This is a genomic window from Stenotrophomonas sp. YJH_SMC_32, from assembly GCF_059369975.1.
The window spans coordinates 1-57,671 of record NZ_JCAFTE010000014.1 but is presented as its reverse complement, the minus strand read 5'-3'; the positions used below and the strand labels follow the sequence as shown (position 1 = coordinate 57,671).

At 67.3% G+C, this 57,671-nt stretch carries 46 protein-coding genes, 1 pseudogene and 1 riboswitch (1 of these 48 running past the window's edge); of the genes and pseudogenes, 29 read left to right on the top strand and 18 right to left on the bottom strand.

Features of this window, described 5'->3' with window-relative positions; translation table 11 throughout:
• A protein-coding gene (tatC, locus tag AC5P7S_RS14745; RefSeq protein WP_005420449.1) for a twin-arginine translocase subunit TatC crosses the window boundary here: on the top strand, positions 1 to 569 show its 3' portion. The gene continues 181 nt to the left of window position 1, outside the view; the window shows 569 of its 750 coding nt (coding positions 182-750); its start codon lies beyond the left edge, outside the window; the stop codon is at positions 567 to 569.
• Between the two features lie 83 nt (positions 570 to 652).
• On the opposite strand, the gene AC5P7S_RS14740 is transcribed toward tatC, so the two are convergent.
• Genes AC5P7S_RS14740 through AC5P7S_RS14730 form a run of 3 tightly spaced genes read right to left on the bottom strand, consistent with a single transcriptional unit; the run spans position 653 to position 4,167 of the window.
• Positions 653 to 1,564 (bottom strand): BPSS1780 family membrane protein, encoded by a 912-nt coding sequence (locus tag AC5P7S_RS14740; RefSeq protein WP_005420447.1) that lies wholly within the window; start codon positions 1,562 to 1,564, stop codon positions 653 to 655.
• A gap of 49 nt (positions 1,565 to 1,613) precedes the next feature.
• On the bottom strand, positions 1,614 to 2,360 hold the full coding sequence (locus AC5P7S_RS14735) for a glutamine amidotransferase (RefSeq protein ID WP_005420445.1): 747 nt from the start codon (positions 2,358 to 2,360) through the stop codon (positions 1,614 to 1,616).
• A complete protein-coding gene (locus AC5P7S_RS14730; RefSeq protein ID WP_005420442.1) occupies positions 2,332 to 4,167 on the bottom strand; it encodes a GspE/PulE family protein in 1,836 nt (611 codons plus the stop codon). The genes AC5P7S_RS14735 and AC5P7S_RS14730 overlap by 29 nt, the downstream gene beginning before the upstream one ends.
• 83 nt (positions 4,168 to 4,250) lie before the next feature.
• Between AC5P7S_RS14730 and glyQ the strand changes: the two genes are divergently transcribed.
• The 4 genes from glyQ to AC5P7S_RS14710 all read left to right on the top strand — a co-directional run bounded on the left by glyQ (position 4,251) and on the right by AC5P7S_RS14710 (position 13,220).
• A complete protein-coding gene (gene glyQ, locus AC5P7S_RS14725; RefSeq protein WP_049412007.1) occupies positions 4,251 to 5,162 on the top strand; it encodes a glycine--tRNA ligase subunit alpha in 912 nt (303 codons plus the stop codon).
• 87 nt (positions 5,163 to 5,249) lie between these two features.
• The gene (gene glyS / locus AC5P7S_RS14720; protein ID WP_095378518.1) at positions 5,250 to 7,325 is read left to right on the top strand and encodes a glycine--tRNA ligase subunit beta; all 2,076 of its coding nucleotides are present in this window, start codon (positions 5,250 to 5,252) and stop codon (positions 7,323 to 7,325) included.
• Between the two features lie 244 nt (positions 7,326 to 7,569).
• Positions 7,570 to 9,366: an autotransporter assembly complex protein TamA gene (locus AC5P7S_RS14715; RefSeq protein WP_095378521.1), complete on the top strand. Its 1,797-nt coding sequence runs from the start codon at positions 7,570 to 7,572 to the stop codon at positions 9,364 to 9,366.
• A complete protein-coding gene (locus AC5P7S_RS14710) occupies positions 9,363 to 13,220 on the top strand; it encodes a translocation/assembly module TamB domain-containing protein (protein WP_095378523.1) in 3,858 nt (1,285 codons plus the stop codon). The genes AC5P7S_RS14715 and AC5P7S_RS14710 overlap by 4 nt, the downstream gene beginning before the upstream one ends.
• Positions 13,221 to 13,271: 51 nt before the next feature.
• Here the strand turns inward: AC5P7S_RS14710 and AC5P7S_RS14705 are convergent, their stop codons facing one another.
• Positions 13,272 to 14,372, bottom strand: a complete 1,101-nt coding sequence (locus AC5P7S_RS14705; RefSeq protein ID WP_065177807.1) for a hypothetical protein — start codon at positions 14,370 to 14,372, stop codon at positions 13,272 to 13,274.
• Positions 14,369 to 15,145: a hypothetical protein gene (locus tag AC5P7S_RS14700; protein WP_095378527.1), complete on the bottom strand. Its 777-nt coding sequence runs from the start codon at positions 15,143 to 15,145 to the stop codon at positions 14,369 to 14,371. The genes AC5P7S_RS14705 and AC5P7S_RS14700 overlap by 4 nt, the downstream gene beginning before the upstream one ends.
• A 122-nt stretch (positions 15,146 to 15,267) precedes the next feature.
• Here AC5P7S_RS14700 and AC5P7S_RS14695 point away from each other — a divergent pair, with 122 nt between their 5' ends.
• A complete protein-coding gene (locus tag AC5P7S_RS14695) occupies positions 15,268 to 17,415 on the top strand; it encodes a S46 family peptidase (RefSeq protein ID WP_095378529.1) in 2,148 nt (715 codons plus the stop codon).
• Positions 17,416 to 17,550: 135 nt separating this feature from the next.
• Positions 17,551 to 20,997: a hybrid sensor histidine kinase/response regulator gene (locus AC5P7S_RS14690; protein WP_095378532.1), complete on the top strand. Its 3,447-nt coding sequence runs from the start codon at positions 17,551 to 17,553 to the stop codon at positions 20,995 to 20,997.
• A gap of 79 nt (positions 20,998 to 21,076) precedes the next feature.
• On the opposite strand, the gene AC5P7S_RS14685 is transcribed toward AC5P7S_RS14690, so the two are convergent.
• The 4 genes from AC5P7S_RS14685 to acs form a co-directional block, all read right to left on the bottom strand.
• On the bottom strand, positions 21,077 to 21,652 hold the full coding sequence (locus tag AC5P7S_RS14685; protein ID WP_095378535.1) for a manganese efflux pump MntP: 576 nt from the start codon (positions 21,650 to 21,652) through the stop codon (positions 21,077 to 21,079).
• A gap of 88 nt (positions 21,653 to 21,740) precedes the next feature.
• Positions 21,741 to 21,830, bottom strand: a riboswitch (yybP-ykoY riboswitch).
• 148 nt (positions 21,831 to 21,978) lie between these two features.
• The gene (locus AC5P7S_RS14680) at positions 21,979 to 22,371 is read right to left on the bottom strand and encodes a hypothetical protein (RefSeq protein ID WP_141239386.1); all 393 of its coding nucleotides are present in this window, start codon (positions 22,369 to 22,371) and stop codon (positions 21,979 to 21,981) included.
• A gap of 259 nt (positions 22,372 to 22,630) precedes the next feature.
• Positions 22,631 to 23,296, bottom strand: a complete 666-nt coding sequence (locus tag AC5P7S_RS14675) for a response regulator transcription factor (protein WP_005420420.1) — start codon at positions 23,294 to 23,296, stop codon at positions 22,631 to 22,633.
• A gap of 80 nt (positions 23,297 to 23,376) precedes the next feature.
• Positions 23,377 to 25,320 (bottom strand): acetate--CoA ligase, encoded by a 1,944-nt coding sequence (acs, locus tag AC5P7S_RS14670; protein ID WP_065185927.1) that lies wholly within the window; start codon positions 25,318 to 25,320, stop codon positions 23,377 to 23,379.
• A 245-nt stretch (positions 25,321 to 25,565) separates the two neighbouring features.
• Between acs and AC5P7S_RS14665 the strand changes: the two genes are divergently transcribed.
• The 4 genes from AC5P7S_RS14665 (at position 25,566) to xth (ending at position 31,335) form a co-directional block, all read left to right on the top strand.
• Positions 25,566 to 26,993: a DcaP family trimeric outer membrane transporter gene (locus AC5P7S_RS14665; protein WP_053498792.1), complete on the top strand. Its 1,428-nt coding sequence runs from the start codon at positions 25,566 to 25,568 to the stop codon at positions 26,991 to 26,993.
• Positions 26,994 to 27,120: 127 nt separating this feature from the next.
• A complete protein-coding gene (locus AC5P7S_RS14660) occupies positions 27,121 to 28,782 on the top strand; it encodes an MFS transporter (protein WP_005420402.1) in 1,662 nt (553 codons plus the stop codon).
• A 213-nt stretch (positions 28,783 to 28,995) separates the two neighbouring features.
• The gene (locus tag AC5P7S_RS14655; protein WP_095378540.1) at positions 28,996 to 30,405 is read left to right on the top strand and encodes a coniferyl aldehyde dehydrogenase; all 1,410 of its coding nucleotides are present in this window, start codon (positions 28,996 to 28,998) and stop codon (positions 30,403 to 30,405) included.
• Between the two features lie 162 nt (positions 30,406 to 30,567).
• A complete protein-coding gene (gene xth / locus AC5P7S_RS14650; protein ID WP_005420392.1) occupies positions 30,568 to 31,335 on the top strand; it encodes an exodeoxyribonuclease III in 768 nt (255 codons plus the stop codon).
• A gap of 71 nt (positions 31,336 to 31,406) precedes the next feature.
• Here xth and AC5P7S_RS14645 read toward each other — a convergent pair whose 3' ends face one another.
• Positions 31,407 to 31,658 (bottom strand): GlsB/YeaQ/YmgE family stress response membrane protein, encoded by a 252-nt coding sequence (locus AC5P7S_RS14645; protein WP_005411656.1) that lies wholly within the window; start codon positions 31,656 to 31,658, stop codon positions 31,407 to 31,409.
• Positions 31,659 to 31,742: 84 nt separating this feature from the next.
• Here AC5P7S_RS14645 and AC5P7S_RS14640 point away from each other — a divergent pair, with 84 nt between their 5' ends.
• The 9 genes from AC5P7S_RS14640 (at position 31,743) to AC5P7S_RS14600 (ending at position 39,942) form a co-directional block, all read left to right on the top strand.
• Entirely contained in the window at positions 31,743 to 32,342 is a 600-nt protein-coding gene (locus tag AC5P7S_RS14640; RefSeq protein ID WP_005420390.1) for a 4'-phosphopantetheinyl transferase family protein, read from the top strand.
• Positions 32,343 to 32,381: 39 nt separating this feature from the next.
• Positions 32,382 to 33,020, top strand: a complete 639-nt coding sequence (gene rsmG / locus AC5P7S_RS14635; protein WP_005420388.1) for a 16S rRNA (guanine(527)-N(7))-methyltransferase RsmG — start codon at positions 32,382 to 32,384, stop codon at positions 33,018 to 33,020.
• A 112-nt stretch (positions 33,021 to 33,132) separates the two neighbouring features.
• Entirely contained in the window at positions 33,133 to 33,930 is a 798-nt protein-coding gene (locus AC5P7S_RS14630; protein WP_005420387.1) for a ParA family protein, read from the top strand.
• Positions 33,930 to 34,853, top strand: coding sequence for a ParB/RepB/Spo0J family partition protein (locus AC5P7S_RS14625; RefSeq protein ID WP_049415931.1), 924 nt, complete (start codon positions 33,930 to 33,932; stop codon positions 34,851 to 34,853). The genes AC5P7S_RS14630 and AC5P7S_RS14625 overlap by 1 nt, the downstream gene beginning before the upstream one ends.
• A 122-nt stretch (positions 34,854 to 34,975) precedes the next feature.
• Complete coding sequence (locus tag AC5P7S_RS14620; protein WP_005420384.1) at positions 34,976 to 35,710, top strand: suppressor of fused domain protein; 735 nt, start codon at positions 34,976 to 34,978, stop codon at positions 35,708 to 35,710.
• Positions 35,711 to 35,755: 45 nt separating this feature from the next.
• Positions 35,756 to 36,721, top strand: coding sequence for an NAD-dependent epimerase/dehydratase family protein (locus AC5P7S_RS14615; protein ID WP_005420382.1), 966 nt, complete (start codon positions 35,756 to 35,758; stop codon positions 36,719 to 36,721).
• Between the two features lie 90 nt (positions 36,722 to 36,811).
• On the top strand, positions 36,812 to 37,534 hold the full coding sequence (locus tag AC5P7S_RS14610) for a glycosyltransferase family 2 protein (protein ID WP_005420380.1): 723 nt from the start codon (positions 36,812 to 36,814) through the stop codon (positions 37,532 to 37,534).
• Positions 37,534 to 37,881 (top strand): lipid-A-disaccharide synthase N-terminal domain-containing protein, encoded by a 348-nt coding sequence (locus tag AC5P7S_RS14605; protein WP_005420378.1) that lies wholly within the window; start codon positions 37,534 to 37,536, stop codon positions 37,879 to 37,881. The genes AC5P7S_RS14610 and AC5P7S_RS14605 overlap by 1 nt, the downstream gene beginning before the upstream one ends.
• Before the next feature lie 282 nt (positions 37,882 to 38,163).
• The gene (locus AC5P7S_RS14600; RefSeq protein WP_095378563.1) at positions 38,164 to 39,942 is read left to right on the top strand and encodes a DUF885 domain-containing protein; all 1,779 of its coding nucleotides are present in this window, start codon (positions 38,164 to 38,166) and stop codon (positions 39,940 to 39,942) included.
• Between the two features lie 95 nt (positions 39,943 to 40,037).
• On the opposite strand, the gene AC5P7S_RS14595 is transcribed toward AC5P7S_RS14600, so the two are convergent.
• The 5 genes from AC5P7S_RS14595 to AC5P7S_RS14575 form a co-directional block, all read right to left on the bottom strand.
• Positions 40,038 to 43,247: an efflux RND transporter permease subunit gene (locus AC5P7S_RS14595; RefSeq protein WP_095378543.1), complete on the bottom strand. Its 3,210-nt coding sequence runs from the start codon at positions 43,245 to 43,247 to the stop codon at positions 40,038 to 40,040.
• A gap of 10 nt (positions 43,248 to 43,257) precedes the next feature.
• Entirely contained in the window at positions 43,258 to 44,463 is a 1,206-nt protein-coding gene (locus AC5P7S_RS14590) for an efflux RND transporter periplasmic adaptor subunit (protein WP_171954839.1), read from the bottom strand.
• Positions 44,460 to 45,713, bottom strand: a complete 1,254-nt coding sequence (locus tag AC5P7S_RS14585) for a TolC family protein (RefSeq protein ID WP_095378547.1) — start codon at positions 45,711 to 45,713, stop codon at positions 44,460 to 44,462. The genes AC5P7S_RS14590 and AC5P7S_RS14585 overlap by 4 nt, the downstream gene beginning before the upstream one ends.
• A 56-nt stretch (positions 45,714 to 45,769) precedes the next feature.
• Positions 45,770 to 46,108, bottom strand: a complete 339-nt coding sequence (locus AC5P7S_RS14580; protein WP_053498807.1) for a hypothetical protein — start codon at positions 46,106 to 46,108, stop codon at positions 45,770 to 45,772.
• A 167-nt stretch (positions 46,109 to 46,275) separates the two neighbouring features.
• On the bottom strand, positions 46,276 to 46,665 hold the full coding sequence (locus tag AC5P7S_RS14575; RefSeq protein ID WP_095378549.1) for a RidA family protein: 390 nt from the start codon (positions 46,663 to 46,665) through the stop codon (positions 46,276 to 46,278).
• 108 nt (positions 46,666 to 46,773) lie between these two features.
• Here AC5P7S_RS14575 and AC5P7S_RS14570 point away from each other — a divergent pair, with 108 nt between their 5' ends.
• Both AC5P7S_RS14570 and dnaQ read left to right on the top strand, forming a co-directional pair.
• Entirely contained in the window at positions 46,774 to 47,667 is an 894-nt protein-coding gene (locus AC5P7S_RS14570) for a LysR family transcriptional regulator (protein ID WP_095378552.1), read from the top strand.
• 165 nt (positions 47,668 to 47,832) lie between these two features.
• Complete coding sequence (gene dnaQ / locus AC5P7S_RS14565) at positions 47,833 to 48,342, top strand: DNA polymerase III subunit epsilon (RefSeq protein WP_005420353.1); 510 nt, start codon at positions 47,833 to 47,835, stop codon at positions 48,340 to 48,342.
• 13 nt (positions 48,343 to 48,355) lie between these two features.
• Here the strand turns inward: dnaQ and AC5P7S_RS14560 are convergent, their stop codons facing one another.
• Positions 48,356 to 49,570: a nucleotide disphospho-sugar-binding domain-containing protein gene (locus tag AC5P7S_RS14560; RefSeq protein WP_005420352.1), complete on the bottom strand. Its 1,215-nt coding sequence runs from the start codon at positions 49,568 to 49,570 to the stop codon at positions 48,356 to 48,358.
• 280 nt (positions 49,571 to 49,850) lie between these two features.
• On the opposite strand from AC5P7S_RS14560, the gene rpmB reads away from it, so the two are divergent.
• The 6 genes from rpmB (at position 49,851) to uvrD (ending at position 56,242) form a co-directional block, all read left to right on the top strand.
• The gene (rpmB, locus tag AC5P7S_RS14555) at positions 49,851 to 50,087 is read left to right on the top strand and encodes a 50S ribosomal protein L28 (protein WP_005411638.1); all 237 of its coding nucleotides are present in this window, start codon (positions 49,851 to 49,853) and stop codon (positions 50,085 to 50,087) included.
• 10 nt (positions 50,088 to 50,097) lie between these two features.
• Positions 50,098 to 50,265, top strand: coding sequence for a 50S ribosomal protein L33 (gene rpmG, locus AC5P7S_RS14550; RefSeq protein WP_169411268.1), 168 nt, complete (start codon positions 50,098 to 50,100; stop codon positions 50,263 to 50,265).
• A 515-nt stretch (positions 50,266 to 50,780) separates the two neighbouring features.
• Positions 50,781 to 51,029, top strand: coding sequence for a hypothetical protein (locus AC5P7S_RS14545; RefSeq protein ID WP_005420350.1), 249 nt, complete (start codon positions 50,781 to 50,783; stop codon positions 51,027 to 51,029).
• Positions 51,030 to 51,154: 125 nt separating this feature from the next.
• Positions 51,155 to 52,573 carry a cardiolipin synthase gene (gene cls, locus AC5P7S_RS14540; protein WP_095378554.1) on the top strand — a complete coding sequence of 473 codons (1,419 nt, stop codon included), beginning with the start codon at positions 51,155 to 51,157 and terminating at the stop codon, positions 52,571 to 52,573.
• Between the two features lie 45 nt (positions 52,574 to 52,618).
• Positions 52,619 to 54,040, top strand: coding sequence for an FAD/NAD(P)-binding protein (locus AC5P7S_RS14535; protein WP_095378557.1), 1,422 nt, complete (start codon positions 52,619 to 52,621; stop codon positions 54,038 to 54,040).
• Positions 54,041 to 54,049: 9 nt separating this feature from the next.
• Positions 54,050 to 56,242: a DNA helicase II gene (gene uvrD / locus AC5P7S_RS14530; RefSeq protein WP_005420345.1), complete on the top strand. Its 2,193-nt coding sequence runs from the start codon at positions 54,050 to 54,052 to the stop codon at positions 56,240 to 56,242.
• Positions 56,243 to 56,348: 106 nt separating this feature from the next.
• On the opposite strand, the gene AC5P7S_RS14525 is transcribed toward uvrD, so the two are convergent.
• Complete coding sequence (locus tag AC5P7S_RS14525; RefSeq protein ID WP_242441380.1) at positions 56,349 to 57,059, bottom strand: hypothetical protein; 711 nt, start codon at positions 57,057 to 57,059, stop codon at positions 56,349 to 56,351.
• Between the two features lie 138 nt (positions 57,060 to 57,197).
• On the opposite strand from AC5P7S_RS14525, the gene AC5P7S_RS14520 reads away from it, so the two are divergent.
• Positions 57,198 to 57,524, top strand: coding sequence for a low molecular weight protein tyrosine phosphatase family protein (locus AC5P7S_RS14520; RefSeq protein WP_005420343.1), 327 nt, complete (start codon positions 57,198 to 57,200; stop codon positions 57,522 to 57,524).
• 31 nt (positions 57,525 to 57,555) lie between these two features.
• Here the strand turns inward: AC5P7S_RS14520 and AC5P7S_RS14515 are convergent.
• Positions 57,556 to 57,671, bottom strand: a pseudogene (locus AC5P7S_RS14515) (IS110-like element ISStma4 family transposase); the annotation flags it as partial.

Sequence of the window (57,671 nt, the reverse complement as noted above, 5' to 3'; positions counted from 1 at the left end):
TGATCGCGACCAATCCGGCCGGTGCCTTCTTCGCGCCATTGAAGCTGACCTTCTTCGTGGCCCTGTTCGTGGCGGTGCCGTGGCTGCTGTACCAGCTGTGGGCCTTCGTCGCCCCGGGGCTTTACGCGCGTGAGAAGCGCCTGGCGGTGCCGCTGCTGGTGTCTTCGGTACTGCTGTTCTACACCGGCTGTGCCTTCGCCTACTTCCTGGTGCTGCCGGCGGTGTTCCATTTCCTGACCACCTTCAGCCCGGACGTGATCGCGATCACCCCGGATGCGAATGCCTACCTGGATTTCGTGCTGGCGATCTTCTTCGCCTTCGGTGGCAGTTTCGAACTGCCGGTGGCGATGGTGATCCTGGTCCTGCTGGGCTGGGTGACGCCGCAGCAGTTCAAGGAAGGACGTGGTTACGCGATCGTCGGCATCTTCGTGCTGGCGGCGGTGCTGACCCCGCCGGACGTGGTTTCGCAGCTGATGCTGGCGATCCCGATGTGCCTGCTCTACGAGCTGGGCATCCACGCCGCACGCTGGCTGGTGCCGTCGTCGGCCGTGAAGAAACCCGCCGCCTGAAAAAAACAAAAGGGGACGGAGGGGATTAAGTCGCTATCGGCACAGTGGCACAAACGACTTAATCCCCTCCGTCCCCTTTTTCGTCAGGCGTGGAAGATGTCGCTTGAGGTCGGGGTGGTCGGGACCGGCGGTGCGGCGCGACTGCCACGGTGCACGAACATCTGCTTCCACGCGGCATAGACCGCGCCGACATACAGCGGCATCAGCACCGTGGTCAGCACCAGCTGGGCGATGAAGGCGGCGGCCAGCGGGCCACCGATCAGCATCGCGATCTGGATCACGATCACGAACAGGATGTAGATGCAGAACGCGGCGATCAGGCCGAGCACGGCGAACACGATCATCGCGCCGATGTTCTCGATGCAGCCCTGCAGGCTCAGGCGCAGCGCGTGCATGCCGCTCTGCTTGTCGAACACCACCAGCGCCGGCTGGGTGAACATTGCCAGCGACAGTGCGACCGCGCTCAGGAACACCAGCAGCATCCACAGCGCGATGCGCTTGGCCGGCAGGTTGGCCACCAGCGCCGCGGCATCGTCCGGCTTGATCTGCTGACCACTGCGGCTGATCTCTTCCATCTTGGTCATGACCTCGCTGAAGGCGGTGAAGCCTTCGCGGCCGATCATCATGAACAGCAACGCGCCCAGCAGCAGCACCGCCAGTACCTGGATCGCCAGCGGCACCAGCAGGTGGCTGACGCGGTGGTCGCGGATCGGCTGCAGCAGGTGCGAGGACAGGCCCGGGCGGCCTTCGTCGATCTCGCCCACGGCGTAGAGCATGCCGCCGAACATGATCGGCGAGATGGCCAGGGTCATCAGCTGCACGGCCATGCCGGCGGCGCCGGGAATCAGCGTCGACAACAGGGTGACCACCCAGCTCACCAGCAGCCAGGCCAGGCCGATCCGGGCCAGCTGCAGCGGCGCACGCCGATACAGCGAGAACGTATCCAGCAACCACTGGGCGCCCGCCGAGGCCGGCAGCTTGCGAATCTCTTTCATGGACATCCGGGAAGGACAGGAGGGGACGGGCGGTTGCCCGTGCCGCTGATTATCGCTGTTTTGCCGCCGGCTGGGCTGAAGACAGCCGCGCCTGTCGGACGAAGCGGCGCAGCAGCTGGCGGGCCAGCGGTGCGGCGCTGACTGCGCGCTCGATGCTGCGCGCACAGCCGCCGTGGCGGCCGATGCAGTCGGCGCGGGCGCGCACGTAGCCGCGCATGTGGTGGGTGGCAAATTCGGGGTGGAACTGCACGCCCCAGGCCTGGCGCCCCCAGCGGAACGCGTGGCAGCCATCCAGCGGCGAGCGTGCCAGCACCTCGGCACCGTCGGGCGCGCGCAGCACGGTCTGCAGGTGGGTGGCGTGGGCGGCAAAGTGCTGCGGCAGGCCCTGGAACAGCGGATCCTGTGCCGCCTGTGGCTGCAGCTCCAGTTCGATCGTGCCGGACTCGCGCCCGGCCGGGTTGTAGGCCACCTCACCGCCCAGCGCATGCGCCAGCAGCTGGTGGCCGTAGCAGATGCCGAACACCGGCAGGTCAGCGTGGGCGGTCTGGCGCAGCCACGCCGCGCTGCGCTCGCTCCAGTCGGCGTGGTCAGTAACGAAGGCGGCCGAACCGGTCACCAGTACCCCGGCAAAACCGTGCGGATCGGGCAGGGCGCCACCGTGTTCGACATCGACCACCACCGTCTCATGTTCCTCCAGCCCGGCGGCGACGCGGATCCAGTGCGGAAAGCGCCCGTAGCGGCGCAGCGACGGTACCGGGCGGCCGGTTTCAAGGATCAGGAAGGGGGCTGGGTTCATCCGGGGGCGGCAGCACTGACAGGACTTCCTCGATTGTAGTCAGCCCCTGCGCCACCTTTTCAAGCCCGGCCTGGCGCAGGGTTCGCAGCCCTTCAGCGCGCGCGGCACGGGTGAAACCGGCCAGATCCATGTCGGCGCGGATCTGCCCGCGCAGCCGCGAGCCCAATGGCAGCAACTCATACAGGCCGATGCGGCCGAGGAATCCGGTGCGCCGGCACTCCAGGCAACCGACCGGACGACAGGGCGTGGCGGCATCTGGATATGCAGCCTGGCTATCAGCGAGCACCGCCCAGTCGGCAGCACCAAGGGTGTGCGGCTGCTTGCAGTGCGGGCACAGGGTACGCACCAGGCGCTGGGCGAGGATGCCGTTGAGGGTGCTGGCCAGCAGGTAGTGCGGCACGCCCAGGTCGAGCAGGCGGGTGACCGCCGACGGTGCATCGTTGGTGTGCAGGGTGGACAGCACCAGATGGCCGGTCAGCGAGGCCTGCACCGCCATCTGCGCGGTTTCCAGATCGCGGATCTCGCCGATCATGATGATGTCCGGATCCTGCCGCAGCAGGGTGCGCACGCCGCTGGCGAAGTCCAGGTCGATGTTGGCCTGCACCTGCATCTGGTTGAACTCGGGCGCAATCATCTCGATCGGGTCCTCCACCGTGCACACGTTCACGTCCGGCGTGGCCAGCCGCTTCAGCGTGGAATACAGGGTGGTGGTCTTGCCCGAGCCGGTCGGGCCGGTGACCAGCACGATGCCGTGCGGGCGCTCGACCAGTGCATTCCAGCCAGCGGCCTCCTGCGGGCTGAAGCCGAGCTGGTCGATGCTTTTGAAGGCGGCATCGGGGTCGAAGATGCGCATCACGCACTTCTCACCGAAGGCGGTGGGCATGGTAGACAGGCGCATCTCGACCTCGCGGCCACCCGGCGAGCGGGTCTTGATGCGGCCGTCCTGCGGGCGCCTGCGCTCGGCCAGGTCCATGCGGCCGAGTACCTTGATGCGGCTGACCACCGCGGTCATCACTGCCGGCGGCACCTCGAACACCTTGTGCAGCACACCATCGATGCGGAAGCGCATGCGTCCCATCTCGCGGCGCGGTTCCAGGTGGATGTCCGAGGCGCGCTGCTCATAGGCGTACTGCAGCAGCCAGTCGACGATGTGCACGATGTGCTGGTCGTCGGCATTGACGTCGCCGGTGCGGCCCAGCTCGACCAGCTGCTCGAAGCTGGGCAGGGTGGTGTTGGCCTCGCCGCGGACGTCGCCGCGCGCGCCACGCACCGAACGGGTCACCCCGTAGAACTCCATGGTGTAGCGGTGCAGGTCGAGCGGATTGACCACCGCCAGCTCGATGCGGCGGCGTGTCAGGTGCTGCAGGTCGCGGCGCCATTCCTGCACCAGCGGCTCGCTGGTGGCCACCAGCACCCGTTCGGCATCCACTGCCAGCGGCAGGAAGCGGTGGCGACGGGCATAGGCGTGGGAGACCAGCGCGGTGACCGCAGCGACGTCGACCCGGGTCGGATCGATGCGCAGGTAGCGGTTGCCGGTGCGTTGGGCCAGCCATTCGGTCAGGCGTTCCAGGGTCAGTTCGCCGCCGTCGCGGGTGGCCAGCTTGAGGTTGGACAGCAGCACCAGCGGGTGCACTTCACTGGCATTGCGCGCGCCCTGTGCGGAAAACCGCATGCGCTCGCCCTCGTGCTCGGCGACCAGGCCGTCGGCCAGCAGCGCCGCACCCACCTGCTCGAAATGCAGGCGGCCCCACGGCAGCGGGACGCCGCCTGGCTCGCCGGGCGTGCCCACCGGCAGCCGATGTTCCATCTGCCTGCTCCTCCCGGGTACGGAATGCCCCGCAGGTCGGCCGTTATACTAGCGCACCCTCTTGCCGGCCAAGACTCGTACGCATGTCCGCGACCCCGACCGTTCCGATCACCTTCCAGGGCCTGATCCAGACCCTGAACCAGTTCTGGGCCCAGCAGGGCTGCGTGCTCATCCAGCCGCTCGACCTGGAGGTGGGCGCCGGTACCTTCCACCCGGCCACCTTCCTGCGGGCGATCGGGCCGGAAAGCTGGAACGCGGCCTACGTGCAGCCGTCGCGCCGCCCGACCGACGGCCGCTACGGCGAGAACCCGAACCGCCTGCAGCGCTACTACCAGTACCAGGTGGCGATGAAGCCGGCGCCGGACAACATCCAGCAGCTGTACCTGGATTCGCTGAAGGCACTGGGCATCGATCCGCTGGTGCACGACCTGCGCTTCGTCGAGGACAACTGGGAATCGCCGACGCTGGGCGCGTGGGGCCTGGGCTGGGAAGTCTGGCTCAACGGCATGGAAGTGACCCAGTTCACCTACTTCCAGCAGGCCGGTGGCCTGGAGTGCCGCCCGGTGCTGGGCGAGATCACCTACGGTCTCGAGCGCCTGTGCATGTACCTGCAGAACTGCGACAACGTCTATGACCTGGTCTGGACCTACGGCCCGGACGGCCAGCCGGTGACCTACGGCGACGTCTACCACCAGAACGAGGTGGAGCAGAGTACCTACAACTTCGAATACGCCGACGTGGACGAAATGTTCCACCGCTTCGATGCCTGCGAGCGTGAAGCGCAGAAGCTGGTGGAAGTGGGCCTGCCGCTGCCGGCCTACGAGCAGGTGATGAAGGCCAGCCACACCTTCAACCTGCTCGATGCGCGCCGCGCGATCAGCGTGACCGAGCGCCAGCGCTACATCCTGCGCGTGCGCGCGCTGGCCCAGGCGGTGGCCAAGGCGTATTACGAGCAGCGCGAGAAGCTGGGCTTCCCGGGTGCGAAGAAGGCCTGACCGCCTTCCTGCACCGTCCCGCTTTTCATCAACTACCCGGGGCGCCGGACGCGTTGCGCGCTGCGCCCCCACCACAGGATCGAACCGATGAGCCAACTGTCCCCCCTGCTGATCGAACTGGGCACCGAGGAGCTGCCGGTCAAGGCGCTGCCGGGCCTGGCCCAGGCGTTCTTCGACGGTGTTGTCGAAGGCCTGCGCAAGCGTGGCGTCGCGCTGGAGCTGGGCGATGCCCGCCCGCTGTCGACCCCGCGCCGGCTGGCCGTGCTGCTGCCGGGCGTCGGCCTGGAACAGCCGGAACAGCACAGCGAAGTGCTGGGCCCGTATCTGAACATCGCGCTGGACGCCGAAGGCCAGCCGACCAAGGCCCTGCAGGGCTTCGCCGCCAAGGCCGGGATTGACTGGACCGCGCTGGAGAAGACCACCGACAACAAGGGCGAGCGCTTCGTGCACCGCGCGGTGACCCCGGGCGCGAGCACCGCCAGCCTGTTGCCGGAAATCCTGCGCGAGGCGATCGCGGCGATGCCGATTCCCAAGCCGATGCGCTGGGGCGATCACGCCTGGGGCTTCGCCCGCCCGGCGCACTGGCTGGTGCTGCTGCACGGCGCCAACGTGGTCGAGGCCGAACTGTTCGGCCTGCAGGCCGGCCGTGCCAGCCGTGGCCATCGCTTCCACCACGACCAGGCCGTGTCGCTGGCGCAGCCGCAGGACTACGTTGAAGCGCTGCGCGCCGCGTTCGTGCTGGTCGACCCGAGCGAGCGACGTGCGCGCATCGTCGCCGAGGTCGAGGCCGCTGCAGCCGGAGCCGGTGGCAGCGCCCGCATCACCGAAGACAACCTGGAGCAGGTGGTGAACCTGGTCGAATGGCCGTCGCCGGTGCTGTGCAGCTTCGAACGCGCCTTCCTGGCAGTGCCGCAGGAAGCACTGATCGAAACGATGGAGATCAACCAGAAGTTCTTCCCGGTGCTGGATGCCGCCGGCACGCTGACCGAGAAGTTCATCGGCATCGCCAACATCGAATCGAAGGACGTGGCCGAAGTGGCCAAGGGCTACGAGCGGGTGATCCGCCCGCGCTTTGCCGATGCCAAGTTCTTCTTCGACGAGGACCTGAAGCAGGGCCTGATGTCGATGGGCGACGGCCTGAAGACGGTGACCTACCAGGCCAAGCTGGGCAGCGTGGCCGACAAGGTGGCGCGCGTGGCCGCACTGGCCGAAGTGATCGCAGCCCAGGTCGGTGCCGATCCGGCGCAGGCCAAGCGGGCTGCCGAGCTGGCCAAGAACGACCTGCAGTCGCGCATGGTCAACGAATTCCCGGAACTGCAGGGCATCGCCGGCCGCCACTACGCCGTGGCCGGTGGTGAATCGGCCGACGTGGCGCTGGCCATCGACGAGGCCTACCAGCCACGCTTCGGTGGTGACGACATCGCGCTGTCGCCGCTGGGCAAGGTGCTGGCCATCGCCGAACGCGTGGATACGCTGGCCGGTGGTTTCGCTGCAGGCCTGAAGCCGACCGGCAACAAGGACCCGTTCGCGCTGCGCCGCAATGCGCTGGGCCTGGCCCGCACGATCATCGAAAGCGGCTTCGAACTGGACCTGCGCGCGCTGATGGCCAGCGCCAATGCCGGCCTGGCCGCGCGCAACGTGCAGGCCGATGTCGGCGAGCTGTACGACTTCATCCTCGACCGCCTGAAGGGCTACTACGCTGACAAGGGCGTGCCGGCCACGCACTTCAACGCCGTGGCCGAGTTGAAGCCGGCCTCGCTGTACGACTTCGATCGCCGCCTGGATGCGATCGGCACCTTCGCCGCGCTGCCGGAGGCAGAGGCGCTGGCCGCGGCCAACAAGCGCATCCGCAACATCCTGCGCAAGGCCGAGGGCGAGATTCCGGCGCAGATCGACGCGGCACTGCTGCAGGAAGATGCCGAGCGCGCGCTGGCCGAAGCGGTCACCGCCGCCATCGATGACACCGGCGCCAGCCTGCACCAGAAGGACTATGTGGCGGTGCTGGCACGCCTGGCGCGCCTGCGTCCGCAGGTCGACGCGTTCTTCGATGGCGTGATGGTCAACGCGGAAGATCCGTCACTGCGTGGCAACCGCCTGGCGCTGCTGACGATGCTGGGCGAGCGCCTGGGCAAGGTGGCGGCGATCGAGCATCTGTCGAGCTGACGCCCGTATCGGTAGTGCCGGCCGCTGGCCGGCATTGCCCCCGATCTGTGGGGTGCCGGCCAGCGCCCGGCACTACCGGAACATCGCCGGCGTTGTCTATCGGGGTCATTGCCGACATCGTGGACGATGCCGGCATCCTGATTGGTCGGTTGCGACAATCGACACTTTGCGGTGTATTTTGACCGCCACTTAACAACCGATCCGCAATGACGTGATGCATTTCGCATCGTCACCTCCGGTCGGTATGCTGTGCCGCATGCAGCCAAAGAAATACGCCCTGCCGCTGATGGTCCTGTCGCTGGCCGCCACTTCCGTGGTCCATGCGCGCGGCACCATCGACAAGGTGGACATCAAGGGATTGGACAAGGGCGACGACGCCGCAATCATCGAGAACATCCAGGAATCGCTGTCGCTGTACGACACGATCGGCAAGGAGCAGGGCGAATCGCGCCTGGAGTACCTGCTGTCGCAGGCCGAGCGGCAGACCCGCCAGGCGCTGGAGCCGTTCGGGTACTACAACCCGGTGATCAAGGTCGAGGCGCCGCGTGAGGACGAGCACGTGCGCGTGCTGATCCATGTCGACAAGGGCGCCCCGGTGACCGTGCGCCGCGAGCACATCGACATCACCGGCCCGGCGATGTACGACCAGTACCTGCAGGACGACCTGGCCGCCTTCAAGCCCCGCAAGGGCCAGCGCTTCGAGCACACCCAGTACGAAGCCAGCAAGATCACCATCACCCGGCGCCTGGCCGAGCGCGGCTACTTCGATGCCGACTACACCCAGCGCCAGGTGCAGATCACCCGCGCCGACAACGCCGCCGACATCGACCTGACCTGGGACAGCGGCCGCCGCTACAACATGGGCCCGGTGCGCTTCGAGCAGGATTACTTCGTCGACAAGCTGTTCGATCCACTGGTGTACTGGGACGAGGGCAGCTACTACCACGAGGGCAAGCTGGACCGGCTGCGCGAGTCGCTGACCAAGCTGGACTACTTCAGCGTGATCGACATCCAGCCGCGCCCGGACCAGGCCGACGAGAACGGCGAAGTGCCGGTGGACGTGAAGCTGACCCGGGCCAAGCGCACCATCTACACCGCAGGCCTGAGCTACGGCAGCGAGAGCGGCCCGGGTGTGCGCGGTGGCATCGAGCGGCGGTTCCTGAACAACCGCGGCCACAAGATAAACACGCAGCTGGACTATGCGCAGAAGCGCAAGAGCCTGGTTACCAGTTACCGCATTCCGGCCTTCAACTGGCTTGATGGCTGGTACACCTTCGCTGCCAGCGCGTATGACGAGCAGACCGACTACATCGACCTGCGCAACTTCAAGCTGATCGCCAGCCGCAGCGGCGAGATCAACGAACACTGGACCGCGATCGCCTCGATCAACGCGCTGCGCGAGCGCTGGCGCTATGCCTCCGGCACCGAATTCACCGACGCCGTCTACAACACCTCGACGCTGGTGTACCCGCAGATGGTTGCCGACTACGTCAACGTCGACGACGAGATGTTCCCGCGCAAGGGCATCAGCGGCGCTGCAACGGTGCGTGCCGGCGTGGAAGGCGCCGGCTCGGATACCAGCTTCGTGCAGGCCAACGCCGTGTTGCGCTGGTACATCCCGGTGGGTGAAAGCAATCGCCTGATCCTGCGCGGCGAGGGCGGCACCACCTGGACCAGCGATCTGGTGGCGATGCCGCCGAGCCTGCGCTACTTCGCCGGTGGTGACCGCAGCATCCGCGGCTACGCCTACCGTGAGGTCGGCCCGCGTACGCCGAAGCCGGACAAGTACGCGCTGGGTGCCAAGAACCTGGTGATCGGCTCGGCCGAGTACGAGCACTACTTCAACGGTGGCCCCTGGGGTGCGGCGGTGTTCGTCGATACCGGCAGTGCCTTCGACAACACCATCGACCTGCATACCGGCGTCGGCTTCGGCGTACGCTGGAAATCGCCGGTGGGCCCGGTGCGCATCGACGTGGCGCACGGCCTGAACAACCCGGATTCGCAGTTCCAGCTGTACCTGAACATCGGAGCGGACCTGTGAGCGCGTCCGCACCGACCCCGAACACCCCGCCGCCACGCGTGCGTTTCTATCGCCGTCGCCGCTTCTGGGCATGGTCCGGCGCCGGCGTGATCGGCCTGGTGCTGCTGGCCCTGCTGGCGGTGTACTGGCTGCTGCAGACCGTGGCCGGCCGTGACGTACTGCTGGCCCAGGTGGTGGCGCGGCTGCCAGTGGGTGCCAGCTTCACCTGGGACAAGGTGGACGGCCCGGTGGCCGGACCACTGACCCTGTACAACGTCGACTTCCGCTATGACGACATCCATTTCCACGCCGAGCGTGCGCACCTGGAGCCGGACCTGCGCCCGCTGCTGGGCCGCAAGCTGCTGCTGGACAAGCTGGAGCTGACCAACGCGACGTTGAACCTGGCCAAGAGCGATGAGCCGTTCAAGCTGCCGTCGTGGCCCGATTCGCTACCGCAGATCGAAATGCCGCTGGCGATCCAGGCCGATGCCATCGCCATCGATGGCTTCCGCATCAGCCAGGCCAACGAACCAGTGATCGACATCAGCCGCGTGCGCGGCGGCATCGAGATCGCCAACGGCGAGTTCCAGGCGCACAAGCTGGTGGTGGACAGTGACATGGGCAACTTCACTGCCCAGGGCCGTTACATCCCGGCAAAGGACTACGACACCGACGTGACGGTGACGGCGGTGTTGCCGGCACCGCGTGGGCGCACAGCCGCTACCGTCGGCCTGGTCGCCCGCGGTGACCTGTCGCACATGGAAGTGGCGGTGGCCGGGCGTGCACCGAAGCCGCTGCACGCGATGCTGGTGTTCGATGGCCGCGCCGACCCGACGTGGAACGCCAGCGTGCGCAGCGACGAGCTGGATCTGGCGTTGCTGTCGCCGGCCTTGGCGAGCTCGGCGATCACGCCGTTGTCGCTGGATTTCACCGCTGCTGGCAAGGGCGGCAATGCCAACCTGCGTGGCAGGGTGAAGCAGGGCGACCAGGAACTGGAACTTGCACCGTCCAAGGTGTCATTGCAGGACCAGGTACTGAAGGTCTCGCCGCTGCTGCTGAAGGGCCTCGGTGGCGAAGCCCGCCTGGAGGGCACCGCCGATTTCAGCCAGGAAAACCAGCAGAAGCTCAACTTCTCGGTGGTCGCGCGGGACCTGACCTATGTACCGGCGCCCGATCCGAACACCGCCGGCAGCGCACCGGTGCCGGTCACTCTGAAGGAAGCACGCTTCGGCCTGGCCGGTACCCTGAAGGCCTGGGCGGCGATCGGCCGCGCCGAGGTCGAACGCGAAAAGCAGAAGGCGCAGCTGCACTTCGATGTGCGTGGCAACGACCAGGCCGCGTCGATCCACCAGCTGCAGGCGCAGACGCCCGGTGGCCAGCTGCAGGTGGAAGGCCAGGTGGCGTGGGCGCCGCAGCTGGACTGGGACGCCAAGGCCACGCTGAAGGACTTCGACCCCGGCTATTTCGTGCCGGGCTGGAACGGCCGCCTGTCCGGCAACCTGGCCTCCAAGGGCCGCCAGCTGCCGCCGCCGGCCAATGCCGCACCGGGCACCGCCGGTACGCTGGAAGCCACGGTGGACCTGCCCTCGCTGAAGGGCATGCTGCGCCAGCGCAATCTCGACGCACAGGGCAAGTTCGCGCTGCAGGGCGCGCAGGGCCAAGGTGACCTGAAACTGGCGTTGGGCAGCAGCCGGGTGACCGCGTCGGGCAAGGTCGGCGACCGCCTCGACATCGAGGCGCGTTTCGAGCCATTGCAGTTGAGCGACCTGCTGCCGGCCGCCGACGGTGGCCTGCGTGGCCAGGTACAGGTGAAGGGCCCGCGCGATGCGCCGGACATCACCGCCGACCTGGTCGGCAACAACCTCAACTGGGACGGCTACGGCGCCGAGAGCGTGAGCATCAAGGGCCGCCTGCCGTGGCGCGGCGACAGCGGCACGCTGGCCGTGCAGGGCCAGCAAGTCAACGCGGGCATGCTGCTGGAGCGGCTGAACATCGACGCGCAGGGCAGTGTGTCCAACCTGCGCCTGGCTGCGCAGACCCGCAACGAGATGGGTGCGGTCGAGCTGCAGGGCAGCGTGCGCCAGCAGGGCACGCAGTGGCGTGGCGAGCTGGCGTCGCTGCGCATCGCACCGGTGAAGGGCGATGCCTGGGCGCTGCGTGCACCGGCGGCGTTCGCGATCAACGGCAGCACCTACACCCTGTCCGAAGCCTGCCTGGCCGCCGCGAGCAGCGGCGCGCTGTGCGCACAGGCCAACTGGCCGCGCGAAGGCCTGGTGGTGCGCAGCGACGCGCTGCCGCTGGCGCTGGTGCAGCCGTGGTTGCCGCCGCAGTCCGGGCGCCGCATCTACCTTCGCGGCGATGTCAGCCTGGACGCGCACATCCGCCCGCGCGGCAACGCCTGGGAAGGCCATGTGGAGGTGCGCTCGAAGGAAGGCGGCGTGCGCCTGGGCGAGAACCGCAACACCGTGGGCGATACCACCCGCGGCGAGCTGGTGCGCTATGACCAGTTCTCGCTGAAGCTCGACATGACCCCGGCCAGCATCAAGGGCTACCTGGGCATGGGCTTCCAGGGCAATGGCTTCGTCGACGCCAAGATGCAGACCGGCTGGGAAGCCAGTGCGCCGCTTAATGGTGAGCTCTACCTCAACATGTCGCGGCTGTACTGGCTGGAGCTGTTCTCGCCGGACATCGTGCGACCGACCGGCCTGATCGAAGGCCACGTCAGCCTGCGCGGGACGCGAGGCCAGCCGTCGCTGGGCGGTGACGCACAGCTGAGCAACTTCAAGGGCGAATTCCCCGCGCTGGGCCTGACCTTCGACCAGGGCAAGGGCAGCTTCGTGGCCCAGCCCGATGGTTCGGCCAAGATCACCGCGCAGGCCAACTCGGGCCAGGGCACGCTGTACGTGGACGGTGGCCTGTCGTGGTTCGGCGATGCGCAGCCGCTGCAGCTGAAGATCCATGGCGAGAACGTGCTGCTGTCCAACACCAGCGAACTGCGCATCGTCGCCAACCCCAACCTCGACTTCACCTTGGCCAAGGCGGCGATGGAGCTGCGCGGCACCGTGCACGTGCCCGAGGCCGACATCGATCTGGAACGCTTGGACCGCGGCACCTCGGTGTCCGAAGACGTGGTGGTGCTCGACCCGGCCGATCCGGAAGAGTCGCGCACCTCGCCGCTGGACATGGACCTGACGGTCAGCCTGGGCGACAAGGTGAAGATGACCGGGTTCGGCCTGAAGGGCGCGCTGACCGGCAAGATGCAGGTCTGGGCCAAGCCCGGCCGCGAAATGACCGCCAATGGCGGCCTGGAAGTGAGCGGCCGCTACAAGGCGTATGGGCAGGACCTGACCATCACCCGTGGCAACCTCAACTGGAACTACAACGCGGTGTCCGACCCGCGCATCAACATCCGCGCCGAGCGCCGCATCGGTGATGTCACCGCCGGCATCGACGTGACCGGGCGTGCCCAGCAACCGCGTGCCGACGTGTGGTCCGATCCGGCGATGTCGCAGTCCGAGGCACTGGCCTATCTGGTGCTGGGACGCAGCCTGACCGGCGCCAGCAGCGACCAGGCGCAGCAGGTCAACGCGGCCTCGGCGGCGCTCTCGGCTGGCAGTGGCCTGCTCGCCTCGCAGCTGGGTGCCAAGCTGGGCCTGGATGATGCAGGCGTGAGCCAGTCGCGCGCGCTGGGTGGTTCGGTGATCGGCGTCGGCAAGTACATCTCGCCCAAGCTTTACGTGGGTTACGGCGTGTCGCTGGTGGGCGCCGGTTCGGTGATCACGCTGAAGTACCTGCTGCGCCGCGGGTTTGATGTGGAAGTGGAATCGAGCACGGTGGAAAACCGTGGTTCGATCAACTGGCGGCGGGAGAAATGACCGGGTCGGGGGCGGCGCCCTTTCGTTGAAAGGGTCCGACCCCCGGCTTCTTCAGCTGCGGCGCAGCCGCTGGCGGTGCCCGGACAGGTCCATGCTCCACAGCAGCAGCGCACCCAGCAGCGCCGGCAGCACGCTGAGCACGGACAGCATCATCAGGAATGACACTGGCAATTCCATGCGGACGGGCTTGCCCCGGCGCAGCTGGTAGCGGATCCATGCCGTGGCCAGCACGGTCCAGGCCAGCAGCCAGCACAGCGGTGCCAACCACAGCGAAGGCGAGGGCACCCACAGGTAGACGGCGGTACCGACCACTGCGATGGCTGCGCAGGCGACCGGCAGGGCCAGCCAACGCAGCCGGGAAGGCGGCACGGACGGGTCTTCAGGGGCGCTCTGCCAGACGAACAGATGACGCAGGCCAATGGCCAGCAGCGTGCCGAGCAGTGGCGCCAGCGCTGCCGTGCCCAGCACGATCGCCCTGCGCTGCTCTTCCGACTGGTAGGGCAGCAGCGTGTTGGCGATCTGGGTGGTGGCCAACGCGATGAAGGCCATCAACGTCAGCGCCACGCTTGCCAGCAGTGCACGCAGCAATGACAACTGTGCTGCGGTGAGGCGGGTGACATCGCTGGCGCCGGCCCAGAAGCGGGCTTGGCCCGCATCGATGCCGGGCGGCAGAGGACGGTCCTCCTGGCAGCCCAGTACGTCCATCAACGCTGCGGCCTGGCGCGGCACGCGCAGCGGCAGCGCGGACATCAGGTTGCGCAGGTGCGAACGCGGTTCGCGCAGCTGCTGAAGGCGGCTGGCAGCGTCATCGTGGCTGGTCCAGCGTCCGCCACGCGCCTCCATCTGCTGGGCCAGCAGATCGGTCTGCGCGGGCAGTTGCAGCCAGTCCTGCCAGGCGTGTTCGGCCAGCTCGCGCAGTTCGCCTGGTGCCAGGCCGCAGCCCGCGTCGTCCCAGCCGAAGGCCTGGTAAAGCGCCGCGGCTTCGGACAGGTTCATGGGCGCCTGCCGCGCGCGCAGCGCCTGCAGCACCCTAGCACTGGCTTCAGCGCGCTCGTCCAGGGACCACTGGCTGCGCAGACCCTGCAGGTACACCGCGAAAGGTTGCGGGTCGGTGGATTTGGCGCGCTCCAGCAGGTCCATCCAGTTGCTCATGGGTTTGCCTCGTGTGGGGGCTGCAGGCTTGAACGATCACTGTCTGCATTGCCGGGGGAGCTGGAAAATGCCCCGCGGAGGATTGCGATGGCGGCCAGCAGGGCGCACGTCAGAAGCAGTGCCAAAGCGACCGTTCGCCGCGTGAAGCGTCTGCGTGACGGCACGGAATGGTGCAGGGCGTCGCATGCGGCCGCCCAGAACATGACCTGCCTGCGCTGCAATGGCGGTGGGAGCGCCACGTGCGCCATCACAGGCACGCCGACAAGGTAATGCAGCGTTTCACGCATTTCGTGCCGCGTGCGCGCGGACAGCGCCTGGATGCGCGCGCGCAGTGGGTGCCAGGGGCCACTGAGCCGGGCGACACGGGTGCGGGCCTGCACCACCGAGACCGGCGCATTCTCAAGACGCATGTAACGGGCGAGCGCGGTCTCGTTGCCTGGCACCAGCAACCAGCACAGGTGCATGCTGTGGCCGAGGGCGGCCATGTCGTAGCACTCGCGGATACTGTCCCGGTCATACCACTGGAAGCGGTCGGCCAGCTGCTCGAAGTTCGCTTGCGGGAACGGCGTAGTGCCCTTCATCAGCCGTTGCCAGGTTGCCAGGTTCACCGCGCCAGCATCCGCAGGGGGCTGCAGTTCCGGGGACTGCTGCAGCCAGGCTGCGAAGTCTGCCGGATCGCGTTGCTGACCGTTGCGGACGATGCGGTCGGCAAGCGCCTCGGCGGCAGATGGCCCTGTCGAATGCGTGGTGCCCAGATCGATTCCTGCGATCATCGGTCCTTCCCTAGTATCCGTGCCTGATTCTAGCCAGCATCGGTGCCCCCAACCATCAGCCGTTGCCCCATGCGGCCCCAGCGGCTATGGTCCCGGGCTGTTCAGTCGTACCGGATTGCCTCATGTCACCACGCAAAGCCCTTCCCACCGCCCTGGCCCTGGGCCTGACCCTCGCCGCCGGTGCCCACGCCGATGAAGGCATGTGGATGCCGACGCAGCTGCCGGAGCTGGCCGAGCCGCTGCAGGCCGCAGGTTTCAAGGGTAATCCGGCCGACCTGGCCAATGTCACCGCGCCGCCGCTGAGCGCGGTGGTGCGCGCTGGCGGCGGCACCGGCTCGTTCGTGTCCAGCGACGGCCTGCTGCTGACCAATCACCACGTGGCGATGGGCGTGATCCAGTACAACAGCTCCCCAGAGCACGACCTGATCAACGGTGGCTTCATCGCCAACGGCCGTGCCGATGAGCGCCAGGCCAACCCGGACTTCCGCGTGCTGGTCACCGTCGGCTTCGACAAGGTGACCGACCAGGTGCTGGCGCAGGCCCGCGGCAAGACCGGCCGTGCTTACTTCGATGCCGTCGATGCCGCCAGCAAGCAGATCGTGGCCGAGTGCGAGAAGGATGGCAGTGTGCGCTGCTCGGTGGCCAACATGTACTACGGCACCGACTTCTACCGCATCGCCCAGCTGGAACTCAGCGACGTGCGCCTGGTGTACGCGCCGCCGCGTGCGATCGGCAACTATGGCGATGAGATCGACAATTTCATGTGGCCGCGCCACACCGGCGACTTTACCCTGCTGCGCGCCTATGTGGGCAAGGACGGCAAGCCGGCCGCCTACAGCAAGGACAACGTGCCCTACCAGGCGCCGGCACACCTGCAGATGTCGGTGGAGGGCCCGAAGGAGGGCGACTACGCGATGCTGGCCGGTTATCCGGGCATCACCTACCGCCACCGTACCGCGGCAGAATTCGCCGGCCAGATCGACACCGTGCTGCCGCGCCGCGTTTCGGTGTTCCAGCAGATGATCGACACCATCGAGGCGGCAACCGCCAAGGACGCGCAGGCACGTACCCGTTACGCTTCGCAGCTGCAGTCGCTGAAGAACAACCGCAAGCGCGCCGCCGGTGAGCTGGAAGGTCTGCTGCGCAGCGACGCCAAGGCCCAGCGTGCCGCCGACGAGACCGCGATGCTGGCCGCCACCGACCGCAGGTACCAGAGCGACATCAAGGCGCTGCTGGCCAACCTGTCACAGGGCGCGGCGGTGGGCGAGCGTGACCTGCTGCTGGACCAGATGGCCGCACAGAGCCAGTTGCTGCGCTCGGCGCTGCTGCTGGAGCGCCTGCGCATCGAATCGGCCAAACCGGACGCGCAGCGCGAGAGCGGTTACCAGCAGCGCGACCAGGCGATGATCGAAGGCGTGCTCAAGCAGGTCCAGCGCCGCTACGCACCGGAGGTCGAGAAGGCCCTGCTGACCACCCTGCTGACCCGTTACCAGCAGCTGCCGGACGCGCAGCGCGTGGCCGAGTTCGACGCCGCCTTCGGCCGTACCCCGCAGCAGCTGGCCAAGGCACTGGATACCCTGTACGCCGGCACCCAGCTGGGTGACGAGGCGCAGCGCCTGTCGCGCTTCGCGGCTGCGCGCGAAGGCAAGGCCCTGGCCGCCGATCCGCTGATCGCCGTGGCCGGCCCGCTGGTGGCCGCGCAGCTGCGCATCGAGAACGAAAGCAAGACCCGCGAGGGCGAGCAGCTGCGCCTGCGCCCGGCCTACATGCAGGCGCTGTTCGCCTGGCGTGCCAAGCAGGGCCGCGCTGTGTACCCGGATGCCAACCGCACCCTGCGCATCAGCTACGGCAAGGTCGAGGCACTGCACCCGCGCGATGGCGTGACCTACTCGCCGGTGACCACCGTGGCCGGCATCGTCGAGAAGAACACCAACGCCTATCCGTTCGACGCACCCAAGCCGCTGCTGGCAGCGATCGCCAAGGGTGACTTCGGCAGCACCGCCGATCCGGCACTGAAGACCCAGACGGTCAACTTCCTGACCAACCTGGACACCACCGGCGGCAACTCCGGCTCGCCGGTGCTCAATGCCAAGGGCGAACTGATCGGCCTGAACTTTGACAGCAACTGGGAGTCGGTCAGCGCCAGCTGGTGGTTCGACCCGCGCTACAAGCGTGCCGTGCACGTGGACATGCGCTACCTGCGCTGGCTGCTGGCCAAGGTCTACCCGGCGCCGGAACTGCTGAAGGAAATGGGCGTGCCGGCCCAGTAAGAAGCCGGCCACGACCCACGGTCGTGGCCCGCACCGCGTAAGCCCCCACACCGGTGGGGGCGGTTGCCCCCAACGAGCCCGTACACCCGGCCGCGCCTGGCCTACACTGCGGGTTCCTCCGACGGAAACACACGCGTGGTCTCCAGTTGGGTCCTGCTGCTGGTCTCGGTTGCCTATGCCGCGCTGCTGTTCGGCGTGGCGTGGTGGGGCGACCGTCGGCCGATGTACCCCGACCGGCCGTGGCTGCGGCCGGTCGTCTACAGCCTGGCGCTGGCGGTGTACTGCTCGTCGTGGACCTTCTACGGCGCGGTCGGCACTGCCGTGCGCAATGGCGTGGGCTACCTGCCGATCTACATCGGCCCGCTGCTGCTGCTGTTGTTCGGCTGGCGCATCATCGAGCGCCTGGCGCTGATCGCACGCAGCCAGAACGTGGTCTCCATCGCCGATTTCATCTCCTCGCGCTTCGGTCGCTCGCGGCGGCTGGCGGCGCTGGTGGCGATCATCGCGCTGATCGGCATCATTCCGTACCTGGCGTTGCAGTACAAAGCGGTGGCGATGAGCCTGCAGGTGCTGACCGGCAACACCGGCCCGACCGGGTTCTTCACCGACCCGGCGCTATACGTGGCATTGCTGATGGCGCTGTTCGCCACCCTGTTCGGTACCCGCCAGGTCGATGCCACCGAGCACCACCACGGCATGATGCTGGCGATTGCCTTTGAATCGGTGATCAAGCTGCTGGCGATGCTGGCGGTGGGTGTGTTCGCCTACCTGTGGCTGAGCAACCGCACCGACGCGGTGGTCGAGTCGGTGCATACGCTGTTCACCGGCCTGCCGCCGGTCGGCTTCATCTCGCAGACCCTGCTCAGCTTCCTCGCCATCATCTGCCTGCCGCGCCAGTTCCACGTGGCGGTGGTCGAGTGCGGTGACGTGCGCGACGTGCGCCGCGCGCGCTGGATGTTCGGCGGTTACCTGGTGCTGATCTCGGGCATGGTGCTGCCGATCGCCACCGCCGGCGTGACCCTGTTCGGCACCGGCGGCAGCGTCGCCGACGACTCGATGGTGCTGGCGCTGCCGTTGGCCGAAGGCCGCAATGCGCTGGCGCTGATCGCCTACGTGGGCGGCTTCTCGGCGGCCACCGGCATGGTCATCGTCTCGTCCATCGCGCTGGCGACCATGGTCAGCAATGATCTGGTGATGCCGGTACTGCTGCGTCGGAGCGGTGACCACCAGGAAGCCGCTGACGTCGCCTCGCGCGTGTTGTGGATCCGCCGCCTGGCGATCCTGCTGCTGGCGCTGATGGCCTACAGCTACTACCGCACCAGCAGCAACGACAGCACGCTGGCCTCGTACGGCCTGATGGCGTTCGCAGCGGTGGCGCAATTCGCGCCCGGCCTGATCGGCGGCCTGTACTGGCGCGGTGCCAGCCGGCGCGGCGTCGAAGTGGGCATGCTGCTGGGCTTTGCCACCTGGCTGTACACCCTGCTGCTGCCGGCGATGACCATGGCCGGCTGGGTCGACGCCGCCTGGGTACAGCACGGCCCGTTCGGCATCGAGTGGCTGCGTCCGCAGCAGCTGTTCGGCATGTCCGGCTGGGACCCGCTGACCCACGGCACGTTCTGGTCGCTGCTGGTCAATGCGGCCACGATGATGCTGGTTTCCGCACGCTGGCGGCCCGGCGTCGACGAGCGCCTGCGTGCGGCACCGTTCCTCGACCCGTATGCCGAGCGCCCGTCGGTGGCCGGCGGCTGGCCCGGGCATGTGCATGTGGGCGACCTGCTGGCGCTGGCTTCGCGCGTGGTCGGCGAACGCCATGCACGGCGTTCGTTCTTCGAGCAGGCGCAGTCGCTGGGCCGTGAGCTGCAATCCTCGGCACCGGCTGACCGGCCGTGGGTGCAGTTCACCGAGCGCCTGCTGGCCGCCTCGATCGGTGCGGCATCGGCGCGCCTGCTGCTGACCAGCCTGCTGCGTGGCTCGGGCATGGACCTGGGGGAAGTGGTGGCGGTGCTGGACGAAGCCGGGCAGGAACTGCGCTTCAACCGCGAGATCCTGTCGACCACGCTGGAGAACATCAGCGCCGGGGTCAGCGTGGTCGATCCGGACATGCGCCTGACCGCGTGGAACCGCCGCTACCAGGACATGTTCGGTTACCCCGACGGCATGCTCTACGTGGGCCGCCCGGTGGCCGACCTGATCCGCTACAACGCCGAGCGCGGCGAGCTGGGCGAGGGCGATATCGAAGTGCAGATCAACCGCCGCATCGGTTACATGCGCGCCGGCTCGCCGCACGTGTTCGAGCGCACCCGCAGCGACGGCAAGGTGATCGAGATGCGTGGCCAGGCGCTGCCCGGCGGCGGTTACGTGACCAGCTACAACGACATCACCGACTACAAGCACGCTGAAAGGGCGCTGCTTGAAGCCAACGAGACGCTGGAACAGCGCGTGGCCGAGCGCTCGCATGAGGCCGAGGTTGCGCAGCAGTCGAAGACGCGCTTCCTGGCGGCGATCAGCCACGACGTGCTGCAGCCGCTGAACGCAGCACGCCTGTTCGCTTCGGCACTGCGCGACAGTGATCACGTCAGCGACGAGCAGAAGCATCTGGCCGAGCGCGTGGACGCGTCGCTGCGCGCTGCCGAAGAACTGCTTGATGGCCTGCTGGACGTGTCGCGGCTGGATGCCGGTGGCCTGCACCCGGTGATCGGCGAGTTCGATGTGAGTGCGTTGATGCGCGAGCTGGCCGCGCAGTACACGCCGGTCGCCGCAGGCCGTGGCCTGCGCCTGGACCTGTTCGCGCGCGCGGCCTGGGTACGCAGCGATCGCCGCCTGCTGCGCCGCGTACTGCAGAACTTCCTGGCCAATGCGCTGCGCTACACACGCCAGGGGCGCATCGTGCTGGCCGTGCGCCAGCGCGGCGACGAGGTGGAACTGCAGGTGTGGGATACCGGCCCTGGCATTCCCGAACACCACATGCGGCAGATCTTCGACGAGTTCCACCGCTACCAGCAGCCGTTCGACTGGGGCGAGCAGGGGTTGGGCCTGGGCCTGTCGATCTGTCAGCGCATCTCGCGCCTGCTCGACCATCGCCTCAATGCACGCAGCCGCGTTGGCAGTGGCTCGATGTTCTCGATCATCCTGCCGCGGGTTGCGCCCTTGCCCGGCTACACCGAGCCTGCCAAGGCGACCCAGGCCGTGGCCACACCGGTGCGCAGCGATTCGCTGGCGGGCCTACGGGTGCTGTGCGTGGACAACGACGAGGAAATCCTCGACGGCATGCGCGCACTGCTCGGCCGCTGGCAGGTGCAGGTGATCACCGCCGCCACCGTCGACCAGGCACTGGAGAAGATCGCCGAGCGACCGCAGGTGATGCTGGTGGACTACCACCTGCACGATCGCATGGATGGCCTGGATGCGCTGGTGGCGCTGCGCGAGGCGGCCGGCTACCCGTTGCCCGGTGCGCTGCTGACCGCCGACGGACGTGACGAGCTGAAGCGGATGGCACGCGAGCGTGGCTACCGCGTGCTGACCAAGCCGATCAAGCCGGCCTCGCTGCGCGCCTTCCTGGGCGCGCTGCGGGATGCGCAATAGATCCACGCCATGCGTGGATGCGACGCCAGGTAGTGCCGGCCGCTGGCCGGCAACCACGCAATCGCTCGCTTCCGATGCGTTACCCCAAGCCGTGCAGGTGTTCGTACAGGATGGTCGCGCCGATGATCACCAAGATCACGCCACCGATGATCTCCGCACGCTTGCCGACCATGCTGCCCAGCACGCGGCCGAGCATGATGCCGGCGGTCACCATGGTCAGTGTGCACAGGCCGATGACCGCGGCCATCACGCCGATATGCACGTCCATGAAGGCCAGGCCGATACCCACCGCCATCGCGTCGATGCTGGTGGCGAAGCCGGTCAGCGCCAGCTTCCAGAAGCCGTGGTGCTGCGAGGGATCCTCGTCATCCACGGCGCTGTCCGGGCGCAGGCCGTTGTAGATCATGTGGATGCCCAGCGCACCGAGCAGGCCGAACGCGATCCAGTGGTCGAAGGCTTCGACGTACTGCAGCGCGGCGTGGCCGAGCAGCCAGCCGATGATCGGCGTGATCGCCTCGATGACGCCGAAGATGATGCCGGCACGCAGTGCATCGCGAAACACCGGCTTGCGCATGGCCGCACCCTTGCCGATTGCGGCGGCAAAGGCATCGGTGGACATGGCAAAGCCGATCAGGAGGATCGAAATGGGGGACATGGACAGCGGCTGAGGTCGGGCAAGGACGGACGCACGGCTCGCGCTCGCGCCCAACCTGACGTTGCGCGCGCGGGCCGCTGGTCTCGCCAACCATCATGGTTGTCCACGCCACGGCGCACTGGCCGAGTATGTTGACGTGGACGATTCCTGCGAAGGAATCCGGCTACTCCCCAAGGGGACGCGAAGCTTAGCATTGCGATCCGCGCGTGGCGCATTTACAGGCAAACGCGCAGGCAGGGCTGGTTTGTATAGCGATGGCTATATCGTAAGCGCAGCGGTGCCTGGTAGTGCCGGCCGCTGGCCGGCAGGAATGCGGACGCGACCGGCTACATCACATGGATGCTGTACAGCGTGGGGCCGCCGAACACCACGCTTTCACGATCAAGGTCGAAGGTGGCGGTCAGATCACACATCTCGCCATCGGCGAACAGGTCCAGTTCCACCTGGGCACCCGATGGGCGCTTGTATATTCGCGCTTGGGTGCGGATGTACTCATCGCTGGGAACATCAATCCGGAAGTGATTGGCAGGATCGGGCGGATCGGAGAAGTACTCGAGCGCCGCACGCCGAAAATCCTCCTCGCGATCATTGGGGAAGCCTGGTGGGCTGGGGCCATCCGGACAGCCTTCGCGGACGAAGGCAACCAGCATGCGGATGGCGTCCCGTTCTTCCGGTCGAAGCTGCGACGCATCTCTGGGTGTGTCGAGCAGAGTGTTCATTTTCGAGCCCAAGTCGCCATGCAGCGGCAGTATGCAATTGCAGTAGTGGCAGCCATAGAGCCAAATGCGTCGTCTTGGATAGCAGAGAGATGCGAAACACATCGGTCGCACCGCCATACGCTTGGAACCAATTGCCGGGCATTGGCCATGATTCATGCGCCGGCGGTTGCCGCGGATACACCTAGCCAAGCAAGCTTGGCACCTACCAGGGCGGTTTCAGACGTTCCAGGCGAATGCCGGCCAGCGGCCGGCACTACCGTCAGTCTTCCTCGGGCGGCAGCACGATGGCGTCGTCGTCGATGGCCAGCTTGCCGGCCATCAGCACGGCCTGGGTGCGGTTGGTCACGCCGAGCTTGCGCAGGATGGCGGTGACGTGGGCCTTGATCGTCGCTTCGGAGACGTTGAGGTCGTAGGCGATCTGCTTGTTCAAGCGGCCAGCGCCGAGCATCTGCAGGACACGGAACTGCTGCGGGGTCAGCTCGCGCAGGCGCTGGCCGACTTCGCGTTCTTCGCTGCCGGTGGGCGGCACGTTGTGCGCTTCCGGCGGTGCCCAGGTCTCGCCATCGAGGATGGTGCCCAGCGCATGGCCGATGGTGTCCGAATCCGCAGACTTCGGGATGAAGCCCAGCGCACCGTGGTCGAGCGCGCGGCGCATCACCGTGGCTTCTTCGCGCGCGGACACCACCACCACTGGCAGCTGGGGGTGCAGTGAGCGCATGTGCACCAGTGCGTTGAAGCCCTGCGCACCGGGCATGTTGAGATCCATCAGGACCAGGTCGGCGTCGTTGTGCTGGTCGGCCAGCGCGTACAGCGCTTCCACGCTGTCGGCCTCGAACAGCTGCACGCCGGGGATGACCCGCTGCACGGCTCCACGCAGGGCTTCGCGGAACAGCGGGTGGTCATCGGCAATCAGGAGGGTGGTCATGGTCGGGGGGAACCGTGGGGGAAACCAGATGGGGTCAGAGCCCTTTCCTGGTGGAAAGGGATCCGACCCCGGGTTCTGCATCAGCGCACCTTGCGCTCGTCCACCAGCGACGCCACCACCGACGGATCGGCCAGGGTCGAGGTGTCGCCGAGCTGGTCCGGCGCGTTTTCGGCAATCTTGCGCAGGATGCGGCGCATGATCTTGCCCGAGCGGGTCTTCGGCAGGCCCGGTGCCCACTGCAGGTGGTCCGGTGTGGCGATCGGCCCGATCTCCTTGCGCACCCAGGCGATCAGCTCCTTGTGCAGTTCATCGCTCGGGGCCTCTTCGGCCACCAGGGTGACGTAGGCGTAGATGCCCTGGCCCTTGACGTCGTGCGGGAAGCCCACGACCGCCGCTTCGGCCACCTTCGGATGCGAGACCAGCGCGCTTTCCACTTCGGCGGTGCCGATGCGATGGCCGGACACATTGATCACGTCGTCGACGCGGCCGGTGATCCAGTAATAGCCGTCTTCGTCGCGGCGGCAACCGTCACCGGTGAAGTAGCTGCCCGGGTAGGTGCGGAAGTAGGTATCGATGAAGCGCTGGTGGTCGCCGTACACCGTGCGCATCTGGCCCGGCCAGGAGTCACGGATGATCAGGTTGCCCTCGGTCGGGCCGTCCTGGATCTCGCCATCGGCATTGACCAGCGCCGGCTGCACGCCGAAGAAGGGCAGGGTGGCCGACCCCGGCTTGAGGTCCATCGCGCCGGCCAGCGGCGAGATCAGGATGCCGCCGGTTTCGGTCTGCCACCAGGTATCGACGATCGGGCAGCGGCTGTCGCCGACCACTTCGTAGTACCAGCGCCAGGCTTCCGGATTGATCGGCTCGCCGACGCTGCCGAGCAGGCGCAGCGACGCGCGCGAGGTCTTCTTCACCGGCTCCTCGCCTTCGCGCATCAGCGCACGGATGGCGGTCGGGGCGGTGTAGAAGATGCTCACCTTGTGCTTGTCGATGACGTTCCAGAAGCGCGAGGTGTTCGGATAGTTCGGCACGCCTTCGAACATCAGCGAGGTCGCACCGTTGGCCAGTGGCCCGTACACGATGTAGCTGTGGCCGGTGACCCAGCCGACGTCGGCGGTGCACCAGTAGATGTCGTCCTCGCGCAGGTCGAACACCGCTTCATGGGTGTAGGCCGCGTACAGCAGATAGCCGCCGGTGGTGTGCAGCACGCCCTTCGGCTTGCCGGTGGAGCCGGAGGTGTAGAGGATGAACAGCGGGTCTTCCGCGTTCATGCGTTCCGGTTCGCAGGTGGACGGCTGGCTGTCCACCACATCGTGGAACCAGCGGTCGCGCGGGGCCTGCATGTCCACCGCGCCGCCGGTGTGGCGCACCACCAGCACGGTTTCAACCGTGTTCGTGCCCGGCAGCTTCAGCGCGGCATCGACGTTGGCCTTCAGCGGAATCCTGCGGCCACCGCGCAAGCCTTCGTCGGCGGTGATGATCAGCTTGCTCTGGCAGTCGCTGACGCGGTCGGCGATCGAGTTCGGCGCGAAGCCACCGAACACCACCGAGTGGATTGCACCGATGCGCGCGCAGGCCAGCATGGCTACTGCGGCGTCGACGATCATCGGCAGGTAGATGGTGACGCGGTCGCCTTTCTTGACCCCAAGGTTGCGCAGCGCATTGCCGAGGCGGCAGGTGCGCTCATACAGTTCGCGATAGGTCACGTGCTGGGCCGGTGCATCAGGGCCGTCCGGCTCGAACAGCAGGGCGGTCTTGTCGCCGCGCGTCTCGAGCTGGCGATCCAGGCAGTTCACGCTGGCATTGAGCTCGCCGTCCTCGAACCACTTGATGTGGAAGTCGGACAGGTCGTAGCTGACGTTCTTGATCTTCGTCGGCTTGCGCATCCATTGCAGGCGCTCGGCGGCCTTGCCCCAGAATCCATCCGGGTCGGTCACCGACGCCTGGTACTGCTGTTCATAGGTCTTCTTGTCGATGCGTGCCTTGGCGGCGAACTGCGGATCGACGGGGTAGATATCAGCCATGGCACCCTCACTTGCACGTTGACTTTGTATGTGCGGTCGCAGCATCGCAACGACCGATCCCCCTCAGTTTGCCCCATCCACCCCCGGCCGCGTCACCACCCTGGTTAGACCATGGTCGAAAGTGAGCGCCTTGCAGGGCCGGGTTCGACCAATGGCGAATAGCCGCTATACATAATCGCCCCGCAGTCTCGGCTCGACCGTGCCCCACGCGCGGCATCACCTTGCCACTTGGGAGAGAGGGCAACATGAGCCACCGTACGTTGAAAGCCGTGCGCACACCTTTGGCGGCCTGCCTGCTGGTCGCCCTGGTCGCACCGGGCATGGCGTTCGCAGAGACCGCCAAAGAGAAGGCACTGGAAGCACGCGTTGCCGAACTGGAACGCCAGGTCCAGCTGCTGCTGTCTTCGCAGCAACAACAACAGACCCAGATCAGCCAGACCCAGCAGGCGGTGACCGAAGTGCGCACGGTGCAGGCCGAGCAGAAGCCGGTTGCACAGGTGCCGGCCGGCAAGCAGCCGATCCAGGTCACCACCATCACCCCGGGCGCGGCACCGGGCACCACGGTCAAGATCGGCGGCTTCATCAAGGCCGACTTCCTGGCCACCCAGACCAGCGATGGCCAGCTGGCCGACGACGCCACCGGCCGTTCGCTGTACCTGCCGGGCCAGACCCCGGTGGAAGGCGCCGGCGGCAGCGGCAAGCGCTCAGGCACCGATTTCAACGCCCATGCCAAGTTCTCGCGCTTCAACCTGGGCATCGACAACGTCAGCGAATCGGGCAACAAGGCCGGTGCGTTCTTCGAGATGGACTTCTTCGGCAACTCACTGGGCAACCAGACCGCCACCAATACCTACGGCGTGACCCTGCGCCACGCCTACATGTACTGGAACAACTGGCTGGCCGGCCAGACTTGGTCCAACTTCATGGACGCGGCCGCACTGCCGGAAGCGGTCGACTTCGTCGGCCCCACCGACGGCGTGATCTTCGTGCGCCAGGCCCAGGTGCGCTACACCCAGGGCGGCTTCAGCGTCGCGCTGGAAAACCCGGAAACCACCACCCTCACCGGTACCCGCAACCCGGTCACCGGCGCCTGGACCAACGCCAGCGCCAACTCCGACCGTGGCAGCCTGCCCGATCTGACCCTGCGCTATGGCTGGAAGGGCGACTGGGGCACCTTCGGTGTCGGCGGCATCGTCCGTCAGCTGAAGGTCGACAACCAGGCCACCGGCGCGAAGGCCGACAAGGTGGCTGGCGGCCTGACCCTGGGCGGCAAGTGGGTGATGGGTGACAGCGATTCGCTGCATTACCAGCTGACCGGCGGCGAAGGCATCGCTCGCTACATCGGCCTGGGCATCACCGCCGACAGCGCCTACGACGTGGCCCGCGATGAGCTCAACCCGACCGGCGTGCTGGCCGGCTACGTGGGCTGGCGGCATGCGTTCTCGCCGAAGCTGCGCACCAACCTGATCTACGCGCGCAGCGACTACGACAACGACAGCATCCTCGGCCCGCTGGTGACCAAGAGCGTGCAGAGCATCCGCGGCAACATCTTCTATTCGCCGCTGCCCAAGGTCGATATCGGTGCGGAGCTGATGTACGGCCGTCGCGAAGTGGAGAACGGCAACAAGGGTGACATCACCCGGTTGCAGTTCACTACGAAGTACAGCTTCTAAGAGCGTGCCGGCCAGCGGCCGGCACCTACCGAGATGGGGTGCCGGCCAAGGTCGGCATCTACCGAATTGAGTGCCGACCAACGGTCGGCACCCACCAACAACGATTGCTTCGGAGGGGAAGCGTCCCATGTCCAGTACACCCAGCACCGCACATAAAGCGGGCACCCTGACCAAGGGCCACAAGAAGGTCATCTTCGCATCGAGCCTCGGCACGGTGTTCGAGTGGTATGACTTCTTCCTGTACGGCTCGCTCGCGGCCATCATCGCCAAGCAGTTCTTCAGTGGCGTCAATGAAACCACGGGCATGATCTTCGCCCTGCTGGCGTTCGCCGCCGGCTTCTTCGTGCGTCCGTTCGGCGCGGCCTTCTTCGGCAGCCTCGGCGACCGCATCGGCCGCAAGTACACCTTCCTGGTCACCATCCTGATCATGGGCATCTCGACCTTCCTGGTCGGCGTGCTGCCCAACTACGCCTCGATCGGTTTCGCCGCACCGGTGATCCTGATCATCCTGCGCCTGGCCCAGGGCCTGGCGATGGGCGGCGAGTACGGCGGTGCCGCCACCTACGTGGCCGAGCACGCGCCGGACGACAAGCGCGGCCTGTACACCAGCTTCATCCAGTGCACCGCCACGCTCGGCCTGTTCCTGTCGCTGCTGATCATCCTGGCCTGCCGCATGACGCTGGGCAACGAGGCCTTCGAGGCCTGGGGCTGGCGCATCCCGTTCCTGGTGTCGATCCTGCTGCTGGGCATTTCGGTATGGATCCGGCTGCAGCTGAGCGAATCGCCGCTGTTCCAGCAGATGAAGGCTGAAGGCAAGGGCTCCAAGACCCCGTTCCGCGACAGCCTGAAGGGCGGCAACCTGAAGCTGATGTTGCTGGTCCTGCTCGGTGCAGCGGCTGGCCAGGCCGTGGTCTGGTACGGCGGACAGTTCTACGCGCTGTTCTTCCTCAGCAGCATGCTGAAGGTCGATGCCACCACCTCCTACCTGCTGATCGCCGCAGCGCTGGCACTGGGCACGCCGTTCTTCATCTTCTTCGGCTGGCTGTCCGACCGCATCGGCCGCAAGAAGATCATCCTGGCCGGCTGCCTGCTGGCGGCCATCACCTACATCCCGATCTTCAAGGGCCTGACCCACTTCGCCAACCCGGCCATCGAAGAAGCGCGCAGCAGCTCCCCGGCACTGGTCGTCGCCGACCCGGCCACCTGCTCGTTCCAGTTCGATCCGGTGGGCCTGCGCAAGTTCACCAGCTCCTGCGACGTGGCGACCGCCGCGTTGACCAAGGCCGGTGTGCCGTACGACGTGCAGCCCGCCGCCGCCGGTTCGCTGGCGATGGTGAACGTGGGCAGTGCCAGCGTCACCTCGTATGAGGCCGCCGGCCTGACCAAGGAAGAAGGCAAGGCCAAGGCCGATGCGTTCGGCGCGGAACTGAAGACCGCCCTGACCTCTGCCGGCTACCCGGCCAAGGCCGATGGCGCACGCATCAACATCGCCGGCACCATCTTCATGCTGTGGCTGCTGGTGCTGTACGTGACCATGGTCTACGGCCCGATCGCCGCCTATCTGGTCGAACTGTTCCCGACCCGCATCCGCTACACCTCGATGTCGCTGCCGTACCACATCGGCAACGGCTGGTTCGGTGGCTTCCTGCCGGCGATCTCGTTCGCGCTGGTGGCCGGTACCGGCAACCTGTACTACGGCCTGTGGTACCCGATTGCGATCGCACTGATGTCGGTGGTGATCGGCGGCCTGTTCCTGCGCGAAACCAAGAACGTGGATATCACCAAATAACCGGCGTGCCGACCAACGGTCGGCACCCACCGGGTTTCAGGGGCCGTGGTGCAGACCGCGGCCTTTCTGTTTGTCGACCGTGCCCACTGGGTTCGCATTCCGGTAGTGCCGGCCGCTGGCCGGCAAACCCATGAATCTCCGAAGACATGAACCCATTGCCGGCCAGCGGCCGGCACTACCATGGCGTTGCGCAGCACCCCGTATAGTCGGCCCATGACGACCACCGCCCCCGCCGACCTTCCCGCCATCCTGCACACCCTGCGCAGCGCCTGGCAGTCGCAGCGCCCCACGCTCGACCAGCGTGAGGCCGACCTGCGCCGCCTGCGCGAGGGGCTGAAGCCACGCCTGGACGAAATGGCGCAGGCCATCGCCGAGGACTTCGGGCATCGCGCCCACGTTGAATCGAAGCTGGCCGATGGCATGAGCGTGCTGTCGGCCATCGACCACCTGCGCCGCCACCTGCGGCGCTGGTCGAAGCCGCAGCGGGCATCGGCGGGATGGAAGTTGTGGCCAGCGCGCGCGCAGCTGCGGCCGACGCCACTGGGTGTGGTCGGGGTGATCTCACCGTGGAACTACCCGGTCACGCTGGCGCTGGTGCCGCTGGTCACCGCCATCGCTGCCGGCAACCACGTACTGCTGAAGCCTTCGGAACACACGCCGCGCACCAGTGCGTTCCTGGCCGATCTGCTGGCCAGCGTGTTCCCGCCCGATCGGGTGGCGGTGGTGCAGGGCGGGGCAGATGTGGCCGCGGCGGTGTCCTCGCTGCCGCTGGACCATCTGCTGTTCACCGGCTCGACGGCCGTTGGCCGCAAGGTGATGGCCGCCGCCGCCGAGCATCTGGTGCCGGTCACGCTGGAACTGGGCGGCAAGTCGCCGGCCATCGTCTGCCGCGATTTTCCGCTGGGCAAAGCCGCCGCGCGGCTGGCCACCGGCAAGTGGTTCAACGCGGGCCAGACCTGCATCGCGCCGGATTATGTGCTGATCGATACGGTCCGCCAGCGCGAGTTCGTACAGGCGCTGCAGCAGCAGGTGCGCGAACGCTATGGCGACTTCAGCAATGCCGACGACTACACGCGCATCATCAACGAGGGCCAGTACCAGCGCCTGCAGGGCTATCTGGTGCAGGCGCGCGAACGTGGCGTGCCGGTGATTCCGTTGGCGCAGGTGGATGAGGCGCGCGCCGACCGCGAGCGCCTGCTGGTGCCGACCGTGGTGCTGGACCCGCCCGACGATCTGGACCTGATGCGCGAGGAAATCTTCGGGCCGATCCTGCCCGTGCGGGCCTACCCGGACCTGGAGGCGGCGCTGGCGGACGTGCTGTCCCGCGAACGGCCGCTGGCGCTGTATCCCTTCAGCCATGACACGGCCACGGTGGAGCGCATCCTCGGCCAGGTGGTGGCCGGTGGCGTGACGGTAAATGACACGCTGCTGCACTTCGCCGCCGATGGCCTGCCGTTTGGCGGGGTAGGGGCCAGCGGCATGGGCGCGTACCACGGGCGGGCCGGGTTCGATGCGATGAGCAAGCGGCTGCCGGTGCTGTGGCAGTCGCGCTGGGCGGCCAGCGACCGGCTGCGGCCGCCGTATTCGAAGATTGCGGGTTTGTTGAAGCTGCTGCTGCGGTAGTGCCGGCCGCTGGCCGCCAACTGCGGGGTCCTGCCGACGGTTCATGGGGTTGCCGGCCAGCGGCCGGCACTACCGGTGGGTGCAAACCTTGGTTGGCACGGGGGCGGCCATGCGCCAACCCAGGTTGGCGTCTACCAAAGCCCACCCGGGTAGAATGCCCGCATGAAAATCGCCTCGTGGAACGTCAATTCGCTCAATGTCCGCCTGCCGCACCTGGAACAGTGGCTCAAGGCGTTCGGCCCGGACATCGTCGGTATCCAGGAAACCAAGCTGGAGGACCACAAGTTCCCCGACTCTGCGCTGATCGCTGCCGGCTACCGCAGCGTGTTCGCCGGCCAGAAGACCTACAACGGCGTAGCGCTGCTGTCGCGTGAGCCTGCACAGGACGTGCAGATCGGCATTCCCGGCTTCGAGGACGAGCAGAAGCGCGTCATCGCCGGTACCTTCGGCGACCTGCGGGTAATCAACCTGTACGTGGTCAACGGGCAGGACATCGGTACCGACAAGTACGAGTACAAGTTGCGCTGGCTTGAGGCGGTGCATGCCTGGATCGCCGAAGAACTGCAGCGCCACCCGAAGCTGATCGTGATGGGGGACTTCAACATTGCCCCGGACGCACGCGACGTGCACGACCCGGAGGTGTGGAACGACAACCACATCCTGACCTCCACCGCCGAGCGCGGCGCATTGAACAAGCTGCTGCAGCTGGGCCTGCACGATGGCTTCCGCCTGCACAACGACGAGGCGGGCACCTTCAGCTGGTGGGATTACCGCGCCGCCGGCTTCCGTCGCAACCTGGGCCTGCGCATCGACCTGACCCTGGTCTCCGATGCGCTGAAGAGCGGTGCGGTGGCTTCGGGCATCGACCGCGAGCCGCGCACCTGGGAACGCCCGAGCGACCATGCGCCGGCGTGGGTGCAGATCGGTTGAACGAACGGGGCCCGGCATCGCCGGGCCCGTTCTGAAAGGCCCGCCGGCCAGCGGCCGGCGCTACCGCCGTGTCAGCGTATGCTCTTGCGGGTGAACAGATTGACGATCGCCAGCAGGATCACTGCACCGATCAGCGAGAACAGGAAGGTTCGAATGGTGATCGCTTCGTTGATGCCGCCGCCGAACAGCCAGCCGGAAATCAGCGCGCCGACGATGCCGACCACGATGTTGAGGATGATGCCCTGCTGGGCATCGCGCTTCATGATGATGCTGGCCAGCCAGCCTACGATGCCGCCGACGATCAGCCAGATGATGATGCCCATGATCGAACCTCCGGTGGGGAACGGTGACCAGTTGACGCGCACGGCCGTGAACCCGTCGTGCAATCGTGTGACGGGCGCGTGCGGATGAGCCTGCCAGCCACCCTCGATGGCCCGTGGCGCTTCGGTCCGGTGACGGTCTGGCGGCGCCCGCACGTGCCCGGCCAGCGCGGCGAACCGCAGGCACGGCAGGTGCTGGCGCAGGCCCTCGGGGCCGATCCGGAGACGCTGCCGCTGGTCCGCGATGACAAGGGCCGGCCGGAGCTGAGCGGCGCATTGGCCCACTACGGCACCGGCTGGAGCCACAGCGGCGAGGTGCTGCTGGTGGCGCTGGGCGAAGGCGTGCGGCTGGGCGTGGACCTGGAACTGCTGCGGCCGCGCGCCCGCCTGCTGGAGATCGTGCAGCGCTTCTTCCACCCGGAGGAGGTGGCGTGGCTGGAAAGCCTGGACCAGGCCGACCGCGAACACTGGTTCTTCCGCGTGTGGTGCGCCAAGGAAGCGATGCTGAAGGCGCACGGCCAGGGTATCTCGTTCGGCCTGCACCGCCTGCAGCTGGCGCCGGGGGCCGATGGTGCCCTGCACCTGCGCTGGTGCGACCCGGAACTGGGCGAGGCCGCGCGCTGGCACCTGCACGAATGGCAGGCCACCGGTCAGTTCCGGGCGGCGTTGGCCTGGTATCCGCACTGAGGCGGGGAATCAGCGCGCAAAACCGGCGATAATGCCGGCATGAGCGAACACCCACTTCCCGCCAGCGTGGCTGCCACGCTGGAACAGGGCCTGGCCAGCATGGGCCTGGATGCCGCGCTGGCGCCGCCGCTGCTGCGCTACCTGGCCCTGCTGCACCGCTGGAACGGCACCTACAACCTCACCGCCATCCGCGACCCGCAGGAGATGGTCACCCGCCACCTGCTCGACTCGCTGGCGATGCAGCCGTTCGTGGCCGATGGCAGCCTGGCCGACCTCGGCACCGGTCCCGGGCTGCCGGGCATCCCGCTGGCCATCGCCTGCCCGGGCCTGCAGGTGACCCTGGTTGAGAGCAATGGCAAGAAGGCGCGCTTCATGCGCGAGGCCGTGCGCCAACTCGGCCTGGGCAATGCCCGCGTGGCCGAATCGCGCGCCGAGGCGCTGGACGAGGCCGGTCGTTACGACCAGTTGACCGCCCGTGCCATGGATACCCTGGCCGGCATCGTCCGCGTCGGTGGCCACCTGCTGCGGCCGGGGGGCGTGCTGCTGGCCATGAAGGGCGTCTACCCGCATGAGGAGATCGCGGACTTGCCGGCTGGCTGGCAGGTGCGCGAGGTGACCCCGCTGAGCGTGCCCGGCCTGGCCGGCGAACGCCACCTGGTCACTGTTACAGGCCCTTGATTCCCGCCGCCAGCCCCTTGTGCAACAACGGGTTGGCGATCCACGATTTCCGCAAGGGGCCGGTTGTACGCATAATGACCGGTCCCAGCACACGTCGACGAGGCACACCCGCATGGCCCGCATCATCGCCATCGCCAACCAGAAGGGTGGCGTCGGCAAGACCACGACCGCCGTCAACCTGGCCGCTTCCCTGGCCAACGCACCCAAGCGCGTGCTGCTGGTCGACCTCGATTCGCAGGGCAACGCGACCATGGGCAGTGGCGTGGACAAGCGTGAGCTGGCCGCCTCCACCTACGATCTGCTGCTGGGCGAGTCCAGCGCCGCCGATGTACGCGTGCAGACCGCCGAAGGCTACGACCTGCTTCCCGGCAACATCGACCTGACCGCCGCCGAGATCCAGCTGATGGCGCAGAGCGAGCGCGAGCAGCGGCTGAAGCGCGCGCTGGCACCGATCCGCGACGAGTACGACTACATCCTGATCGACTGCCCGCCGGCGCTGTCGCTGCTGACGCTCAATGCGCTGGCCGCTGCCGATTCGGTGATCGTGCCGATGCAGTGCGAGTACTACGCCCTGGAAGGCCTGAGCGCGCTGGTGGAAACCATCGAAGCGCTGCGTGCCAACCTCAATCCGGCGCTGGAGATCGAAGGCGTGCTGCGCACCATGTTCGACGTGCGCAACAACCTGGCCAACGCGGTCTCGGCCGAGCTCACCGAGCACTTCGGCGATCGCGTGTTCCGCACCATCGTGCCGCGCAACGTTCGCCTGGCCGAGGCACCCAGCCATGGCCAGAGCATCGTCGGCTACGACCGGGCCTCGCGCGGTGGCGTGGCCTACCTGGGCCTGGCTGGCGAGATCATCCGCCGCAACAACGAACGCAACAAGGCCACCAAGGCCGTGGAGACCGTCTGATGACCAGCAGCAAGCCGGCAGCCAAGAAGCGAGGCCTCGGCCGTGGCCTGGACGCGCTGCTGGGCCCGAAGGGCGCGGTCAGCCAGGTGCAGGCCACCACGGCGGTGATCGAGCCGCTGCCGGGGGAAGTGCTGCGCAAGTTGCCGGTCGGCCAGCTGCAGCCGGGCAAGTACCAGCCGCGCCGCGAGATGGACGAGGGCAAGCTGTCCGAGCTGGCCGACTCGATCAAGTCGCAGGGCGTGATCCAGCCGATCCTGGTGCGCCAGCTGCCGGCGGGCAACTACGAAATCGTCGCCGGTGAACGCCGCTGGCGCGCATCGCAGCTGGCCGGGCTGGACGAAGTGCCGGTGGTGGTGCGCGAGCTGGAAGACCGCACCGTCATCGCGATGGCGCTGATCGAGAACATCCAGCGTGAAGACCTCAACCCGCTGGAGGAAGCCGAAGCGCTGCAGCGCCTGATCAGCGAGTTCACCCTCACCCATGCCGAGGCCGCCGAGGCCGTCGGCCGCTCGCGCGCGGCGGTGTCCAACCTGCTGCGCCTGCTGGAACTGCCGGTGGCGATCCGCCTGCTGCTGGAAACCCGCCGCCTGGAGATGGGGCATGCCCGTGCGCTGCTGACCCTGGCCCCCGAACTGGCCGGCAAGCTGGCCCAGGAAGCGGCCGACGAAGGCTGGTCGGTACGCGAGGTCGAGCGGCGCGCGCAGGCTTTCGCCGCCGGTAAGGTGCCGAGCAGCCGTCCGGTGGCCACGCCGAAGGTGCAGCAGGCCGACATCGCCTCGCTGGAAACCGAGCTGTCCGAAGCGCTCGGCGCCAAGGTGGCGATCAGCCACGGCCGTGGCGGCAAGGGCAAGCTGATCATCCACTACACCGACCTGGACACCCTGGACGGCGTGCTGGAAAAACTGCGCACGCGCCAGGGCTGAGCCCGGCGCCGCGTCGGGGGGCGGCCTGTTCCTGCCGCGCCCGGCGAATGACAGGGAACGCACCGCCACGCGCACCGGGAATGCACTGACCTCCGGCCGTGGCCTCATCCAGGGAGCAGGACATGAGCAACGACTACGAGGACGTCAGCCCGGACGGCACCCAGATACTGGTACATCGCCGTGAGAAGGACTTTGTGCTCGCCATCGGCGAAGAACGGCACATCGAGGCGATCAGCGCCCACATCGAACGCCACCTGGGCCCGGTGTCCGGTGTCTTCCATGAAATCATCTCCGACCTGGTGCACATCGACGTGCACGTGGTGCCGGCCAATGACCACTGCCCGTACCTGCGCCTGGTCACCTCCGGCATGAGCGACCTGCCGATGACCGTGCCCGCCGAGGTGGATGCGGACGTGCCGCGCTACATGGAACTGATGGTGACCCTGCCGGCCGACTGGCCGATGTCCCAGGACGCCTTCGAGGATGAGCGCAACTACTGGCCGGTGCGCCTGCTGAAGGGCATGGCGCGGTTGCCGCACGAGTACGACACGTGGCTGGGCTTCGGCCACACCATTCCCAACGGCCATCCCAGCGAGCCCTATGCGCCGGGCGTGGGTTTCGACGGTGCCATCGTGCTGCCGCCGGTGACCGCCCCGGAGGACTTCGCCACGCTGGAGCTGGAGGATGGCAATACCATCAGCTTCATGAGCCTGGTTCCGCTGTACCCCGAAGAGATGGACCTGAAGCTGAAGAAGGGCGCCGACGCCCTGCTCGACCGCTTCGATGCGAAACAGATCAACGATGTGATCGAGCCCGGCCGCACCAACGTGGCGAAGAAGCGTTTCGGTTTGTTCTGAGACCGGTAACATCAGGGGCCTGAACTTCGTTCCCAGGCCCCTGCCATGACCATCCTGCTCACCGGCGCTGCCGGCTTCATCGGTGCCTACACCGCCCGCGCGCTGCTGGAGGCCGGCCAGGCCGTGGTCGGCCTGGACAACTTCAACGATTACTACGACCCGCAGATCAAGCGTGACCGCGTGGCCGCGCTGTGTCCGGCGCTGGACCTGCGCACCCTGGACCTGACCGACCAGCAGGGCCTGGCCGCACTGTTCGACGAGGTGCGGCCGACCGCGGTGATCCACCTGGCCGCGCAGGCCGGCGTGCGCTATTCGCTGGAAAACCCGCATGCCTACGTCGACAGCAACCTGGTCGGCTTCGTCAACATGCTCGAGTTGTGCCGCCACCGTGGCGTGCAGCACCTGGTGTATGCCTCCAGCAGTTCGGTCTACGGCGATTCGGCCACGCCGCCGTTCTCCGAAGACCAGCGCGTGGACCAGCCGCGCTCGCTGTACGCGGCGACCAAGGCGGCCAACGAGCTGATGGCCTACACCTACGCGCAGCTGTACGGCCTGCATGCCACCGGGCTGCGCTTCTTCACCGTGTATGGCCCGTGGGGCCGGCCGGACATGGCACCGCTGCTGTTCTCGCGCGCGGTGCTGGCCGGGCGGCCGATCGACGTGTTCAACGAAGGCCGCATGCAGCGCGATTTCACACATGTCTCCGACATTGTGTCCGGTATCCTCGGCGCCCTCGCGCATCCGGCCGACGGCCCGGTGCCGCACCGGGTGTTCAACCTCGGCAACCATACGCCGGTCGAGCTGGAGCGCTTCATCAGCGTGATCGAGCAGGCCGCCGGCCGCCCTGCGCAGAAGGTCTACAAGCCCATGCAGCCCGGCGACATGGTGCGCACGATGGCCGATACCCGGCGCGCACATGACGCTTTCGGCTTCGATGCGGTGACCCCGATCGAACAAGGCCTGCCGCCTGTGGTGCAGTGGTGCCGCGAGTATTTTGGCGATCGCGCCTGAGGACGGATCCTCACGCCGCCGGGTTCATCTTCGGATAACCTCGGTTTCGGAGAATGCGCGGTCTTTGTCCCCCCTTTGGCCGAGTGCCTTATGAGCCAACCCGAGCTTTCCGTTGTCGTCCCGGTGTTCAACGAGCGCGACAATGTTGCCCCGCTGGTCGCCGAAATCACCGCTGCGCTGCGTGGCCGGCTGCCGTTCGAGATCGTCTACATCGACGACCACTCGCGTGATGACACCCTGGCGGTGCTGCAGGGATTGAAGGCAACCACCCCGGAACTGCGCGTGCTGCACCATGTGAACCAGAGCGGGCAGAGCACGGCGGTGCGCACCGGCGTCAAGCACGCGCGCGCGCCGTGGATCGCCACCCTGGATGGCGATGGCCAGAACGATCCGGCCGATATTCCCAAGCTGCTTGCCGCACGCGACGCCGCCGAGGCGCAGGTGAAGCTGTTCGCCGGCTGGCGCGTCAACCGCCAGGACAGCGGCAGCAAGCGCTGGGCCAGCAAATGGGCCAATGCCATCCGTGCGCGCATGCTGCGCGATGACACGCCCGACACCGGTTGCGGCATCAAGCTGTTCGAACGCAGCGCGTTCCTCGACCTGCCGTACTTCGACCACATGCACCGTTACCTGCCAGCGCTGATGCAGCGTGCCGGCTGGAAGACCACCAGCGTGCCGGTCAATCACCGCCACCGTACCGCCGGCGTGTCCAAGTACAACAACCTCGGCCGCGCGCTGGTCGGCATCCGCGACCTGCGTGGCGTAGCCTGGCTGATCACCCGAAGCAAGCGCACCGCGGTGGAGGAGCGCTGATGGATCTGGAGCTGCACTGGCTGGATCAGCCCCTGACCTGGCTGTACTGGACCGGCCTGCATGTGACCGGCTGGAAGCTGATCGGCTACACCGGCGCACTGATGTTCGGCGGCCGCTGGCTGGTCCAGTTCATCGCCTCCAAGCGCGCCGGCAAACCCGTCATCCCGCGCCTGTTCTGGTACATGAGCGTGCTCGGCAGCCTGATGACCCTGAGCTACTTCCTGTTCTCGGCCAAGCAGGACTCGGTGGGTGTATTGCAGAACCTGTTCCCGGCGTTCACCGCGCTGTACAGCCTGCACCTGGACATCAAGCACCGCGGCTGGAAGCGCGACAGGGCCAGCCACTGAGGGCGCGGGGTCGGATTCCTTTCCGCAGGAAAGGGCTCTGACCCCCGTCAGAATCCCCGGCGCATCCTCGCATGGCGTGGATCTACTGCATGTTCAGCGGCGGTGCCCTGGTAGATGCCGACCTTGGTCGGCGCTGGGTTTCCCTGTGTGCCAACCAAGGTTGGCATCTACCAGAGCGGCCGGTTCCCGGTCCTGCCTGCGCTGCAGGCAGGACCTTCGTCCCATGCCATGGGCCGTGGGCGGTGCCATGATCGGGGCCTGCCTTCCCGGGAACCTGTGCTCGTGAAAACCCGTCTTGCCGTTGCCCTGTTGATCGCCCTGTCCGCCCCCACCGTGGCCGTGGCCACACCCGCCGCCACCGCCGCCGCCGCGCCCGCCAGCGTGGCCACCGAATCGCCCGCGGATGCCGCCTTCCGCGCGCTGTACGAGAAGGAATGGAAGTGGCGCCAGCAGGGAGGTGGTGAAGCCAGCGAGGACGAAGACGCCCCGGCCAACGCCACCCGCATGCCTGACGTCGGCCCGGCCGCGCAGCAGGCGCGTCTGAAGGTGTGGGACGAGACCCTGGCCGCACTGAAGAAGATCGACCCGAAGACCCTGTCGCCGGACAACCAGGTCAACTACGCGATCTATCGCGACCAGGTGTTCAACCTGGCCGAAGAGACGCGCCTGCGCGGCTACGAAATGCCGTTCAACGCCGATTCCTCGTTCTGGTCCAACCTGTCCTTCATGGCCCGGCGCGAGATGAAGACCGTGCAGGACTACCAGAACTACATCGCACGGCTGAACGATGTGCCGCGTTACTTCGGCCAGCAGACCGAGAACATGCGCGTCGGCCTGAAGCGCGGCTTCAGCGTGCCGCGCGCGGTGCTGGATGGCCGCGAAGTGTCCATCGCCACCGTCGCCGAGCTGAAGGACCCGACCGAATCGCCGCTGTACGCGCCGTTCAAGAAGCTGCCCAACAGCATCCCGGCCGCCGAACAGGCCAGGCTGCAGGCGCAGGCGCGTGAAGCGATCAGCGGCAAGGTGGTGCCGGCGTTCCAGCAGCTGCGCACCTTCTTCGTCAACGAGTACGTGCCGCAGGCGCGCACCACCCTGGCCGCCGAAGCGATGCCCGATGGCAAGGCCTACTACAGGCAGCAGATCCACGAGTACACCACGCTGGACCTGTCGCCGGACGAGATCCACCGCATCGGCCTGGAGGAAGTCGCACGCATCCAGGGCGAGATGAACGCCATCATCAAGCAGGTGAAGTTCAAGGGCAGCTTCGCCGAGTTCCTGACCTTCCTGCGTACCGATCCGCAGTTCTATGCGAAGACGCCGGAAGAGCTGCTGTCGCGCGCCGCGTGGATTTCCAAGCGCGCCGATGGGCAGCTGGGCAAGTACATGACCCTGCCGCGCGCCCGCTTCACCATCGTGCCGGTGCCGCCGGACATCGCACCGTTCTGGACGGCCGGCCGCGGTGGCATGGGTACCTACTGGCTCAACACCTACAACCTGCCGTCGCGCCCGCTGTACAACCTGCCGGCACTGACCCTGCATGAATCCGATCCGGGCCATTCGTTGCAGGGCGCGATCGCCGCCGAGCAGAAGAACCTGCCCGAGTTCCGCCGCAACGCCTACATCTCCGCCTATGGCGAAGGCTGGGCGCTGTATTGCGAGAAGCTGGGCGTGGAGATGGGCATCTACGAAACCCCGTACGAGGATTTCGGTCGGCTGACCTACGAGATGTGGCGCGCCGCGCGCCTGGTGATCGACACCGGCGTGCACAGCAAGGGCTGGACCCGCGAGCAGGCGTTGGCCTACCTGCGTGACCACACCGCGCTGAGCGAGCATGAAGTGACCACTGAAGTGGACCGCTACATTTCCTGGCCGGGCCAGGCGCTGAGCTACAAGCTGGGCGAGATTGCCATCGTGCGCCTGCGTGCGCAGGCCGAGAAGGAGCTGGGCGACAAGTTCGACATCAAGGGCTTCCACGACACCCTGCTCAAGCAGGGCTCGGTGCCGCTGCCGGTGCTGGAACAGCAGATCCAGGCCTACATCGCCGAGCGCAAGAAGGCCTGACCGGTACCGGGTAGTGCCGGCCGCTGGCCGGCAATCCGACCCGGTCACGGGGTCGGATCCCTTTCCCGTGGAAAGGGCTCCGACCCCTTCTCACCTCACCCCACCGCCCGCGGCTTGACCACGCGTGCCGCAAACGTCGGCAGCACCAGCAGGGTCAGCACGGTGGCGGTGATAAGGCCACCGATCACCACCGTCGCCAGCGGTTTCTGCACTTCCGCGCCGGAACCGCTGGCGATCGCCATCGGAATGAAGCCGACGATCGCCACAAGCGCCGTGGTCAGCACCGCGCGGATGCGGCTGGAGGCACCATTGATCGCCGCCTGCAGCGGCAGGTCGCCGGCATCCAGGCGTTCGCGGATCGCCTGCATCAGCACCAGGCCATTCAAGGTCGCCACGCCGGACACGGCGATGAAGCCGACCGCTGCCGATACCGAGAACGGCATGCCCCGCAGCAGCAGCGCGAGGATGCCGCCGACCAGCGCCAACGGCACGCAGCTGAACACCAGAATGGCTTCCTTGCCGCTGCGCAGGGCCATGAACAGCAGGCTGCCGATCAGCAGGAACACTACCGGTACCACCGTCGCCAGCCGCTTTTCCGCGCGCTGCAGGTTCTCGAACTGGCCACCCCAGGTCAGGTAGGCACCCGGCGGCAGTGCCACGTCGGCTACCGCGGCCTGCGCCTCGCCGACGAAGCCGCCCAGGTCGCGACCGCGCACGTTGGCCTGCACCACCACGCGGCGGCTGCCGTTGTTGCGGCTGATCTGGTTCGGCCCTTCGCTGACCGTGATGCGGGCAACCGACGACAGCGGAATCACCAGCCCCGACGGCGTGGCGATCGGCAGCGAGGCCAGCTGGTCCGGATCGTTGCGCGCGGCATCGTCCAGGCGCACCACCACGTTGAAGCGGCGGTCGCCTTCGAAGATCTTGCCCGCCGCAGTACCGCCGATGCCGGTGGACAGTGCATCACTCACGTCCGCTGCAGTCAGCCCGTACTGCGCCGCCGCCACATGATCGATCGCCACGTTCAGCGTGGGCAGGCCGGAGATCTGCTCCACCCGCACGTCGGCCGCGCCCTCCACCGCACGCAGCTTCAGCGCCACCTGGTCGGCCACCTTCTGCAGCTGGCCGAAGTCATCGCCGAAGATCATTACGGCCAGGTCGGTACGCACGCCGGAAATCAGCTCGTTGAAGCGCAGCTCGATCGGCTGGCTGAACTCGAAACTGTTGCCCAGCTGCTGCCCGGCCAGCTTTTCGAAACGGGCCACCAGCGCGTCCTTGGCCAACTTCGGATCGGGCCAGTCCTTGCGTGGCTTCAGCACGATCACGCTGTCGGAGATGTTGGTCGGCATCGGATCGATCGCCGCCTCGGCGGTACCGGTACGCGAGAACACGGTCTCCACTTCCGGCTGCTTGGCAATCACCTTTTCCAACGCCAGTTGCATGGCCAGTGACTGCTCCAGCGACGTCGACGGCACGCGCAACGCCTGCATCGCCACGTTGCCTTCGTCCAGCGTCGGCATGAACTCGCGGCCCAGCAGCGAGAACGAGCCGATGCCCACCACCACCATCATCACCGCACTGGCCACTACCGTGCGCGGATGCGCCACGGCCTTGCGGATCACCGGCTCGATGCGCGCGCGCAGCACGCGTATCAGCCTGGTCTCGTGCTCGCCGTCGTCCGCATGTGCATCGGCGTCCTTCAGCTTCGGCTCGCGCACCAGCAGCGCCGTCATCGCCGGCACGAAGGTGAAGGAGAACAGGAAGGCACCGACCAGGGCCAGCATGAAGGTCGCCGCCATCGGGTGGAACGTCTTGCCCTCCACACCTTCCAGGGTGAGGATCGGCGCGAACACCAGCAGGATGATCAGCTGGCCGAACGCCGCCGGGCGCGCCATCTTCAGCGCGGAATCGGCGGCCACGCGCAGCCGTTCCATCGTGGTCAGCGCCCGGCCCAGTTCGGCGCGGCGCTGGCCCAGCATCAGCAGCGTCGACTCGACCACGATCACCGCACCGTCCACCAGGATGCCGAAGTCCAGTGCACCCAGGCTCATCAGGTTGCCGCTGATGCCGAAGCGGTTCATGCCGATCACCGCGAACAGGAACGACAGCGGAATCACCAGCGCGGTGATGGTGGCCGCGCGCAGGTTGCCCAGCAGCAGGAACAGCACCACCACCACCAGCAGCGCGCCCTCGGTGAGGTTCCGGGCCACGGTCTTGATGGTGGAATTGACCAGCACACTGCGGTCCAGCACCGGTGCGGCCACGATGTCGGCCGGCAGCGACGTGTTCACCTGTTCCAGACGTGCGGCTGCGGCCTGCGCCACGGTGCGGCTGTTGCCACCGGCAATCATCAGCGCGGTGCCCAGCACGGCCTCGTGGCCGTTGCGGCTGGCTGCACCCAGGCGCGGCGCGCGGCTCAGTTCCACGGTGGCTACATCGGCCACGCGCACCACCACGCCATTGCGGGTGGCCACGGGCGCCTGTGCAAGATCCTCGGTGGTCAGCGCCAGGCCATCGGCACGCACCACCAGGCCTTCGCCGGCCCGCTGCACGAAGCCGGCGCCGGCCTGCACGTTGGAGCGCTGCAGCGCGGTAACCAGGTCGGCCAGGCCGAGGCCATGCGCGGCCAGTTTGGCGCTGTCCGGATGCACGCCGTATTCCTTGACGTAGCCGCCGACCGTATCGACACCGGCCAGCCCCGGGCTGGAGCGCATCTGCGGCGCGATGATCCAGTCCTGCACGGTGCGCAGGTAGGTCGCGCGCTCTTCCGGCGTGCGCAGCAGGTTGCCTTCCGGCGTGCGGTAGACCTCGCCGGCCTGCCAGCCGGCTTCACCGGGCTTGGCCAGCCTGGCCGGATTGAACGCGGTGAAGTCCACCGTCCACATCAGCACCTCGCCAAGGCCGGTGGTGACCGGCGACAGCATCGGCGATGCACCATCGGGCAGGTCTTCCGATGCCTCGCGCATGCGTTCGGCCACCTGCTGGCGGGCGAAGTAGATGTCGGTGGCATCGGTGAAGATCGCGGTGACCTGCGAGAAGCCATTGCGCGACAGCGAACGCGTGGTGGTCAGGCCGGGAATGCCGGCCAGCGCGGTTTCCAGCGGATAGGTCACCTGCCGTTCGATCTGCTCCGGGGTCAGCGCCGGGGCCACCGTGTTGATCTGCACCTGGCGGTTGGTGATGTCCGGCACGGCGTCGATCGGCAGCTTGCCCAGCTGGAACAGGCCCACGGCGGCGATCAGCGCCGCCATGAACACCACCAGCCAGCGGTGGCGCACCGCTGTTTCAATGATCAGCTTGAACATGATCGCCTCCTCAGTGGCCGTGCTCGGCTTCGCCCTTGGCCAGCTCGGCCTTGAGCAGGAAGGCGTTGGCACCGACGATGCGCTCGTTGCCGCTCAGGCCACCGAGGATCTCGATGCGGTCACCGGCACGGCGCCCGGCCAGTACCGGCTGCGCCTTGAAGCCACCTTCGACGGCGACGAACACCGCGCTGCTGCCATCAACGTTCTGCACTGCATCGGCGGGCACGCTGAGCGAGCCGTCCTGGCCTTCGGTGACCACCACGGCCGATACCGGCGAACCGGCTGGCGGCAGCGACGCATCCACCGGCGTGGCGCGGATCACTGCGACGCCGCCCTGCTGCCGTACATCGGCGGCCGAACCGGTGACGGTAGCGGTGAAGCTGCCACCCGGCACGCTCACTTCCAGCGTCATGCCGGGCATGACCTGCGCCGCCAGCGCTGGCGGTGCGGTGAACACCAGCTCGTTCATCGACGGGTCGGCGACGTCGGCCACCGCACTGCCGGCGGCGACCACACCGCCCGGCGTGACCTGCACGTTGCCGACGATGCCGGCCACCGGGCTGGTGATGCGCACGCGTCCACTGGCATCGGGCGCACCATTGGCGGCGGCCTGTGCCTGTGCGGCAGCGGCCTGGGCCTGTGCCGCCAGCGAACGCGCACGCGAGGCTTCCAGCTCCTGGCGGGCGACCACGCCCTGGTCGACCAGGGCCTTGTCGCGGCCATAGGCCAGGCGTGCGGCCTCGGCTTCGGCGGATGCGGCCAGCGCATTGGCGCGGAACACCGCTGCCTCGCCACTGACCACGATGGCCAGCGCCTGGTTCTGTTTCACCGCCGTGCCCGGCGCGACCAGTACGCGCTCGACGCGGCCGGTCACGGTCGAGGCCACCGAGGCACGGGCACCGACCGAGGGTTCCACCCGACCGGCGAGGCGGGTGGAACCGCCACCGCCGCGACCGACGGCAACCACTTCGATACCGGACGCCTTGATCTGCTCAGGGGTCAGCGGTACCACGCCTTCATCGGTGTCTGCCGGCGTCTTCGCGGATTCGGCTTTGGCTTCCTTGCTGCCGGGCGCGTGGCCATGGCTGTCGTCGGTGCCGGCCTTGGTCGCAGCGGGGTCTTCATTGGCAGGTGTCTGCGCGTTGCCAGCGCAGCCGGCCAGCAACACAGTCAGCAGCATGCCGCCGATCAGCGGAAAAGTACGGGAGAGAGTCATGGGGCCTCCACAAAGGGTGCGCGCCCTTCAAGGCGGGCAAGATCGATTTCCGCGCCGACGCGCGACAGGCGCGCATCCACGGCGGCGGCGCGGGCGGCGATAAGAGCGCTGCGCGTGCTGCGCAGTTCCAGCTGCGAGATGCGTCCGGAGTCGAAGCCGATGCGGGCCAGGCGATACGCCTCTTCGGCGGCGACCACGCTTTCATCGGCGGCGCGGGTTCGGCTGCCGGCGGCCTTCAAACCGGCCACGGCGGAGAGGCGTGCCGCCTCGCTGTCGCGGCGCTGCTGGTCCAGGCGCGCTTCGGCCGCGCGCTGGTCGGCATTGGCGGCGCGGATGCCACCGCGGTTGCGGTCAAACAGCGGGATGCTGAGGCTGAGCCCGAGGTTGTAGGCACGCTCGCCGCCCTCTCGGAAGCGGGTCTGCGCGGCGGTGACGCTGAGGTCGGGCAGGGCGCGCTTGCGCTCCACCTCGACCAGTTTGCCCGCCGCATCGGCTTCGGCTTCAGCGATGCGCACCGCCAGTGCGGTATCGGTGGCGCCACGTGGCAGCGGCGGCGCACGGTCGAGCAGGCTGTCGCCGATCGACTGCACCGGCGCATCCAGCAGTGCAGCACCGGCCAGGCGGGCCAGCGCGGCATCGCGGAAGGCCTGCGCTTCATCCAGCGCGGCGTTGGCGTTGGCCACTTCGCTCTGCGCCTGCACCGCGCGCAGTTGCGGTTCGCGGCCCTGCTTGACCATCGCGTTGACGGCGTTGGCGTCATCGCGGGTGAGGCTCAGTGCCTCTTCGGCCAGGGTGTAGCGGCGCAGTGCACTTTCCGCCTGTGCGTAGACCACCGCCAGCTGGCTGGCCACATCGCTGCGGCTCTGCGTGCCACGCAGGTTGGCCGCCTGTGCCTCGGCGCGGGCCGCACGGACGCGCGCGCCGCGCTGGCCCCAGACCTCCAATGGCTGGGACAGGGTAAGCACGCTGTCGGCCTTGCCCATGCCGCCATAGGAGCCGGTGCCCCAGGCGTTCTCGGCCGACCAGGACAGGGAAGGGTTGGGCAGTGCGCGGGCCTGGTCGGCGCGCGCGTCGGCGGCCTCGGCCAGCGCCGCACCGACGCGGGTGCCGGGCAGCTGGTCCAGGCGTTCAAGCAGGGTGTCGTAGGAAGGGGCGGCTTGCGCCATCACCGATGCCGCCGGGGCCAGGCCCAGCAACACGGCGACGACCCGCCCGGCCGCACGCAGCGACCGAGGTGTCAGGATCGACATAGGGGGATTCCGGTTGTGAGTGAAACGGGAGCCCGCAATCGCGGGACGCGCTCAACTCACGCCCGGGGGGGACGCGTCAATTCATCCTGGGCGACCGCATAGGTCGCTGCGTCGCCGGCATTCATCCAGCGCGCCGGCAGCGGCGCACCGAAGGCGGCGAGGGTGCTGGCCGGCAGGCTCAGGTTGGAGTGGTGGCAGTGGTTGTGGCTGCAGGCACCGGCGTGCTTGCTGTCACTGTCACCCTCGGCATCGTTGGCGTTGCTTTCCACGTGCACCGCAGTGGTGTCGTGCGGTTCGACCGCGCAGGCCAGCACGTCGGCCACCGGCACGACCACGAACGCCGCCATCAGCAGCATCATCAGGTACGTACGCAGTTGGCGGGTGATCCGGCGCATGGAAGGGAGGCTAGCAAGCGGTTTTCGCCGGATACAATATCAATGGCCGCCTCGGGAATTCGTCGGAATCTCCCGTTCAGGTGGACCGGGCGCGGGGTCGGATCCCTTTCCTCCGGAAAGGGCTCTGACCCCACCGCGTTGCCGGCCAGCGGCCGGCACTACCCGTATCACGGCAGCTTCGCGATCACCTTGATCTCGAACTGGAACCCATACAGCCAGGTCACACCGATACCGGTCAGGGTCGGGTGCGGCGCCTCGCCCCAGTACTCGGACACGATCGCCCAGGCCTTCTCGAAGTTCTTCTCCGGATCGACCAGGAACACGGTCACGTCGATCACGTCATCGAACGTGCAGCCTGCGGCAGCCAACACCGCATTGAGATTCTCGAAGGCGCGGCGCACCTGCATTTCGAAGTCCGGCTCGGGCGAGCCGTCCTCGCGGCTGCCGACCTGGCCGGAGACGAACAGGAAACCGTTGGATCGGATCGCTGGCGAGTAGCGGTTGCGCTCGTACAGGGCCTGGCGGCCGGCGGGGAAAACGACATCACGCTGTGACATGGGGAAGATCCCGTGGGAGAGGACGCCATCCTCCCCGCCAGCGGTGTCTGGATAAACCGCGATGATCGGCCTAGATTGATTGCCAATTCCAAACAATCATGGCCCGCCATGGACCGTTTCGAGGCGATGCGGGCCTTTGCCCGCGTGGTGGAAACCGGCAGCTTCACCCGCGCCGCGCAGACCCTGCAGATCAGCCGCACCACGGTCACCCAGCTGGTGCAGCAGCTGGAGGCACACCTGCGGCTGCGCCTGCTCAACCGCACCACGCGCCGGGTCAGCGTCACCGCCGACGGTGCGGCCTACTACCCGCGCATCGCCCGCCTGCTGGCCGAGCTGGAAGAGGTGGAGGGCGGGCTGGGTGACGCAGCCAGCCAGCCGCGCGGCCGCCTGCGGGTGGATGTGCCGGGGCCTTACGCGCGGCTGCGGCTGGTACCGGCGCTGCCGGATTTCCAGGCGCGCTACCCGGAGATCCAGCTGGATATCGGCGTCAGTGACCGCGAGGTCGACGTCATCGCCGACAACGTCGACTGCGTGATCCGCGGCGGCACCCCGGCCGACCCGGCACTGGTGGCGCGGCCGCTGGGGGCGCTGCCGATCGGTTTCCACGCCAGCCCCGGCTATGTGAAGCGTTTCGGCGTGCCGACCGACCCGCGCGCGCTGGAAGGGCCGGACCACCACATGGTCGGCTTCCTCAGCCCGCGCAGTGGTCGCGCACGCGTGTTCAGCGCGCAACGTGGCGATGAGCGCATCGAGGTGCAGGGCCGCTACACGGTCGGTTTCGACGACGGCAACGCCTATCTGGCGGCGGCGCTGGCGGGGCTGGGCGTGGTCGCGCTGCCCAGCTACATGGCCGCGCCGCACGTGGCGCGCGGCGAATTGCTGCCGCTGCTGCAGGACTGGCGGCTTCCACCCATGCCGATGCATGTGATGTTCCCGCCGAACCGGCACATGAGCCAGCGGCTGCGGGTGTTCATCGATTGGGTGGTGGAAGCGTTGGGGTGATGCACACGCACCTGTAGAGCCGAGCCCACGCTCGGCTGCTTCTCGCTCCAACGCTCAAGGCCCGCGCTTCGCGCGTGAGCCGAGCACTGGTTCGGCTACAGGGAGGGCTTCCTGCTGCAGGCATGCGAAAATCATCGCGGCACGCAACAGGAACCATCGCCACGCATGAATCGCATCGTCGCACTGGACACCGAAACCACCGGCATCTCCCACCGCCTGGGGCACCGCGTGATCGAAATCGGTGCCGTCGAACTGATCGACGGCCAGCTCAGCGGCCGCCAGTTCCACACCTACCTGCAGCCGCAGCGCAAGGTGGACTGGGGCGCACAGCGCGTGCATGGCATCAGCGATGCGATGCTGGTGGGCAAACCGCTGTTCTCCAGCAAGGCCGCCGAACTGCTGGACTTCCTGCGCGGCAGCGAGATGGTCGCGCACAACGCCACCTTCGACGTGGGTTTCCTGGACAACGAGCTGCGCCTGGCCGGCATTCCCGGCACGCTGGCCCAGCACTGCCGCATCACCTGCAGCCTGAAGCTGGCGCGCGGGCGCTGGCCCGGCCAGGGCAACAAGTTGGACGATGTGCTGCAGCGCCTGCGCATCCCCGGCAACCGGGGCCTGCACGGTGCGCTCAAGGATGCCCATCTGCTGGCCCAGGTGATTCCGCACCTGCGCTGAGGCTTGCCCGCTGTTACATCGGCCGTAACCAGCGCTCGATCATCGCCACGCCACAGGCCACCCCGTCTTCATCGCTCATCGCCACGCCCAGGGCCGCCGCGCGCGCGCGTACTGCGTCGGCTTCTGCGAAAGTGATGGCTGCTGCCAGCGTTGCTGCATCCAGTCGCTTCGGTGACAACGGTGCCGGTGCCACGCCCAACCGACACAGGCGATCGGCCCAGAAGAACTGATCCGCAGCGAACGGCATCACCAGCGAGGGAATGCCGGCCCGGCAGGCCGAATGCGTGGTGCCGCTGCCACCGTGGTGGATGGCGAGTGCGCAACGCGGGAACAGCGCTTCGTGTGGGGTCGGCCCCAGTACGAAGACCGAATCGGGCAAGCGCATCGCAGGCAGTCCCACCCAGCCAGGAAACAGCAGTACCCGGCGTGGCGCCAGCGCCTGCAGCAAGGCCGGCAGCACGCGTTCGCGATCAAAGCCGGTCATGCTGCCGAAGCCAAGGTAGACCGGCGGCGGGCCGGCATCAAGGAAGGCCCGCAGATCGGCCGGGGGCGCCCAGGGCGCATCAGGAAGCCGCCATTGGCCACAGACGATGTGGTCGGCCGGCCAGTCCGCCGGTGGCGGCAGCAGCTGCGGTGAGATGCCATAGAGCATCGGCAGGCCGGACCACAGCGCGCGGCGCGGCGATTGCCCCAACTGCTGGCGTGCCGCGTTGATCGGCCGGCGGAACTGGCGCCAGATCAGGCCGTTGACCCACCCGTAGCTGGCCCGGTTCAACCAGCCCGGCGAGCGTCCGGGCGGCAGGAACGGGGAGCGGAAGGCGCGCGTCGGGGTCAGCGGAATCATGCCGCTGCCGATGACGGGAATCCTGCGGCGTTCGCCCACGCTCATGCCGACGAAGGCCGCCAGGCCACCGGTCAGAATCGCATCGCAGCCTTCGGCGGCGGCATCGGCCTGGCGCATCCAGCCGCTGACATGCTGCAGCGCCATCCGTGCCAGGCCGGTACTGGCGGCGGCAACGCCGTTGCCACGCGAGACCAGTGCGACCACGTCGTCATGGATGTCACCTTCAAGGGCCGCGTGGGGCACATCCAGTGCCTGCGCGCTGCCCAGGGTGCCGCCATCGGCCAGCAGTGTCACCGCGTGGCCTGCGCCGATCAGCCCATGGCAGAGCATGGCCAGGGGACGTGTGTCGCCTTCGGTTCCGTAGGTCAGGGCCAGCAGCCGCATGGCAAGCTCCGCAGTGGTCCGGGCCAGTATGCCGGTTGGCGGAGTGCCCCCGGTCCTGCCGGTCAGTCCCCGCCTGTGGGTAACTTGCGCAAGTGCTTGAACCGGTGCATAATGCGCGGCTCGCTGTGTCCGGTTTTCTACCGGGCGGCGTCCCCGGGAGCACGTCCCCGGCCGCCCAACGCCAGCGTAACCCTTTGATTCTCTTGACGTGTGGTGGGCAACCATCGAGGCCGCCGTCTCCCGGGCTACGGGCTGACAACTACTACTATCGAGGTGCGCAATGTCCCGCGTATGCCAGGTTTCCGGCAAGCGAGTGCAGACGGGTAACAACGTCTCGCACGCCAACAACAAGACCCGTCGTCGTTTCCTGCCGAATCTGCACGAGCGCCGTTTCTGGGTGGCCAGCGAGAACCGCTGGGTCAAGCTTCGTGTTTCCGCGCATGCACTGCGCACCATCGACAAGAACGGCATTGATTCCGTTCTGGCTGAGCTGCGTGCGCGCGGCGAAAAGGTCTGAGGAGTAAAGCATCATGGCAGGCAAGCGCGATAAGGTCCGTATGATTTCCTCGGCCGGTACCGGCCACTTCTACACCACGGACAAGAACAAGAAGAACACCCCGGGGAAGATGGAATTCCTGAAGTACGATCCGGTCGTGCGCAAGCACGTCCTGTACAAGGAAGGCAAGATCAAGTAATCCGCACGGGTTGCTGGTCCCCGCGAAGAAACCCGCCCTTGTGGCGGGTTTTTTCATGTTTGGCATCCAGGTGGTGGGTACCGACCGTTCGGGCATTCCCCTTTGGGTGGGTGCCGACCGTTGGTCGGCACTGGGCAGTCCCTGCGCACGCTGTCGCCAATGGCGCCGTGTCTGGAGCGAAGGGCTGAATGCGATAAGTGATTGTTCCTACCGGTTCCGGCGCTTCGCGCGGTTCAAATCGATTGGAACGACGGGCGTGGCCGTGCCCATGATGGCGAGCCGCTGCGGTTGCAGCGGTCGGGCTTGCAATCCCGTGAAGTCAATCAATCAGTAGACTCGCCCGCCGTCGCCGGAGATCCCTCCGGCGACGGTTGGTGACCTATCCGCCTCTATGGCGGACGGTGCGAGGGGGCCTTGCGCCCGCCGGTTCGTTTGCTGATTGATTGCTTCCCGGTATTGCAACCACGCATCGTCCGCCACCTTCACCGGTGGCCAGATCCGTTGAAGGAGGTTGCATGAACACCCCATCACACCGCCAGGACCTGGAACTGGGCTGGCTGCGCCTGCAGCGCATGTTGCAAGGCATCGAGGGCATGGCGCTGCTGCTGTGCGATCACCACCTGGCACTGGCCAACGGCGCACCGTCGCCGCTGCCGGAGGCGCAGCTGGAGCGGGCCGCGCAGGCCATTGCCTGCATGGCGCTCAACGGCCGCCGCCATGCCGATTCGGTACGCCAGCTGTGCGAGGTGCCGGTGCGGCACTGAGCCATTCTGTAGAGCCGAGCCCACGCTCGGCTGCTCTGCGGTCGGGCCGAAAGGCAGTCGAGCATGGCTCGACTCTACAAATCCCGCTGGGCAGAATGGCCCATCACCTCCCGACGGGCGACACGATGCTGTTCGAGTGGTTGCTGGGTTCGTACCTGCTGCTGATCGACTGGCTGATCCGGCTGGTCGCGCTGTGCTGGATCCCCACCCGCACCACGCCGGGGGCGGCGCGCAGTTGGCTGCTGCTGGTCGGCTTCGTGCCGCTGCTGGGCCTGCCGCTGTACCTGCTGTTCGGCCACCCATGGCTGTCGCGCGAGCGCATCCGGCGCCAAGCCGAGGCCTCGCAGGTCATCCGCGAGGAACAGGCGCTGCAGCATCGCCTGCGCTGGACACCGCAGCCGGACACCGCCAGCGCCGAAATCGTGCCGCTGGTGCAGTGCCAGGGCGATTTCATGCCGGTGCACGGCAACGCCGTCGACCTGCTGACCGACTACGACGAATCGCTGCACACGCTGATTGCCGACATCGACCAGGCCGAAGACCGCGTGCACCTGCTGTACTACCTGATGTTCGATGACGCGGTCGGCGAGGCCATTGTCGAGGCCCTGCAGCGAGCGGCTGCACGCGGCGTGCAGTGCCGCGTGCTGCTCGACGCGGTGGGCGCCAAGCGCGGCCTGCGCGCCTATCGCAAGCGCCTGCAGGCGCGCGACATCGAGGTACGCGCGATGCTGCCCGGTGGCCTGCGCTGGCGCCGCAGCGGGCGCATGGATCTGCGCAACCATCGCAAGATCGCGGTGATCGACAACGAAGTGGCCTATGTCGGTTCGCAGAACCTGGCCGGCCCGCAGTTCGTGCCCGGCCACCCGAACCGCGAGCTGGTGGCGCGCGTGCGTGGCCCGGCAGTGGCGCACCTGGAAGCGGTGTTCGCCAGCGACTGGTACATGGAAACCGGCCAGCGCCTGGACGTGATCGCCGATGTGCCCGAGTGCAGTGACGACATCGCCACCCAGCTGCTGCCAAGCGGCCCGGCCTATCCGTACAGCAATGCGCGCGATGCGGTGGCGGCGCTGATCCACTTGGCACGGCGACGGCTGGTGATGGTCACGCCGTATTTCGTGCCTGACGAAGCTACGCTCAGCGCGTTGCGCATTGCGGCCTTGTCCGGTGTGCAGGTGCAGCTGATCCTCTCGGCCAGCAACAACCAGCGGCTGACCTCGTGGGCGCAGGAGGCGTACTACGACGAGCTGCTGCGCTGTGGCGTGCGCATCGCGCTGTACGAGCCGCAGTTCCTGCACGCCAAGCACATGAGCGTGGACGAGGACATCGCCGTGCTCGGCTCGATCAACATGGACATCCGCTCATTCGCGCTGAATGCCGAGATCGGCCTGGTCTGCTACGACCGCGCGCTGGTGCAGCAGCTGTGTGCGATCGAGGATGGCTACCTGCGCGAGTCGCGGCAGCTGGACCTGCAGCAGTGGCGCAGCCGCCCCACGTGGCGGCGCAGCCGCGAAGGCATCGCACGGCTGGCCGATGCGTTGATGTGAGGCGGCGGCAATCGCCCGCTTCGGCAACCCGGCCCGTCATCGCCGATGGCCTACAATCGGCGCATGACTGATTCACCGCGTAATGGCGAACTGGACCTGGCAATCATCGGTGGTGGTGCGGCCGGGGTGCTGGTGGCGATCCAGGTACTGCGCCAAGCCAAGGCGCCACTGGCGTTGGCCATTCTCGAACCGGCTTCGCAGCTGGCCCAGGGCATCGCCTATGCCACGCCGTGGCCGGAGCACCTGCTGAACGTGCCGGCGGCGAAGATGAGTGCGTTTGCCGACCAGCCGGGCGATTTCCTCGACTACCTGATGGCCGCCAACGCCTACCCGGGCGAGGCGCGCGAGGTGCTGGGCGAGCGTTACGTATGCCGCCACTACTTTGCGGCGTACCTGCAGCAGCGCCTGCAGGAGGCCGCTGCGGCCAGCCCGGCGCAGCTGCAGGTGATCGCGCAGCCGGTGCTGGGCCTGCAGCCGGATGACCATGGCTACCGGCTGACACTTGGCGATGCCCAGGCGCTGCACGCCATGCAGGCGGTGCTCGCCACCGGCAACAGCATGCGGCCGCTGCCGGTGGCCGGTGCCGAGGCACTGCCCGCCGATGATGTGATCGAGGCCTGGGACTACGACGGCGTGCGTACCCTGGCCGGTGAGCAGGCCGTGGCCATCGTCGGCTCCGGCCTGAGCATGGCCGACACCGTGCTGGCGCTGGTTGCCGCCGGCCACACCGGCCCGCTGCACGTGATCTCGCGCCATGGCCTGCTGCCGCTACCGCATGCGCATGGCGGCCTGCCCACGTTCGACCCGGCCACGCTGCTGCAGATGAACCTGCGCCAGCGCCTGCGCGCGTTGCGCGGGTTCGCTCGCCAGGCGCAGGCCGACGGGCTGCCGTGGCAGGGCGTGATGGACCGCATCCGTCCGCATGGACAGGCGCTGTGGTGCAGCCTCGACGCGGCCGACCAGCGCCGCTTCCTGCGTCATGTGGTGCGCTACTGGGACGTGCATCGCCACCGCATCGCCGAAGAGGTCGACGCACAGCTGCAGGCGCTGATCGAAAGCGGCCAACTGCGCATTCACCGGTCCCGCCTGCAACGCGTCCGCCGCGAAGGCGATGCCCTGCGGCTGTCGGGTCGCGAAGCCAACGGCAATGAACAGCACTGGACGATCAGCGGCGTTGTCAACGCCACCGGCGTGGAAACCCGCGCCAGTGCGCTGCGCAATCCGTTGCTGCAGCAGCTGCAGGCCGAGGGCCTGGCCCGCCCCGGGCCGCATGGGCTGGGCCTGGACAGCACGGTGCCGGGCGACCGCCTGCGCAGCGCCAGTGGCCAGCCGCAGGCACGGCTGGGCGTGCTCGGCAGCCTGCGCATCGGCAGCCTGTGGGAAAGCCTGGCGGTGCCTGAACTGCGTCAGCAGGCGCAGGCACTGGCCACCCAGGTGGTCGCAGGAGCCGCGACGGCGATGCCGTAAAATGGGGGCATGGATGTCTCCCACCTGCTTGATGGCCTGAACCCGGCCCAGCGCGAAGCCGTCTCCGCTCCCCCCGGTCACCACCTGGTGCTGGCCGGTGCCGGTTCCGGCAAGACCCGCGTACTCACCCACCGCATCGCCTGGCTGCATGAAGTCGACGGCGTGCCGACCCACGGCATTTTCGCGGTGACCTTCACCAACAAGGCGGCCGGCGAGATGCGCCACCGCATCGATGCACAGTTGCCCCATGGCAGCCGTGGCATGTGGATCGGTACCTTCCACGGCCTGGCCAACCGCCTGCTGCGCCTGCACTGGCAGGACGCGAAGCTGCCCGAAGGCTTCCAGGTGATGGATTCGGACGACCAGCTGCGGCTGGTCAAGCGCGTGGTGCAGGCGCTGGAGCTGGACGACGGCAAGTACCCGCCCAAGCAGATCGCGTGGTGGATCAACGCGCAGAAGGACGAGGGCCGCCGCCCGCAGCACATCCAGCCCGAACCGCACGACGCGTGGCTGGAAACCATGCGCCAGGCCTACATCGAGTATCAGGCGCGCTGCGACCGCGCCGGCCTGGTCGACTTCGCCGAGCTGCTGCTGCGCGCGCATGAACTGCTGCGCGACAACCCGGCGCTGCTGTCGCACTACCGCGCCCGCTTCCGCGAGATCCTGGTGGACGAGTTCCAGGACACCAACGCCATCCAGTACGCCTTCGTGCGCGTGCTGGCCGGTGATTCCGGCCACGTGTTCGTGGTCGGCGACGATGACCAGGCCATCTACGGCTGGCGCGGCGCCAAGGTCGAGAACGTGCAGGGCTTCCTGCGCGATTTCCCGGGCGCGCAGACCATCCGCCTGGAGCAGAACTACCGCTCCACCGCCAACATCCTCGGCGCCGCCAACGCGGTGATCGCGCACAACCCGGACCGCATCGGCAAGCAGCTGTGGACCGACAGCGGCGACGGTGAACCGATCGACCTGTACGCGGCGTACAACGAGATGGACGAGGCGCGCTACATCGTCGAGCGTGCCCGCCAGTGGGTGCGCGACGGTGGCAGCTACACCGAAGTGGCCGTGCTCTACCGCAGCAACGCACAGTCGCGCGCGCTTGAAGAGGCGCTGCTGAGCGAACAGGTGCCCTATCGCGTGTACGGCGGCATGCGCTTCTTCGAGCGTGCCGAAATCAAGGACGCGCTGGCCTACCTGCGCCTGCTGTCCAACCGCAATGATGACGCCGCTTTCGAGCGCGCGGTCAACACGCCTACCCGGGGCATCGGCGACCGCACGCTGGACGAAGTGCGCCGCGAGGCGCGCGCCCAGGGCATCTCGCTGTGGGAAGCAACGATGCTGGTCACCCAGGGCAACGCGCTGGCCGCACGCGCGCGCAATGCACTGGCCGGCTTCCTGGGGCTGGTCAACGAGCTGCAGGCGCAGACCGTGCACATGACCCTGGCCGAGCGCGTGGACCACGTGCTGGCCCGCTCGCAGCTGCGCGAGCACTGGAGCAAGGAAAGCCGCAATTCGCTGGATTCGGAATCGCGCACCGACAACCTCGACGAACTGGTCTCGGTCGCTTCGCGCTTCGTGCGCCGCGCCGACGACATCGAGGAAGTGGGCGAGGACATGGACGAGCTGGTCGCGTTCCTGGCTTACGCCGCGCTGGAGGCCGGTGAAGGCCAGGCGCAGGCGGGCGAGGACGGCGTGCAGCTGATGACCCTGCACTCGGCCAAGGGCCTGGAATTCCCGCTGGTGTTCCTGGCCGGCCTGGAGGAAGGCCTGTTCCCCAGCGCACGTTCGCTGGAGGAAAGTGGGCGTCTGGAAGAAGAGCGTCGGCTGGCCTACGTGGGCATTACCCGCGCGCGCCAGAAACTGGTGCTGAGCTATGCCGAATCGCGCCGCATCCACGGCCAGGACAACTACAGCCTGCCATCGCGCTTCCTGCGCGAGATTCCGCGCGAGCTGCTGCACGAAGTGCGCCCGAAGGTGCAGGTCTCGCGTCCGGCCTCGCTGGGCAGCAGCCGGGTGATGGGCCATGCCTCCATCGAGTTGCCACCGATCAAGCTCGGCGCACTGGTCACCCATCCCAAGTTCGGCGAAGGCATGGTGACCGACTACGAAGGCAACGGCGCCCACGCCCGCGTGCAGGTCGAGTTTGCCGACGCCGGCAGCAAGTGGCTGGTGATGGCCTACGCCAACCTGACGGTGATCTGATCACCGTCGAGGAACGGGATACCTGTAGAGCCGAGCCTATGCTCGGCTGCTTGTACCGGGAAAACCCAGCCGAGCTTGGGCTCGGCTCTACAAACGCGGTCGGTCGTCAGCCGGTGGTGAACGTCTCTACGGCTGCCACCAACCGCGCTCGGTCCATCGCTTCTTCGTCCTGGCGGTTGCGGATCAATACGTAGTGACCTTCCTCCGGCGACAACACCTCGATCACCTCATTGCGATAGTTGGTGATCTCGATGAAGCCGCTGCTCACTCCGTTGAGGTTGTCGATCTCGGCCATTAACGTCTCCAGGCTCACGATGGCGCCGTCCTTGTCCGTTCCGCCGCCAGTGCGAGGATTGTCGAGGTACACGCTTATCTTCGGCTGCCTGGTCCTATGCCAGTTGTTGACGTCAACGATGTGATGTGTGGACCACTTGAAGTCCTCTGCTGATTCGTTGCCGTTGAACTCACACCGGAAGATCGGCAGGCATAGGAACAGCCCCGTGCGCTTCTCGATCCGATTCAGAAGTCCGTGATAGGTGCTGGGAACCGCCATCGCATGAGTGAACCCATAGGCGTTGGAAGGAATCTCGAAGATCGTTGGCCCATCATGTGAAAGATGGTGCGGTGCGTTCAGTACAACGCTGGCGGCGAATTCCGGATCATCGACATTCTTGGACGCGATCGCGAGGTCATGTCCCTTGGCGTTCCTCACGCAGCAGTAGAGTACGTACGTCGCGACTACGTACTTGCTGAAGTAGCAGCCGTGGACTTCGACCACCTCTCCGAACGACGTTAACAGGTCATCCTTGGTGATCATGGGCATCTGGACGGTGGCAAAAGCACATGGTGGCCCCTTGAACGGTCATCCGACCATGCAACTTGTCTGAAAGCACCCTGTTGGGGTCAGAGCCCTTTTCCGTTGGAAAAGGGATCCGACCCCGATTAGGCTGCGGCCATGACCCGCAACGTGCTCTTCCTCTGCAGTCAGAACCGCCTGCGCAGCCCGACGGCCGAGCAGGTATTCGCCGATTGGCCGGGTATCGAGACCGCCTCGGCCGGGTTGCTGGCCGATGCCGAGGAAGTGCTCAGCCCCGAGCTGCTGCAGTGGGCCGACCTGGTGTTCGTGATGGAGCGCGCCCACCGCAACCGGCTGTCCAGCCGCTACAAGGCGTGGTTGAACGGCAAGCGAGTGATCTGCCTGGATATTCCGGACGACTACGAGTACATGGACCCGGTGCTGATCGAGCTGCTCAAGCACAAGGTGACGCCGTTCCTGCGCTGACGGGCTGTTGTAGATACCGTGTTGCCCTTGCCTAGGCAAGGGCGCCGTCAGGCTCAAATGGGCGGCCGCTTTTCAGTACGCCCCAAACCAGATGGATGAGCTTGCGCATCACCGCACACATGACGACCTTGAAGGGCTTTCCTTTCG

Coding starts and splice junctions, on each gene's coding strand:
- AC5P7S_RS14740 (WP_005420447.1), bottom strand. CDS start 1,564: ATGAAAGAGATTCGCAAGCTGCCGGCCTCGGCGGGCGCCCAGTGGTTG.
- AC5P7S_RS14735 (WP_005420445.1), bottom strand. CDS start 2,360: ATGAACCCAGCCCCCTTCCTGATCCTTGAAACCGGCCGCCCGGTACCG.
- AC5P7S_RS14730 (WP_005420442.1), bottom strand. CDS start 4,167: ATGGAACATCGGCTGCCGGTGGGCACGCCCGGCGAGCCAGGCGGCGTC.
- glyQ (WP_049412007.1), top strand. CDS start 4,251: ATGTCCGCGACCCCGACCGTTCCGATCACCTTCCAGGGCCTGATCCAG.
- glyS (WP_095378518.1), top strand. CDS start 5,250: ATGAGCCAACTGTCCCCCCTGCTGATCGAACTGGGCACCGAGGAGCTG.
- AC5P7S_RS14715 (WP_095378521.1), top strand. CDS start 7,570: ATGCTGTGCCGCATGCAGCCAAAGAAATACGCCCTGCCGCTGATGGTC.
- AC5P7S_RS14705 (WP_065177807.1), bottom strand. CDS start 14,372: ATGAGCAACTGGATGGACCTGCTGGAGCGCGCCAAATCCACCGACCCG.
- AC5P7S_RS14700 (WP_095378527.1), bottom strand. CDS start 15,145: ATGATCGCAGGAATCGATCTGGGCACCACGCATTCGACAGGGCCATCT.
- AC5P7S_RS14695 (WP_095378529.1), top strand. CDS start 15,268: ATGTCACCACGCAAAGCCCTTCCCACCGCCCTGGCCCTGGGCCTGACC.
- AC5P7S_RS14685 (WP_095378535.1), bottom strand. CDS start 21,652: ATGTCCCCCATTTCGATCCTCCTGATCGGCTTTGCCATGTCCACCGAT.
- AC5P7S_RS14680 (WP_141239386.1), bottom strand. CDS start 22,371: ATGAACACTCTGCTCGACACACCCAGAGATGCGTCGCAGCTTCGACCG.
- AC5P7S_RS14675 (WP_005420420.1), bottom strand. CDS start 23,296: ATGACCACCCTCCTGATTGCCGATGACCACCCGCTGTTCCGCGAAGCC.
- acs (WP_065185927.1), bottom strand. CDS start 25,320: ATGGCTGATATCTACCCCGTCGATCCGCAGTTCGCCGCCAAGGCACGC.
- AC5P7S_RS14665 (WP_053498792.1), top strand. CDS start 25,566: ATGAGCCACCGTACGTTGAAAGCCGTGCGCACACCTTTGGCGGCCTGC.
- AC5P7S_RS14660 (WP_005420402.1), top strand. CDS start 27,121: ATGTCCAGTACACCCAGCACCGCACATAAAGCGGGCACCCTGACCAAG.
- AC5P7S_RS14655 (WP_095378540.1), top strand. CDS start 28,996: ATGACGACCACCGCCCCCGCCGACCTTCCCGCCATCCTGCACACCCTG.
- xth (WP_005420392.1), top strand. CDS start 30,568: ATGAAAATCGCCTCGTGGAACGTCAATTCGCTCAATGTCCGCCTGCCG.
- AC5P7S_RS14645 (WP_005411656.1), bottom strand. CDS start 31,658: ATGGGCATCATCATCTGGCTGATCGTCGGCGGCATCGTAGGCTGGCTG.
- AC5P7S_RS14640 (WP_005420390.1), top strand. CDS start 31,743: ATGAGCCTGCCAGCCACCCTCGATGGCCCGTGGCGCTTCGGTCCGGTG.
- rsmG (WP_005420388.1), top strand. CDS start 32,382: ATGAGCGAACACCCACTTCCCGCCAGCGTGGCTGCCACGCTGGAACAG.
- AC5P7S_RS14630 (WP_005420387.1), top strand. CDS start 33,133: ATGGCCCGCATCATCGCCATCGCCAACCAGAAGGGTGGCGTCGGCAAG.
- AC5P7S_RS14625 (WP_049415931.1), top strand. CDS start 33,930: ATGACCAGCAGCAAGCCGGCAGCCAAGAAGCGAGGCCTCGGCCGTGGC.
- AC5P7S_RS14620 (WP_005420384.1), top strand. CDS start 34,976: ATGAGCAACGACTACGAGGACGTCAGCCCGGACGGCACCCAGATACTG.
- AC5P7S_RS14615 (WP_005420382.1), top strand. CDS start 35,756: ATGACCATCCTGCTCACCGGCGCTGCCGGCTTCATCGGTGCCTACACC.
- AC5P7S_RS14610 (WP_005420380.1), top strand. CDS start 36,812: ATGAGCCAACCCGAGCTTTCCGTTGTCGTCCCGGTGTTCAACGAGCGC.
- AC5P7S_RS14605 (WP_005420378.1), top strand. CDS start 37,534: ATGGATCTGGAGCTGCACTGGCTGGATCAGCCCCTGACCTGGCTGTAC.
- AC5P7S_RS14595 (WP_095378543.1), bottom strand. CDS start 43,247: ATGTTCAAGCTGATCATTGAAACAGCGGTGCGCCACCGCTGGCTGGTG.
- AC5P7S_RS14590 (WP_171954839.1), bottom strand. CDS start 44,463: ATGACTCTCTCCCGTACTTTTCCGCTGATCGGCGGCATGCTGCTGACT.
- AC5P7S_RS14585 (WP_095378547.1), bottom strand. CDS start 45,713: ATGTCGATCCTGACACCTCGGTCGCTGCGTGCGGCCGGGCGGGTCGTC.
- AC5P7S_RS14580 (WP_053498807.1), bottom strand. CDS start 46,108: ATGCGCCGGATCACCCGCCAACTGCGTACGTACCTGATGATGCTGCTG.
- AC5P7S_RS14575 (WP_095378549.1), bottom strand. CDS start 46,665: ATGTCACAGCGTGATGTCGTTTTCCCCGCCGGCCGCCAGGCCCTGTAC.
- AC5P7S_RS14570 (WP_095378552.1), top strand. CDS start 46,774: ATGGACCGTTTCGAGGCGATGCGGGCCTTTGCCCGCGTGGTGGAAACC.
- dnaQ (WP_005420353.1), top strand. CDS start 47,833: ATGAATCGCATCGTCGCACTGGACACCGAAACCACCGGCATCTCCCAC.
- AC5P7S_RS14560 (WP_005420352.1), bottom strand. CDS start 49,570: ATGCGGCTGCTGGCCCTGACCTACGGAACCGAAGGCGACACACGTCCC.
- rpmB (WP_005411638.1), top strand. CDS start 49,851: ATGTCCCGCGTATGCCAGGTTTCCGGCAAGCGAGTGCAGACGGGTAAC.
- AC5P7S_RS14545 (WP_005420350.1), top strand. CDS start 50,781: ATGAACACCCCATCACACCGCCAGGACCTGGAACTGGGCTGGCTGCGC.
- cls (WP_095378554.1), top strand. CDS start 51,155: ATGCTGTTCGAGTGGTTGCTGGGTTCGTACCTGCTGCTGATCGACTGG.
- AC5P7S_RS14535 (WP_095378557.1), top strand. CDS start 52,619: ATGGCCTACAATCGGCGCATGACTGATTCACCGCGTAATGGCGAACTG.
- uvrD (WP_005420345.1), top strand. CDS start 54,050: ATGGATGTCTCCCACCTGCTTGATGGCCTGAACCCGGCCCAGCGCGAA.
- AC5P7S_RS14525 (WP_242441380.1), bottom strand. CDS start 57,059: ATGATCACCAAGGATGACCTGTTAACGTCGTTCGGAGAGGTGGTCGAA.
- AC5P7S_RS14520 (WP_005420343.1), top strand. CDS start 57,198: ATGACCCGCAACGTGCTCTTCCTCTGCAGTCAGAACCGCCTGCGCAGC.